This window comes from Duganella sp. CF458, assembly GCF_900113115.1.
In the GTDB taxonomy this organism is placed as follows: Bacteria; Pseudomonadota; Gammaproteobacteria; order Burkholderiales; family Burkholderiaceae_D; genus Rugamonas.
In genome coordinates this window covers 115,101-172,771 of sequence record NZ_FOOF01000003.1, presented here as the reverse complement: position 1 = coordinate 172,771, position 57,671 = coordinate 115,101, and the positions used below count along the sequence as shown (strand labels likewise).

The 57,671-nt window shown below is 61.1% G+C and carries 40 protein-coding genes, 4 tRNA genes and 1 pseudogene (2 of these 45 cut by a window edge); 34 read left to right on the top strand and 11 right to left on the bottom strand.

Annotated elements, in window-relative coordinates:
* The 7 genes from hppD to BM269_RS05895 form a co-directional block, all read left to right on the top strand.
* Nucleotides 1-117, top strand: the 3' portion of a protein-coding gene (hppD, locus tag BM269_RS05925; RefSeq protein WP_090436094.1) for a 4-hydroxyphenylpyruvate dioxygenase. 1,011 nt of this gene lie to the left of the window's left edge; 117 of the gene's 1,128 nt are visible here — the last part of the coding sequence; its start codon lies off the left edge, out of view; the stop codon is at nucleotides 115-117.
* 92 nt (nucleotides 118-209) lie between these two features.
* Nucleotides 210-3,758: an indolepyruvate ferredoxin oxidoreductase family protein gene (locus BM269_RS05920; RefSeq protein WP_090436093.1), complete on the top strand. Its 3,549-nt coding sequence runs from the start codon at nucleotides 210-212 to the stop codon at nucleotides 3,756-3,758.
* Between the two features lie 126 nt (nucleotides 3,759-3,884).
* Entirely contained in the window at nucleotides 3,885-6,572 is a 2,688-nt protein-coding gene (locus tag BM269_RS05915; protein ID WP_090436092.1) for a TonB-dependent receptor plug domain-containing protein, read from the top strand.
* A 72-nt stretch (nucleotides 6,573-6,644) separates the two neighbouring features.
* Complete coding sequence (locus BM269_RS05910) at nucleotides 6,645-10,412, top strand: M48 family metallopeptidase (protein WP_090436091.1); 3,768 nt, start codon at nucleotides 6,645-6,647, stop codon at nucleotides 10,410-10,412.
* Between the two features lie 49 nt (nucleotides 10,413-10,461).
* Nucleotides 10,462-12,216, top strand: a complete 1,755-nt coding sequence (locus BM269_RS05905; protein WP_090436289.1) for a M14 family metallopeptidase — start codon at nucleotides 10,462-10,464, stop codon at nucleotides 12,214-12,216.
* 89 nt (nucleotides 12,217-12,305) lie between these two features.
* A complete protein-coding gene (locus tag BM269_RS05900; RefSeq protein ID WP_090436090.1) occupies nucleotides 12,306-14,633 on the top strand; it encodes a GH92 family glycosyl hydrolase in 2,328 nt (775 codons plus the stop codon).
* The gene (locus tag BM269_RS05895) at nucleotides 14,630-16,927 is read left to right on the top strand and encodes a GH92 family glycosyl hydrolase (protein WP_090436089.1); all 2,298 of its coding nucleotides are present in this window, start codon (nucleotides 14,630-14,632) and stop codon (nucleotides 16,925-16,927) included. Before BM269_RS05900 ends, BM269_RS05895 begins: the two co-directional genes overlap by 4 nt.
* A gap of 19 nt (nucleotides 16,928-16,946) precedes the next feature.
* Here BM269_RS05895 and ttcA read toward each other — a convergent pair whose 3' ends face one another.
* From ttcA to BM269_RS05880, 3 genes are read right to left on the bottom strand one after another with little or no spacing between them, the layout of a single operon-like run.
* Nucleotides 16,947-17,852: a tRNA 2-thiocytidine(32) synthetase TtcA gene (gene ttcA, locus BM269_RS05890; protein WP_090436088.1), complete on the bottom strand. Its 906-nt coding sequence runs from the start codon at nucleotides 17,850-17,852 to the stop codon at nucleotides 16,947-16,949.
* Nucleotides 17,849-18,247 carry a dihydroneopterin aldolase gene (locus BM269_RS05885; protein WP_090436087.1) on the bottom strand — a complete coding sequence of 133 codons (399 nt, stop codon included), beginning with the start codon at nucleotides 18,245-18,247 and terminating at the stop codon, nucleotides 17,849-17,851. Before BM269_RS05885 ends, ttcA begins: the two co-directional genes overlap by 4 nt.
* A gap of 22 nt (nucleotides 18,248-18,269) precedes the next feature.
* Nucleotides 18,270-19,046, bottom strand: coding sequence for an SDR family oxidoreductase (locus BM269_RS05880; RefSeq protein WP_090436086.1), 777 nt, complete (start codon nucleotides 19,044-19,046; stop codon nucleotides 18,270-18,272).
* A gap of 53 nt (nucleotides 19,047-19,099) precedes the next feature.
* On the opposite strand from BM269_RS05880, the gene BM269_RS05875 reads away from it, so the two are divergent.
* Nucleotides 19,100-20,248, top strand: a complete 1,149-nt coding sequence (locus BM269_RS05875; protein ID WP_090436085.1) for a class I SAM-dependent methyltransferase — start codon at nucleotides 19,100-19,102, stop codon at nucleotides 20,246-20,248.
* A 12-nt stretch (nucleotides 20,249-20,260) separates the two neighbouring features.
* On the top strand, nucleotides 20,261-21,211 hold the full coding sequence (locus tag BM269_RS05870; protein WP_090436084.1) for a J domain-containing protein: 951 nt from the start codon (nucleotides 20,261-20,263) through the stop codon (nucleotides 21,209-21,211).
* Here the strand turns inward: BM269_RS05870 and BM269_RS05865 are convergent.
* A complete protein-coding gene (locus BM269_RS05865; protein ID WP_090436083.1) occupies nucleotides 21,208-21,699 on the bottom strand; it encodes a chemotaxis protein CheW in 492 nt (163 codons plus the stop codon). The two genes, BM269_RS05870 and BM269_RS05865, sit on opposite strands and share 4 nt — an antisense overlap.
* A 144-nt stretch (nucleotides 21,700-21,843) precedes the next feature.
* On the opposite strand from BM269_RS05865, the gene BM269_RS05860 reads away from it, so the two are divergent.
* The 3 genes from BM269_RS05860 to BM269_RS05850 all read left to right on the top strand — a co-directional run bounded on the left by BM269_RS05860 (nucleotide 21,844) and on the right by BM269_RS05850 (nucleotide 26,790).
* Nucleotides 21,844-23,421, top strand: a complete 1,578-nt coding sequence (locus BM269_RS05860) for a DUF3369 domain-containing protein (protein WP_090436082.1) — start codon at nucleotides 21,844-21,846, stop codon at nucleotides 23,419-23,421.
* A gap of 135 nt (nucleotides 23,422-23,556) precedes the next feature.
* Nucleotides 23,557-25,209: a tetratricopeptide repeat protein gene (locus BM269_RS05855; RefSeq protein WP_090436081.1), complete on the top strand. Its 1,653-nt coding sequence runs from the start codon at nucleotides 23,557-23,559 to the stop codon at nucleotides 25,207-25,209.
* A 24-nt stretch (nucleotides 25,210-25,233) separates the two neighbouring features.
* The gene (locus BM269_RS05850; protein ID WP_090436080.1) at nucleotides 25,234-26,790 is read left to right on the top strand and encodes an HDOD domain-containing protein; all 1,557 of its coding nucleotides are present in this window, start codon (nucleotides 25,234-25,236) and stop codon (nucleotides 26,788-26,790) included.
* 27 nt (nucleotides 26,791-26,817) lie between these two features.
* On the opposite strand, the gene BM269_RS05845 is transcribed toward BM269_RS05850, so the two are convergent.
* Nucleotides 26,818-30,075 (bottom strand): EAL domain-containing protein, encoded by a 3,258-nt coding sequence (locus tag BM269_RS05845; protein WP_229204514.1) that lies wholly within the window; start codon nucleotides 30,073-30,075, stop codon nucleotides 26,818-26,820.
* A gap of 198 nt (nucleotides 30,076-30,273) precedes the next feature.
* Between BM269_RS05845 and BM269_RS05840 the strand changes: the two genes are divergently transcribed.
* The 15 genes from BM269_RS05840 (at nucleotide 30,274) to BM269_RS05770 (ending at nucleotide 46,652) form a co-directional block, all read left to right on the top strand.
* Nucleotides 30,274-30,359, top strand: a tRNA-Tyr gene (locus tag BM269_RS05840).
* Between the two features lie 50 nt (nucleotides 30,360-30,409).
* Nucleotides 30,410-30,483: transfer RNA gene (locus BM269_RS05835), tRNA-Gly, on the top strand.
* Nucleotides 30,484-30,505: 22 nt separating this feature from the next.
* Nucleotides 30,506-30,580: transfer RNA gene (locus tag BM269_RS05830), tRNA-Thr, on the top strand.
* A gap of 68 nt (nucleotides 30,581-30,648) precedes the next feature.
* Nucleotides 30,649-31,839, top strand: a complete 1,191-nt coding sequence (gene tuf / locus BM269_RS05825; protein WP_090436019.1) for an elongation factor Tu — start codon at nucleotides 30,649-30,651, stop codon at nucleotides 31,837-31,839.
* A 79-nt stretch (nucleotides 31,840-31,918) separates the two neighbouring features.
* Nucleotides 31,919-31,994, top strand: a tRNA-Trp gene (locus BM269_RS05820).
* 36 nt (nucleotides 31,995-32,030) lie between these two features.
* Nucleotides 32,031-32,414, top strand: coding sequence for a preprotein translocase subunit SecE (gene secE / locus BM269_RS05815; protein WP_090436079.1), 384 nt, complete (start codon nucleotides 32,031-32,033; stop codon nucleotides 32,412-32,414).
* Nucleotides 32,414-33,013 (top strand): transcription termination/antitermination protein NusG, encoded by a 600-nt coding sequence (nusG, locus tag BM269_RS05810; protein WP_055928282.1) that lies wholly within the window; start codon nucleotides 32,414-32,416, stop codon nucleotides 33,011-33,013. Before secE ends, nusG begins: the two co-directional genes overlap by 1 nt.
* Before the next feature lie 89 nt (nucleotides 33,014-33,102).
* Complete coding sequence (gene rplK, locus BM269_RS05805) at nucleotides 33,103-33,534, top strand: 50S ribosomal protein L11 (RefSeq protein WP_090436078.1); 432 nt, start codon at nucleotides 33,103-33,105, stop codon at nucleotides 33,532-33,534.
* A gap of 2 nt (nucleotides 33,535-33,536) precedes the next feature.
* Nucleotides 33,537-34,232 (top strand): 50S ribosomal protein L1, encoded by a 696-nt coding sequence (gene rplA, locus BM269_RS05800; RefSeq protein WP_090436077.1) that lies wholly within the window; start codon nucleotides 33,537-33,539, stop codon nucleotides 34,230-34,232.
* A gap of 305 nt (nucleotides 34,233-34,537) precedes the next feature.
* On the top strand, nucleotides 34,538-35,035 hold the full coding sequence (gene rplJ, locus BM269_RS05795) for a 50S ribosomal protein L10 (RefSeq protein ID WP_028103002.1): 498 nt from the start codon (nucleotides 34,538-34,540) through the stop codon (nucleotides 35,033-35,035).
* 64 nt (nucleotides 35,036-35,099) lie between these two features.
* Entirely contained in the window at nucleotides 35,100-35,471 is a 372-nt protein-coding gene (gene rplL, locus BM269_RS05790) for a 50S ribosomal protein L7/L12 (protein ID WP_090436076.1), read from the top strand.
* Nucleotides 35,472-35,661: 190 nt separating this feature from the next.
* Nucleotides 35,662-39,771, top strand: coding sequence for a DNA-directed RNA polymerase subunit beta (gene rpoB, locus BM269_RS05785; protein WP_090436075.1), 4,110 nt, complete (start codon nucleotides 35,662-35,664; stop codon nucleotides 39,769-39,771).
* 140 nt (nucleotides 39,772-39,911) lie between these two features.
* Complete coding sequence (gene rpoC, locus BM269_RS05780) at nucleotides 39,912-44,135, top strand: DNA-directed RNA polymerase subunit beta' (RefSeq protein ID WP_090436074.1); 4,224 nt, start codon at nucleotides 39,912-39,914, stop codon at nucleotides 44,133-44,135.
* A 135-nt stretch (nucleotides 44,136-44,270) separates the two neighbouring features.
* Nucleotides 44,271-45,548 carry a hypothetical protein gene (locus BM269_RS05775; RefSeq protein ID WP_090436073.1) on the top strand — a complete coding sequence of 426 codons (1,278 nt, stop codon included), beginning with the start codon at nucleotides 44,271-44,273 and terminating at the stop codon, nucleotides 45,546-45,548.
* A gap of 6 nt (nucleotides 45,549-45,554) precedes the next feature.
* Entirely contained in the window at nucleotides 45,555-46,652 is a 1,098-nt protein-coding gene (locus BM269_RS05770; protein ID WP_139232676.1) for a hypothetical protein, read from the top strand.
* A gap of 154 nt (nucleotides 46,653-46,806) precedes the next feature.
* Here the strand turns inward: BM269_RS05770 and BM269_RS28995 are convergent, their stop codons facing one another.
* Both BM269_RS28995 and BM269_RS05765 read right to left on the bottom strand, forming a co-directional pair.
* Nucleotides 46,807-47,334 (bottom strand): hypothetical protein, encoded by a 528-nt coding sequence (locus tag BM269_RS28995; RefSeq protein ID WP_139232675.1) that lies wholly within the window; start codon nucleotides 47,332-47,334, stop codon nucleotides 46,807-46,809.
* Complete coding sequence (locus tag BM269_RS05765; RefSeq protein WP_090436071.1) at nucleotides 47,324-48,745, bottom strand: DUF3696 domain-containing protein; 1,422 nt, start codon at nucleotides 48,743-48,745, stop codon at nucleotides 47,324-47,326. Before BM269_RS05765 ends, BM269_RS28995 begins: the two co-directional genes overlap by 11 nt.
* A 175-nt stretch (nucleotides 48,746-48,920) precedes the next feature.
* On the opposite strand from BM269_RS05765, the pseudogene BM269_RS05760 reads away from it, so the two are divergent.
* A pseudogene (locus BM269_RS05760) lies at nucleotides 48,921-49,211 on the top strand (hypothetical protein); the annotation flags it as partial.
* A 201-nt stretch (nucleotides 49,212-49,412) separates the two neighbouring features.
* Nucleotides 49,413-50,009 carry a hypothetical protein gene (locus BM269_RS05755; RefSeq protein WP_090436070.1) on the top strand — a complete coding sequence of 199 codons (597 nt, stop codon included), beginning with the start codon at nucleotides 49,413-49,415 and terminating at the stop codon, nucleotides 50,007-50,009.
* Nucleotides 50,010-50,037: 28 nt separating this feature from the next.
* On the opposite strand, the gene BM269_RS05750 is transcribed toward BM269_RS05755, so the two are convergent.
* Nucleotides 50,038-50,496: a cupin domain-containing protein gene (locus BM269_RS05750; protein ID WP_090436069.1), complete on the bottom strand. Its 459-nt coding sequence runs from the start codon at nucleotides 50,494-50,496 to the stop codon at nucleotides 50,038-50,040.
* Nucleotides 50,497-50,702: 206 nt separating this feature from the next.
* On the opposite strand from BM269_RS05750, the gene BM269_RS05745 reads away from it, so the two are divergent.
* Nucleotides 50,703-51,596, top strand: a complete 894-nt coding sequence (locus tag BM269_RS05745) for an AraC family transcriptional regulator (protein ID WP_090436068.1) — start codon at nucleotides 50,703-50,705, stop codon at nucleotides 51,594-51,596.
* A gap of 97 nt (nucleotides 51,597-51,693) precedes the next feature.
* Nucleotides 51,694-53,304 carry a M64 family metallopeptidase gene (locus BM269_RS05740; protein WP_090436287.1) on the top strand — a complete coding sequence of 537 codons (1,611 nt, stop codon included), beginning with the start codon at nucleotides 51,694-51,696 and terminating at the stop codon, nucleotides 53,302-53,304.
* Here BM269_RS05740 and BM269_RS05735 read toward each other — a convergent pair.
* Complete coding sequence (locus BM269_RS05735; RefSeq protein ID WP_229204513.1) at nucleotides 53,294-53,665, bottom strand: MmcQ/YjbR family DNA-binding protein; 372 nt, start codon at nucleotides 53,663-53,665, stop codon at nucleotides 53,294-53,296. The two genes, BM269_RS05740 and BM269_RS05735, sit on opposite strands and share 11 nt — an antisense overlap.
* Before the next feature lie 25 nt (nucleotides 53,666-53,690).
* Between BM269_RS05735 and BM269_RS05730 the strand changes: the two genes are divergently transcribed.
* Complete coding sequence (locus BM269_RS05730) at nucleotides 53,691-54,326, top strand: helix-turn-helix domain-containing protein (RefSeq protein ID WP_090436067.1); 636 nt, start codon at nucleotides 53,691-53,693, stop codon at nucleotides 54,324-54,326.
* A complete protein-coding gene (locus BM269_RS05725; protein ID WP_090436066.1) occupies nucleotides 54,301-54,606 on the top strand; it encodes an Mpo1-like protein in 306 nt (101 codons plus the stop codon). The genes BM269_RS05730 and BM269_RS05725 overlap by 26 nt, the downstream gene beginning before the upstream one ends.
* Here BM269_RS05725 and BM269_RS05720 read toward each other — a convergent pair.
* Nucleotides 54,550-55,971 (bottom strand): sensor histidine kinase, encoded by a 1,422-nt coding sequence (locus BM269_RS05720; RefSeq protein ID WP_090436065.1) that lies wholly within the window; start codon nucleotides 55,969-55,971, stop codon nucleotides 54,550-54,552. The genes BM269_RS05725 and BM269_RS05720 overlap by 57 nt on opposite strands.
* Nucleotides 55,972-56,118: 147 nt before the next feature.
* Here BM269_RS05720 and BM269_RS05715 point away from each other — a divergent pair, with 147 nt between their 5' ends.
* Nucleotides 56,119-56,562, top strand: coding sequence for an acyl-CoA thioesterase (locus BM269_RS05715; protein WP_090436064.1), 444 nt, complete (start codon nucleotides 56,119-56,121; stop codon nucleotides 56,560-56,562).
* A 63-nt stretch (nucleotides 56,563-56,625) separates the two neighbouring features.
* On the opposite strand, the gene BM269_RS05710 is transcribed toward BM269_RS05715, so the two are convergent.
* On the bottom strand, nucleotides 56,626-57,671 hold the 3' portion of the coding sequence (locus tag BM269_RS05710) for a DUF885 domain-containing protein (RefSeq protein ID WP_090436063.1). 772 nt of this gene lie beyond the right edge of the window; only the last 1,046 of its 1,818 coding nucleotides appear in the window; its start codon lies off the right edge, out of view; its stop codon occupies nucleotides 56,626-56,628.

Below are 57,671 nucleotides of genomic sequence, written 5' to 3'. Positions count from 1 at the left end.
CAGCGCAAGGGCGACCAGGGCTTCGGCGAAGGCAACTTCCGCGCGCTGTTTGAATCGATCGAGCTGGACCAGATCCGCCGCGGCGTGCTGGACGACCCTTCGAAGTCGGCCGCCTGACACCGGCTTACCGGTTGAAAGAATCCCGGCAGCCCCGCACATAAGAACGGGGCGCCGCTCACAACTTGAAGAAGTTTTTGGAGACACACCTGATGAACGCACCCGTCAAGAGCGGCGAGCTATCGCCTGCGCACGACATTACCCTCGACGACAAGTGGACCCTGGAGCGCGGCCGCGCCTTCATGACCGGCACGCAAGCCCTGATCCGCCTGCCGATGCTGCAGCGTGAACGCGACCTGAAAGCCGGCCTAAATACCGCCGGCTATATCACCGGTTATCGCGGTTCGCCGGTCACCTCGGTCGACCAGACCGCGATGAAGGCCAAGAAGCACCTCGACGCGCACCACGTCAAATTCCACCCCGGCATGAACGAAGACCTGGCGGCGACCGCCGTCTGGGGCACCCAGCAGACCAACCTGTTCGAAGACGCCAAGTACGATGGCGTGTTCTCGATGTGGTACGGCAAGGGCCCGGGCGTCGACCGTTGCGGCGACGTGTTCAAGCACGCGAATAATGCGGGGAGCTCCAGGCACGGCGGCGTGCTGGTGCTGGCCGGCGACGACCACGCCGCGAAGTCGTCCTCCACCGCCCACCAGTCGGACCACATCCTGAATGCCTGCGGCATTCCGGTGCTGTATCCATCGTCGGTGCAGGAATACATCGACTACGGCCTGCATGCCTGGGCGATGAGCCGCTACACCGGCCTGTGGGTGTCGATGAAATGCGTGACCGACATCATCGAATCGGGCGCCGTGGTCGATTTCGACCCGGACCGCGTGCAGATCCAGATGCCGGACGACTTCGAGCTGCCGGCGGGCGGCCTGAATATCCGCTGGCCGGACACCGTGCTGGACATGGAAGTGCGCATGAACAGCTACAAGTGGTACGCCGCGCTGGCCTACTGCCGCGCCAACAAGCTGAACAAGATCATCTGGGATGCGCCGAAGCCGAAGATCGGCATCATCACCGCCGGCAAATCCTACCTGGATACCCGCCAGGCGCTGGCCGACCTGGGCATCGACGAGCAGGCAGCCGCCGATATCGGCATCCGCCTGTACAAGATCGGCATGACCTGGCCGCTGGAAGCGGACGGCGTGCACGAATTCGCCAAGGGCCTGGACGAAATCCTGGTGGTGGAAGAAAAGCGCCAGATCCTGGAATACGCGCTGAAGGAAGAGCTGTACAACCTGCCGGACGGCGAGCGTCCACGCGTGGTCGGCAAGTTCGACGACACCGGCGAGTGGAGCAACAAGGGCAAGACCGGCCACGGCGACTGGCTGCTGCCTGCGACCTATGAGCTGAACCCGGCCCAGATCGCACGCGCCATCGCATCGCGCATCGAGCACTATTGCAAGGACCATCCGGTTGCGGCACGCGTGAAAGAGCGTATCGCCTTCCTGGAAGCCAAGGAAGCGGCGCTGAAAAGCCTGCCGGCCAAGGCCAATCCGGAGACCGACCGCATTCCTTACTTCTGCTCCGGCTGCCCGCACAACTCCTCGACCAAGGTGCCGGAAGGTTCGCGCGCCATGGCAGGTATCGGCTGCCATTACATGGTGCTGTGGATGGACCGCGAAACGTCGACCTTCACCCATATGGGCGCGGAAGGCGTGACCTGGGTCGGCCAGGCGCCGTTCACCAATGAGAAGCACGTCTTCACCAACCTGGGCGACGGCACCTACTTCCACTCGGGCATCCTGGCAATCCGCGCTGCCGTGGCGGCGAAGGTGAACATCACCTACAAGATCCTGTACAACGACGCCGTGGCAATGACCGGCGGCCAGAACGTGGACGGTCCGCTGGACCCAGGCATGATTTCGCGCCAGATCGCGGCGGAAGGCGTGACCCCGATTATCGTGGTCACCGACGAGCCTGAAAAATATCCGGACGATTACAACTGGGCGCCGGGCGTCACGGTGCGCCACCGTTCCGAGCTGATGGACGTGCAGAAAGAGCTGCGCGACAAGCCGGGCGTGTCGGCCATGATCTACGACCAGACCTGCGCCTCCGAGAAGCGCCGCCGCCGCAAGAAAGGGGAATTCCCCGACCCGGCCAAGCGCGCCGTGATCAATGAAGCCGTCTGCGAAGGCTGCGGCGACTGCTCCGTGCAGTCCAACTGCCTGTCCGTCGAGCCGCTGGAAACTGAGCTGGGCCGCAAGCGCCAGATCAACCAGTCCAGCTGCAACAAGGACTTCTCCTGCGTGAACGGCTTCTGCCCGTCCTTCGTGACGGTGGAAGGCGGCGGCCTGAAAAAGCCGAAGAAAGCCGCGGCAGCGGGCGGCGGCGAAGTGCCGGCCCTGCCATCGCCGGCCCTGCCCTCGACCGCCAATCCATACGGCATCCTGATCACCGGCATCGGCGGCACCGGCGTGGTGACCGTGGGCCAGATCCTGGCCGTGGCAGCGCACGTCGAAGGCAAGGGCGCCATCGTGCTGGACATGTCCGGCCTGGCCCAGAAGGGCGGCCCGGTGATGTCGCACGTGCGCCTGGCCGACAAGCAGTCCGACCTGCACTCGACCCGCGTGGGCACCGGCAGCGCCAACCTGGTGATCGGTTGCGACCAGATCGTGACCGCATCGAAAGACGCGCTGTCACGCATGGGCGAAGGCCGCACTTACGCCGCCATCAACTCGACCGGCGCCACCACCGCGGCGTTCGTGAAGAACCCTGACTGGCAGTTCCCGGGCACTTCTTCGCAGGCCGAGATCAAGCGTGCCTGCGGTGAAGCCAACGTGGACTTCGTCGACGCCGGCAAGATCGCCACCGCGCTGATGGGCGACTCGATTGCCACCAATATGTTCATGCTGGGCTACTCCTTCCAGAAAGGCCACGTGCCGCTGTCGGAGGCAGCGCTGATGAAGGCGATCGAGCTGAATGGCGTGCAGGTTGGCTTCAACAAGTCGGCCTTCAACTGGGGCCGCTACTGCGCGCACGACACCGCCGCTGTGGCCAAGCTGGCCACCCCGGCAACCGTGATCGAATTCAAGCGCACCCAGACGCTGGAAGAAGTCATCGCCAAGCGCGTGGAACTGCTGACCGCCTACCAGGACGCCGCATACGCCAAGCAGTACAGCGACTTCGTGGCGCAGGTGCAGGCGGCAGAAGGCGCCCTGGGTTCGAAGAAGCTGACCGAAGCCGTGGCCCGCTACTTCTACAAGCTGATGGCCTACAAGGACGAGTACGAAGTGGCACGCCTGCACAGCGACCCGGCCTTCCGCGCCAAGATCGAAGGCATGTTCGAGGGCGACTACAAGGTGAAGTTCCACCTGGCGCCGCCGCTGCTGGCGAAGAAGGACAAGGAAGGCCACCTGGTCAAGCAGGAATTCGGTCCATGGATGCTGAAAGCCTTCGGCGTTCTGGCCAAGTTCAAAGGCCTGCGCGGGTCCGCCCTCGACGTGTTCGGCTACACCGCAGAGCGCAAGATGGAGCGCGCCCTGATCGGCGAATACCGCAACACCGTGTCCGCTCTCCTGGCCAAGCTGACTGCCGATAACCTGGCAACCGCCGTGGCGATCGCGCGCATTCCTGAAGACATCCGCGGCTACGGCCACGTCAAGGAGCGCCACCTGAAGGCGGCCAAGCAGAAGGAAGCGTCGCTGCTGGCGGAGTTCAGCAAGCCGGCAGTCGCAACGCACGCGGCCTGATATTTGGCGAACGCATAAAAGCCGGGGCTGGTCCCCGGCTTTTTTCATAAGCATCTGCAAAATCATTCGTTCAGTAATAAAGACGGACTTGTTAAGGTGGCGCCTCTTCACAAGAGGACCACTTCAATGCAGACAAAATTCAAATTGAAACCACTGGCGGCAGGCGCTTTCGTTTTGCTGGCCGGCGTCGCGCAGGCCCAGGCGCAGCCGCAGGATGCCGCAGCGCCGGCGGCCGTCGTGATCACCGGCTCGCGCATTCCGCGCGCCGGCCTGGAAGGACCGTCGGCAGTGACGGTCCTCACCGGCGAAGACATCACCAAGCAAGGCTACAAGAACGTTTTCGACGCGCTGACCAACCAGTCGCAGAACAGCGGTTTCGTGCAAGGCGCCGACTTCGGCAACACCTTCACCCCGTCGGCCAACGCCATCAGCCTGCGCGGCCTGGGCCCGAACCACACGCTGGTGTTGCTCAACGGCCGGCGCCTGGCCGATTTCCCGATTGCCTATGAAGGCACCGTCAACTTCACCAACCTGGCCAATATCCCGTCGAGCGTGGTGGAGCGCATCGAGATCCTGAGCGGCGGCGCGTCGGCCGTCTACGGCTCGGACGCGATTGCGGGCGTGGTCAACATCATCCTGAAGAAGCAGGCGAACGGCTACGACATCAACCTCAAGGCAGGCACCACCACGCGCGGCGGCGGCGGCGACAAGCGGCTGCAGTTCACCGGCGGCCAAAGCTTCGACAAGTTGAACACCCTGTTCAGCGTCGAATTGCTGGAACGCGACCCGCTGTGGAGTGCCGACCGCGATTTCATGGCCAGCAAGACCGGTGTGGCGCCGACTTCGGTCCTGGCGCGCAAGAACGTCAGCAGCGGCAAATACATAGACCTGGGCGATACCTGCACCGGCATCGGCGACCTGTTCGGAGGCAGCACCGTCAAGTACACGGCCAAGGCAGGCAGCTATTGCGCCAGCCCGAAAGTCGGCCCGACCTATTGGACCATCCAGACCAAGAACAGCAGCCAGAACCTGTTCGGCAGCGCGAACTACGAGCTGTCCGACACCGCAACGCTGTTTGCGGAGGCGCTGTACGGCAACAACCGCAGCAGCAACAACACGCGCGGCCCATCGTGGACTTCGCGTTCGGCCACCGACAGCTACTTCTGGAACCAGAACACCAGCCGTTACGAGGCGTGGAGCCGCTACATCTCGCCGGAGGAAATGGGCGGCGTGGGGCGCTATAACCGGCGCTGGGACGACCAGGCCGCATCGCTGTCGCTCGGCCTGCGCGGCCAGATTCCAAATACCACGTGGAGCTACGAAGCCGGCTACACCGCTTCGCAGTACAAGAGCCAGAACCACACCCAGCGCGCGCTGGCCAATATCGACGGCTTCTTCCTGGGCCCGCAACTGGGCGTGAATGCCAGCGGCGTTGCCATCTTCGCCCCCGACCCGGCGCGCCTGACCACGCGCCTGACACCGGGCGAATTCAATGCGATCACCGGTGAATCGGTCAGCGACGACAAATCATGGACCAATACCCTGAGCCTGACCGCCAATGGAGAGGCCTTCAGCCTGCCGGCCGGCCCGGTCAAGGTGGCCACGGTGGCGGAACTGGGCAAGCAGGGCTTCTCCAACGTACCCGACCCGCGCATCAACCAGGGCTACTTCAATACGCTGGCGCCGTCCGACGTCACCGCCGGCACCCGCAAGCGCTACGCCATCGGCGCCGAGGCCAGCATCCCGCTGGTCAAGGCACTGGCCGGTACGCTGGCCGGCCGCTACGACCGTTACTCCTTCGCCGGCCGCGACGACGGCAAGTTCACTTACAACGGTGGCCTGGAATGGCGTCCGGCCACGCAGTTCCTGCTGCGCGGGAATGTCGCCACCAGCTTCCGTGCGCCGGACATGAACTACATCTACAAGGCACGCGGCACCGGCTACTATTCGTCCACCACCGATTACTACCGTTGCGCCAAAGCGGGCCAGCCGGTGGCCGATTGCGACTTCGCGAATTACTCTCCGGGCGCCGACTACGTGCAGACCGGCAGCAAGGACTTGCGCTCCGAGAAGGGCCGCTCGGCCGGGCTGGGCGCGGTATGGTCGCCAAGCGCCGATTTCGACGTGACGCTGGACTACTGGAAGATCCGCATCGACGACCTGGTGACCAACCTGAGCGCGGACAAGCTGTTGCGCGACGAGGCCGAATGCCGCGTCAAGGGCGACCTCACCTCGCCGACCTGCGCCGACGCGATCCGCCGCATCGTCCGTTATGCGGACAATGCGCTGAACAAGCCGGGCGAGATCAAGCAGATCCTGGTCAATCCGATCAACGCGGCGTCGACCAAGGTGAGCGGCATCGACGTATCGGCCAAGTACGTCCTGCGCACCACGGCGTACGGCAACTTCATCACCAAGGTGAATTACTCGAAGACCTTGAAACAGGAATCGCGCCAGTTCGCCGGGGACCCGCTGAACAACGACAAGGACGACCTGGGCAACAACGACTGGCGCGACAAGCTGAACGCCAGCCTGACCTGGAATGCCGGCGACTGGTCGAACACCCTGTTCCTGCAGCGTTACGGCAAGGTGCCCAACGCGGCCGGCGCAGCCTGGCTGACGCCGACCACCCTGGTCAACGCCAGCGCGCTGTACCAGGTGAACAAGCGCGTCACCGTGTCGCTGGCCGTGAACAACCTGTTCAACCGGGTCAAGCAGGACGAAAGCGGCGGCTGGCCTTATTACCCGGTCGGCAATTACAGCCCGGCCGGCCGCCAGGTCTGGCTGGAGCTGAATTACCACTTCGGTTCTTGACCTGTTGTAAATTTGATTGAATTATTTACAATTAACTAGTTACTCCATAGAATCATTGGATGCAATAATTCTATGGAGTGCATCATCGAAACCGCTATCCCCTCCCAGTCGGCCGTGCTGGCCGAACTGACTCGTCCCACCGCCGCATACCAGCGCAGCGCGCGCCTGGCCGTGGCAGGTTTGCTGGCCTTTGTGCTGCTGTATTTCGGCCTGGCAGGCTGGTTCCTCTTCAGTGCCTGGCGCCTGGTGCATGCCAGCCAGCACGGCGGCAACGGTTTCGCCAACTGGTGCGCCGCCATCGTGGCGGTGCTGCTCGCGATTGTCATGTTGAAGGCGATCTTCGCCGTGCGCCACGCAATGTCGCCCGGCGTGGTGGAAGTGAAGCGCGAAGAGCAACCGCGCCTGTTCAATTACCTGATGGAGCTGGCGGATGCGGCCGGAGCACCCCGTCCGCACCGTGTCTTCCTCTCCAATCGCGTGAACGCCGCGGTGTTCTATGACCTGTCGCTGCTTAACCTGATCTTCCCTTCGAAGAAAAACCTGGAAATCGGCCTGCCGCTGGTGAACGCCATGCCGCTGGGCGAACTGCGCGCCGTGCTGGCGCACGAATTCGGCCACTTCGCGCAACGCTCGATGGCTGTGGGGCGCTGGGCTTACGTGGCCCAGCAAGTGGTGCAGGAGATGGTGGCGCGCCGCGATAAGCTGGACGACCTGATCGAAGGCATTGGCCGTCTCGATATCCGCCTGCGCCTGGTGGCCTGGGTCTTGCAGATCATCGTCTGGTCCCTTCGCTCGCTGGTGGAACAAGCCTTCCGTCTGGTGGTGTTGATGCAAAGGGCACTGTCGCGCGAGATGGAAATGCAGGCAGACCTGGTGGCGGTGTCGCTGACCGGCAGCGATGCCTTGATCCACGCCTTGCATCGGCTGGGTGCTGCCGACGACGCCTGGGAGCGCACTGTCGGCTTCGTGTTCGGTGAATTCGGCGCCGGCCGCGCCACCGTCGATGCCTATGCCATACAAAACCATGTCACGGCGCGCATGGCCGGAATCCTGGATGATCCCTATTACGGCAAGGTGCCGCCGCTGCCGGCGCTTGAGCCCGAACAGCACCGCGTTTTCAAGGCGGAACTGGGCCAGCCGCCGCGCATGTGGCAGACCCACCCGCAAAACCACGAGCGCGAAGAGAATGCCAAGCGGCGCTACCTGCCCGCTGCGATCGACCAGTCCAGCGCATGGTCGCTGTTCGACGATCCCGCCGGCCTGCGCCAGCGCATGACCACCCACTTGCTGGAAGGGCAGGAGGGCAAGGCCGAACCGGTCGAGCTGGAAGAAAGCCTGAAACGCCTGGCGAAGGAGTATCGGCGCGAGCATTTCCAGAGCCGCTACTGCGGCGTTTATTTCGGCCGCTCGCTGACGCGCCATGCGGCGCAAGCCGCGGAGCTGCGCGCCGCCCGCCATGCGCAACCCGCTGCCGAGGCCAGCGCGCTGTATCCGGTTTCGCTCAAGGACGACGTGCGCCAGTTGCGCCAGCTGCAGGAAGAGCGCGCGCAATTGTCGGCTGTGATCAACGGCCACGCCAAGGTACAGGGAAATCGCGTGCAGTTGGGCGGCGAAGAATACCGCGTGAACCAATTGCCGGCGGCACTGCAGCGCACCGATGAACGCATCGCCGAACTGGAAGTAAAGCTGCGCCGCCACGATGCGACGGTGCGCGCCTGGCACCATGCGGCTGCGGTCAAACTGGGCGAAGGCTGGCCTGCCTACCTGGATAGCCTGCTGGACGCGCTGCATTACGCCGAACACGGCGCCGCCAACCTGCGCGATGCCTGGGGCCTGGTGTTGAATACCCGCGCGGTGGTGACTGCCGTGGCGCGCCAGAGCGAGAACAATATCCGTCGCCTGATCGCAGATTGCAGCAGCTTGTACGTGGTGCTGGACGAAATCTATCGCGGCAACGGGGCGGTGCAGTTCGACCCGCGGCTCATGGAACGCCTGGAAATGAAGGAGAGCTGGCAAGCCACGCTGCAGAAATTCACGTTGCCGCCGGTTTCCCGCGACAACATCAACGACTGGCTGCAAGCAGCCGCCAACTGGACCTCCCACACCAGCAACTGGATGGGCGCCCTGCGCTCGGCGGTGCTGGAACAAATGCTGGTCAGTGAAACGCTGCTCGCCAGCCACGCACGCGGCGGTACGCCGATTGCCGCGGCGCCGCAACCGTGCCAGGTTCCCACAACGTACAGCGTCCTGCTGGCCGGTAGCGAGCGCAAACTGCAAATGTCGCTGGACTGGTGGTCGCGCTTCCAGCGTGCGGACGGCTGGTTTGCCGGCGGTGCGCGCCTGGCCGTTGCGGGCGGCGTGGTGGTCAGCGTGCTGGGCATGGGGCTGGCGCTGGGCACTTCGACGGTGATGGTCTACAACGGCCTGGGCACGCCGGTACGGGTGACGATCGACGGCAATGCGAGGCTGGTCGATCCGGGGCAGCACGTCACGCTCGATGCCAGCCCGGACCAGCAGCACACGGTTGAAGCCCGGCTGCTGGACGGCCGGCTGCTTGAGAGCTTCCGCCCCAGCGATGGTTCGAACCAGTCGGTGTACAACATCGCCGGCGGCACCGTGATGGCGACTGGCGTGGTGCACTACGGCGGTCCTGGCGATGAGCAGAACACCGTACTCGGTGCACCGCGCTGGTTCGACACCGACGCCGACGTGCTGTTCGAAGAACCGCCAAAATCGGTCAGCAGCAAGAGCAAGAAGTGGCGCAAGGTTCTTGTCGCCGCATCCGGCATGGAGCCGGAGCCGCTGTCCAGGCTTGTCAAGGACGATGCGCAGCGCAAGGCCATGGTGCTGGCCCATGCGCGCTGGGACAATATCAAGATTCCATCGACCTACACATGGCTGACGATGGCGCACGAAGAGGGCGCAGGCGACGTGCTGGTAGAGCGCCTGAAGGAAAGTCCGGAAAACGTCCAGCTGCGCCGCGCCGAACAGGACGTGGCCAAGGAATCGCCGGAGATTTGTGTTGCCGCGCGTGAGCGGGCCAAGGCGCGCCCGGACGACGGCGACCGGCTCTATCTGGCATTGCGTTGTGGCCAGGCCGCCAGCAGCGAGGAGGTCGCAGCCGCGCGGGTGCGCTTCCCCGACAATGCCTGGCTGACCTACCTGTATGCGCGCAACTTGCTGGACCATGGCGCATGGAACGAAGCCCTGGAACCGCTGCGCAAGGTGCAGGGCAAGCTGCCGTATGAGAACGCCGATTTGGAAATGCAGTTGGAGCGTTTGCGGCGCCTGCTGGACGGCCAGGTCAAGAACCGCCTGTTGACCGAGGGCTCGCGCGTCGCCGCCATGGCGCAGGCGGAACGTGATGCGAGCGATCCCTATAGTGTCCTGTCGCGTGGCGAGATTGGCAAGGCCCTGGAAGCGAGCAAGGACGACCCGCGCCAGGCGGCACGCATGCGCCGGCTGGCTGGCGCGTCGGATGGCGCCAGTGCCGCCCAGGTGCAGGCTGCGCTGGAGGAACCGATGACGAATGGTATCGACCAGGTGACGTTGGTGGTCGGCGCCGCACTGGCGTTGCGCCATGGCCGCGACGCCGAGCCCTACTGGGCCCAGGCGAGTTCGATGCGCGAATATGCGCCGCGCCTGCGGCGTTTCATCGAGGCAGCCAGGGCCGGCAGATACCAGGAGGCGGAAATGGAGCTGGGCCCAATGCCGATGGAAGCGCGCGCGCTGGCCTATGCCGCGGGCGCGGTGGCGGCAGGTGATGCTGCGCCGGCCCGTTGGCGCAAGACCGCGCGCCTGGTGCTGTTCGCGCCTGAGCGGCCATATCTGCGAAGCTGAAGCGCACTATAATGCTCCGGCGTTTTCCAACAACCGCCGGAGCATTGAGATGATTCGTTCTGCCGTACTGCTTTCCCTGTTTGCCGCTTTTCCATCAGCGCATGCCGCGCCCGACCTCAGCACCGTCGCGGAACGCTCCGGCTACCACGCCACGGGCCGCTATGATGAAGTGCAACGCCTGTGTGCCGCCTACCAGGCGTCTTACCCGAAAGCGGTGCGCTGCTTCTCGTTCGGCGAAACGCCGGAAGGGCGGCCGATGCTGGCACTGGCGATCTCCCGCACCGGCGCGCTGACTGCCGCCGCGGCCAGGCAGCGCAAGTTGCCGGTGCTGCTGGTGCAGGGCGGCATCCATGCCGGTGAGATCGACGGCAAGGATGCCGGCTTATGGGCCTTGCGCGAGGCGCTGGACGGCAAGGCTGCCGCCGGTGCGCTGGACAAGCAAGTGGTCTTGTTTGTCCCTGTCTTCAACGTCGACGGCCATGAGCGTTTCGGCAAGAACAACCGCCCGAACCAGCGCGGCCCTGCGGAAATGGGCTGGCGCGTCACGGCCCAGAACTACAACCTCAATCGCGACTACGTGAAGGCCGACGCGCCTGAAATGCAGGCCATGCTCAAGCTGGTCAACGAATGGGACCCGCTGGCCTACGTCGACCTGCACGTGACCGACGGCGCCAAGTTCCAGCCTGACGTATCGATCCAGGTCGAACCGGTGCATGGCGGCGATGCCGCATTGCTCCCGCTTGGCAAGGAGATGCGCGAGAACGTCATGGCCGACCTGCGCAAGCAGGGTTCCGACCCGCGCCACTTCTACATCTCTTTCGACAAGACCGACCAGCCGGATTCGGGCTTCGTCGACAGCATGTCCACGCCGCGTTTCTCGACCGGCTATTTCCCGCTGCGCAACCGCTTCGCCATGCTGGTGGAAACCCACGCGTGGCGCGACTACCCGCACCGCGTGAAGGTCACCCGCAATACCATCGTGTCGATGATGGAGCAGTTCGCGCAGCACGGCGCGGCATGGGCCAAGGCCGCGGCGGAAGCCGATGTGCGCGCCGCCAAGCTGGCCGACATGCCCCTTAGCTACAAGACCACCGAACGTACCGAGATGATCGACTTCCCGGGCTACGAATACACGCGCACCCCGTCCGACGTCTCGGGTGGCGTATGGACCCGGTATGACGAGTCCAAGCCGCAGAAATGGACCGTACCGCTGCGCGACGAAGTGGTGCCGGACGTGGTGGCGAAAGCACCCGCCGGCGGCTACCTGGTGCCGGCAGCGCAGGCTGCGCTGGTCGAGCCGAAGCTGAAGGCGCACGGCATCGCGTACAAGCGCCTGGAGCGGGCGCCGGGCAAGGTGGCGCTGGAGGCCTTCCGTGCCGACGAAGCCAAGCTGACCGCAACGTCATTCGAAGGGCACCAGCTGGCGAGCTGGAAGGGCGCCTGGAAGGCCGACCAGCGTGAAGTTGGCAAAGGTGCCCTGTTCGTGCCGATCGCCCAGCCGAAATCGCGCCTGGTGATGACCATGCTGGAACCGGCCGGCGCCGATTCCCTGGCGGCCTGGGGTTTCTTCAACAATCACCTGGAACGCAAGGAGTACATGGAAGAATACGTGGCCGAGGAGGCTGCGCGCGACATGCTGGCGGCCGACCCGGCGCTGGCAGCCGCCTTCAAGGCCAGGCTGGAAAGCGACCCGGCCTTTGCCAGCAATTCGCGCGCCCGCCTGGACTTCTTCGCCCGCCGCCACGCCACCTGGGACGAACGCCACAACCTGTATCCGGTGTACCGCACCGCCCTTGTTTACTAAACTTTCTGAAACATCGCCGTTTCCGTCACTTTCGATTGCGAGGAAATATCGGGTAAAGGTATAAAAGCAGCATCATAAAAGGAGACACCATGGGTATCCGACCTTTCGTGGCGCTGTTTACTGCGACGCTGCTGGCCGCCGCTGCGCAAGCGGCGCCGGCGGGCAGTCCGGCAGCCGCCGTCAATGTGTTTATCGGCACTGGCGGCGACGGCCACACCTTCCCCGGCGCCAGCCGCCCCTTCGGCATGGTGCAATTGAGCCCGGATACCCAGGTGCGGCACTTCCGCCAAAGCTACCCATGGGCGGCCGGCTACCGCTACGAGGACAACTCCATCCTCGGCTTCTCCCATACCCATTTTTCCGGCAGCGGTCACTCCGACCTGGGCGACATCCTGCTGATGCCTTTCAGCGGCGAGACCAAGCTGGAGCCGGGTTATCCGGAACGTCCGTTCAGCGGCTACCGCTCCCGCTTCCGCCACGAGGATGAACGCGCGGAGCCCGGCTACTACGCGGTGCGCCTGCAGGACCATGAGGTCGAGGTCGAACTGACGGCCAGCGAGCGCGTCGGCCTGCACCGCTACCGCTACGCCAAGGGCGCTGCAGCCAAAGTCATGCTCGACCTGCGCCAGAGCATCTACGATTACGCCGGCAAGAACCTGTGGTCTTCGCTGCGTGTACGGGACGACTCCACCATCACTGGCATGCGCATTACGCGCGGCTGGGCGCCGGGTCGCCAGGTCTACTTTGCGATGAAATTCTCGCGCCCCATGGCCAGCCGCGCCTTGCTTAACCGCGAAGAGGGCGTTGAATACAAAGGCTTCGCCGGCCCGGGCAAGACGCCGGCCGGCAAAGTCCAGGCGGAAGGCAAGGCGCTGGTGGCCGCCCTCGATTTCGGCACGCCGGAAGACAGCACCCTGCTGGTGAAGGTCGCGCTGTCCGGCGTCAGCGAGGACGGTGCGCTGGACAACCTGGAAGAAATGCCGGGCTGGAACTTCGACGCGGAACGCCAGCGCGCAAGCGGCGCCTGGAACGACGCGCTGTCCGCTGTCTCCATCGAGGCGCCGGCCGATATGCGCAGCATGGTCTATACGAGCCTGTACCACGCCATGCTGGCGCCAAGCCTGTTCATGGATCGTGACGGCAAGTATCGCGGCCCAGACAGCCAGGTGCACCAGGCCAAAGGCTTCCGCTACCATTCGACGTTCTCGCTGTGGGACACCTACCGCGCGCTGCATCCCTTGCTCACGCTGGTGCAGCCGGAGCAGCGCAATGCCGACTTCGTGAACTCGCTGGTCGCTTCGCGCCAGCACAGTCCGCACGGCATCCTGCCGGTGTGGGCCTTCCATGGCCTGGAAACCTGGTGCATGATCGGCTACCACGCGGTGCCGGTGATCGCGGACGCCTACATGAAAGGCATCAAGGGCATCAATGCCGATGCAGCGCTGGCCGCCATGGTCGCCAGCGCCGACTACGGGCCGTACGGCGGCCTTGAACACTACAAGAAGCTGGGCTACGTGCCGATCGACCTGGAGCCGGAAGCTGCCTCCAAGACCGTGGAATATGCCTTCGACGACTGGACCATCGCGCGCATGGCCGAGAAGATGGGCAAGCGGGACGTGGCCGCGCGCTTCTACCAGCGCGCGCAGAATTACCGCAACGTGTTCGATACCAGGACGGGCTTCGTCCGTGCCCGCAAGTCGACCGGCGAGTTCCGCGAACCATTCAATCCGGTGCAGTCCAACTTCGGCAGCGATTACACCGAGGGCAGTGCCTGGCAGTATTCCTGGTATATGCCGCACGATAATGCAGGCCTGGTCGGCATGCTGGGCGGCGATGCCGGGCTGCAGTCGAAGATCGACCAGGTGTTCGACGCCAAGGTCGATGAAAACGTCTACGCCCACATGGAAGACATCTCCGGCCTGATCGGGCACTACGCGCACGGCAACGAGCCTTCGCACCACGTGGCCTACCTGTACAACTACGCAGGCGCGCCGTGGAAGACCCAGGCGCGGCTGACGCAGATCGTCGCCAGCCAGTACCACAACAAGCCGGACGGCCTGGCGGGCAATGACGACCTGGGGCAGATGTCCGCCTGGCTGACCTTCACTGCGCTGGGCTTCTACCCGGCGGCGCCGGGCAGCAATGAATACGTGATCGGCCGTCCCTTCGTGGACAAGGCAGTCCTGAACCTGCCGCACGGGAAGCGCTTTACCATCCGTGCCGAGGACCTGAGCGCCGCCAACGCCTACGTCGGCAGCGTGAGCTTGAACGGAAAGCCGCTGTCCCGCACCTTCCTGCGCCATGAAGACATCACTGCTGGCGGCGAGCTGGTATTCCGTATGCAGGCCACGCCGAACAAAGACTGGGGCCGCGAGCGCAGCGCCCGTCCATATAGCCAGACAGGTTACCAGCAATGAAGACATTCGCATTTGCATTGGCCCTCGCATGTGCGGCGGCACCCGCTGCAGCACAATTCGTCGGCAAGATCAGCGACCCGGTCGAATGGGTGAATCCCCTGATGGGCACTTCCAGCAAACCGGAAATGTCGAATGGGAATACCTATCCCGCTATTGCGGTCCCCTGGGGCATGAACCTGTGGACGCCGCAGACCGGCAAGATGGGCAATGGCTGGACCTACCAGTACGAAGCCGACAAGCTGCGCGGCTTGAAGCAGACGCACCAGCCATCGCCCTGGATGAACGATTACGGGCAGTTCGCGGTCATGCCGGTGACAGGCGCCAAGCGCTTCACGGAAGACGAGCGCGCCAGCGTGTTCTCGCACAAGGCGGAAATTTCCAAGCCATACTACTACAGCGTCTACCTGGCAGACGCCAACGTCACTGCGGAACTAACGCCGACCGAACGTGCCGCCCAGTTTCGCTTCACATTCCCTGAGTCGGACAAGAGCTATGTGGTGGTGGATGCGTTCGACAAAGGTTCCTACGTCAAGATACTTCCAGAGCAGCGCAAGGTGATTGGCTACAGCACGCGCTATGCGCGCGGCCCGCTCCCATCCAATTTCCGCCTCTATTTCGTAATGGTGTTCGACAAGCCTTTCGCCTCCACCGACGTATGGCGCGGCAAGGAACTGTTGGAAGGCGCGCTTGAAATGGAAAGCCAGCATAGTGGCGCCATCGTCGGCTTCAAGACCAGGCGCGGCGAGCAGGTACACATGAAGGTCGCGTCTTCCTTCATCAGCCCGGAGCAGGCCGAACTGAATTTACAGCGCGAACTCGCGAACGACGACTTCGACACCACGCGCGCCCGCGCCAAGGCAAGCTGGAACCAGGTGCTGTCGAAAGTGGAAGTGGAGGGCGGCAGCATCGACCAGATGCGCACTTTCTACTCAAGCCTGTACCGCATGGTGCAGTTCCCGAACAAGATGTATGAAATCGATGCGGCCGGCCAGCCGGTGCACTGGAGCCCTTACAACGGCAAGGTATTGCCAGGTTACCTGTTCGCGGGCACCGGCTTTTGGGACACTTTCCGCGCCCTGTATCCCTTCCTGAACCTGGTCTATCCATCGATCAACCGCGAAATGCAGGCCGGCCTGGCCAATGCTTATCGCGAAGGCGGCTGGCTGCCCGAATGGTCGAGCCCCGGCTACGCCGACATCATGGTCGGCAACAACTCCGCCTCGGTGGTGGCCGACGCCTGGATCAAGGGCAGCCGCAGCCCGGACATCGAAACCCTGTGGCAGGCACTCAAGCACGGCGCCGACAACGAAGGCCCGGTAAGCGCCGTGGGCCGCGCGGGCGTCAAGTACTACAACGAGCTTGGCTACGTGCCGTACGACGTGAAGATCAACGAGAACGCCGCCCGCACGCTGGAATATGCCTACGACGACTTTGCAATCTATCAGTTGGGTAAGGCGCTCGGCAAGCCCGAATCGGAGATCGGGGTCTACGCCCGGCGCGCCATGAACTACAAGAAGCTGTTCGACCCCGAGACGGGCCTGATGCGCGGCCGGAACAAGGACGGCAGCTTCCAGTCGCCGTTCAATCCCGTCAAATGGGGCGATGCCTTCACCGAAGGAAACAGCTGGCATTACACCTGGTCGGTGTTCCACGACATCGACGGCCTGGTCAACCTGATGGGCGGCCGCGCAGCCTTTGTCGACAAGCTGGACACCGTGATGAGCATGCCGCCCGTGTTCGACGAAAGCTATTACGGTTCCGTGATCCACGAGATCCGCGAGATGCAGGTGGCGAACATGGGCCAGTACGCCCACGGCAACCAGCCGATCCAGCATATGCTCTACCTGTACAACTACGCGGGCGCGCCGTGGAAATCGCAGTATTGGATCCGCGAAACGCTGAACCGCATGTACAAGCCGACGCCGGACGGCTACTGCGGCGACGAAGATAATGGTCAGACCTCGGCCTGGTATGTGTTCTCCGCGCTGGGCTTTTATCCGGTGACGCCGGCAATTGGCCAGTACGTGGTGGGCGCACCGCTGTTCCAGCACGCTACGGTGCACCTGGAGAACGGCAGGCAGATACGCGTCAATGCACCGGCCAACGGCGCCAGCATGCGCTACATCCGCGCCGCAAAACTGAATGGCCGCGCGCTGCAGCGCAACTGGCTGGGGCACGACGAGCTGTTGCGCGGCGCTACCTTCGATGTCGAGATGTCGGCGCAACCGAACCGGCAGCGCGGCATCGCGCCGGCCGACGCGCCTTACTCCTTCTCGCGCGAAGGCCAGCGCTAACCGGCGGCCCGGGGCGGACTTATTCCGCTTGCAGCGGGATCACGCCCGGCATGGTTGCCGGCGTGGAGCAAGGCTCTTCGTCGAAGGCGATATCGCCCAGCGGGTTGGCGATGCCGTCGGTCTTCAGGTCCTTGAAGCCGAACAGCTCGCGGTCCATCAGGTGCGACGGCACCACGGTGGACAAGGCGGAGAAGGTGTTCTCCACGCGGCCCGGGTGCTTCTTCTCCCAGTCGCGCAGCATGGCCTTGATCTGCTTGCGCTGCAGGTTCTCCTGCGAGCCGCACAGGTCGCACGGGATGATCGGGAAGTTCTTCACCGCGGCATAGCGCTCGGTGTCCTCTTCCTTCACATAGGCCAGCGGGCGGATCACCATATGCTTGCCGTCGTCGGACACCAGCTTGGCCGGCATGCCCTTGATCTTCCCGCCGAAGAACATGTTCAGGAAGAAGGTCTCGAGGATGTCGTCGCGGTGGTGGCCCAGGGCGATCTTGTTGCAGCCCAGTTCATCGGCCACGCGGTACAGGATGCCGCGCCGCAGCCTGGAGCACAGCGAACAGGTGGTCTTGCCTTCCGGGATCAGGCGCTTGACGATCGAGTAGGTGTCCTGGTTCTCGATGTGGAACGGCACGCCCAGTTTTTCCAGGTAGGCCGGCAGGATGTGGGCCGGGAAGTTCGGCTGCTTCTGGTCCAGGTTGACGGCCACGATCTCGAAGTTGATCGGCGCGCGCTCGCGCAGCGTCATCAGGATATCGAGCAGGGCGTAAGAATCCTTGCCGCCGGACAGGCAGACCATCACCTTGTCGCCGTCTTCAATCATGTTGAAGTCGCCGATGGCCTGGCCGACCAGGCGGCACAGGCGCTTGTGCAGCTTGTTGTTCTCGTAGGCGGTCTTGTCTTCGGCCTTGGTGTCCACTACCGCGTTCATGCTGCGTCCTTGATCTGGAATACTTCCACGCCCACGCCTTCGCAATCCGGGTACACATCCGGCTTCATGGTCGATACGCGGGCGGCGCGCACGCTTGGATGCGCCAGCATCGCCCGCACCACGTCGTCCACCAGGGTTTCCTGCAGGTGCACGTGGCCTTCGGCCATGCGGCGCGCGATGGTCTCGCGCATGAAGTCGTAGTCGACCACTTCGTGCAGTTCGTCGGCCTTCGGGGTCGACACGGACAGCGGGATGTACAGGTCAACGTTGATCAGGACGCGCTGCTCGCCTTTCTTCTCGAAATCGTGCACGCCGATATTGATCAGCACTTCATAGTTGCGCAGGAACAGCCGGCGGCAGTCTTGCAGTTGCGGGTGAATCAGGGCGGACAGCATGGTGCGTAAACCTTCAATGAAGTTATTTGGTAAGGAACATCACATCGCGCGGCGACGGCAGCAAATGCTGGCCGCCATCGACCAGCAGGGTGGTGCCGGTCACCGCACGCGCGCCTGCCGCATAGACCACGGCGGCGGCAATGTCCTCGGGAGTACTGGAACGGCCCAGCGGCGTCTGGATGTGCGCCTTGGCAAAGCCTTCCTCGCTCTGGTCTCCCGACACCATGGTGATGCCGGGCGCCACGCCCACTACCCGGACCTTTGGCGCCAGCGACTGGGCCAGCATGGTGTTGGCCGCCTGCAGCGCCGCCTTGGACAGGGTGTAGGACAGGAAATCAGGGTTGAGATTATAAAGCTTCTGGTCCAGCAGGTTCACAACCACGGCCTGGCCGCCTTCCGGCGTGGCGTCGTACAGGGCGCGCGCCAGCTGGATCGGCGCCGCGACATTGGCGTGCATGTGCGCGTCGAGCCGGGCCTGGCTGAAATTCAGGTCGCTGTCGTAATCGAACAGGGAGGCGTTGTTGACCACGCAGTCGACCCGCTCCAGCGCCTTCAGCGCCGCCGGCAGCAGGCCGCGCACGGCTTCTTCATCGGACAGGTCGCATTGCAGCGTGACGGCACGGCGGCCCAGGGCGGCCACGGCTTGCGCCACTTCGCGCGCCTCGTCGTGCGAGTGGCGATAGTGGACGGCGATATCCCAGCCGGCGCGTGCCAGGCCGAGCGCGATCTCGCGTCCCAGGCGGCGGCCGGCGCCGGTCACCAGGGCCACGCGCGGATTTTCCAGAGAAGTTGTAGTCATAGTCAACACGAGCAAAATGGCGCCGGGCAGCGCTGAACCGCTACAATGCCGGCATGTCTTTACCAGCACCTTCCCCCGACGCGCTGGCCGCGTCCCAAGCCTTGCAGCGCCTGATTGCCGACGACATCGCGCGGCAAGGTGGCGCCGTCCCGTTCTCGCGCTTCATGGAACTGGCGCTGTATGCGCCCGGCCTGGGCTATTACAGCGGCGGGGCCGCCAAGCTGGGCAAAGATGGCGATTTTACAACTGCCCCTGAGCTGAGCGCCCTGTTCGGGCAATCGCTGGCGCATGTTGCAGCCGCTATTATGGCCCAAAGCGCGCCGCATATCCTCGAATTCGGCGCCGGGACCGGCAAGCTGGCCAAGGACATCCTGAGCGAGGCGGCCGGTGCAGGCATCGTGGTCGAGCGCTATTTCATCGTCGAACTGTCCGGCGAGTTGCGCGCGCGCCAGCAGGAGCTGCTGCGCGATTTCCCGCAAGTGCGCTGGCTCGATGCGCTGCCCGAATCGTTCCAGGGCGCGGTCTTCGGCAATGAAGTGCTGGATGCGATGCCGGTCGACGTGGTCACCCTCACCGAACAGGGCTGGCAATCGCTGCACGTCGCCGCCACGGAAGCCGGCTTCGCCTGGCGTCCCGTGGCCGCCGACGCCGCGCTGCTGGCGCAAATCGAACGCCAGGTGCCGGATGCCGGACGCCTGCCGGTCGGCTACGTGACCGAAGTGCATGCCGCCGGCTGCGCCTTCATGGCCACGCTGGCCGCCATGCTGGCGCAGGGCAAAGGCGCCGCCTTCCTGTTCGACTACGGCTTCCCGGCGCGCGAGTACTACCTGGGTGACCGTGCCACCGGCACCCTGATGTGCCACTACCGGCACCATGCCCACGCGGAACCGTTCTACCTGCCCGGCCTGCAGGACATCACCGCCCACGTCGACTTCACCGCGATGGCGCTGGCGGCGCAGGATGCAGGGGCCGAGGTCATGGCCTATAACAGCCAGGCCGGCTTCCTGCTCGGCGCCGGCATCGGCGAGCTGATCCAGCGCTACGACCCGGCCGACGCGCTGCATTACCTGCCGCACGCCAACGCACTGCAGAAATTGCTTTCTCCGGCCGAAATGGGAGAATTGTTCAAGGTGCTGGTGATTGGCCACGGCAGCGAGCTGCCCGCGCAATTGCTGCGTAGCGACCGCAGCCACCGTTTGTAATATGATTGAGAGATGGGAAAGATACATACTCACTATGACAACCTGAAGGTAGCGCGCGGCGCGCCACAGGAAGTCATACGTGCCGCGTACAAAGCGCTGAGCCAGAAATATCATCCTGATAAGAATCCGGGGGATGAGAAGGCGGCCCGCATCATGGCGATCGTCAACACGGCCTATGGCACCTTGTCCGATCCGCAACGGCGCAAGGAGCACGATGAGTGGATCACCCAGGAAGAATGGGAAATCGAATGGCTGGAAAGCACCAGGCACGAGCCGGCGCATGAACCGGGCTGGTCGGACCAGCTCGACCTGCCGCGCCGGCGCCGGGTGCTGAAGTCCTGGCGCTTCTGGGGCACGGTGAGCGGTGCCGCCGCCGCCGGCTGGCTGGGCGGCGTGTTGACGGTGACGGAGCCGCGCGCCATGTCCAGCGTGCTGGCCGGCGCCTGGGGCGGCAAGCCCCCTGCGGAGCTGACGGCCACCGCCGCCGCCACCCCGAAAATCCATCCGCCGCGGGTGGAAAAGGTCACGCCGGACGATGGCTGGGCCGTAGCCAAGCCGTATTCGCCGGAACCGTCGATCGCCGCAGCCGCGGCCCCGCCGATCAAGGTGCTGGCCCTGTCGCAAGTGGTGCTGCCTGGCGCCGCCGTCGATTGCGAAGCCGAGGTCTCCCCGGCCGTCGCGCCGAACGGCGAACCGTGGCCGGTACAGTCGGGCTATGTGGAAGGTTTCCCGGTCGGGAACAAGGGCGAAGACATGCAGCTGACGCTGGACAACAGCGCCAACGCCGCGCCGGTGTTCATCAAGGTGTACGACCTGGAGCGCCGCTCGAACGTGCGCTACGCCTATGTGCAGCCGCACGACAAGCTGGTGGTCGACCAGCTATCGAACGGCAAATACGAAATCCGCTACCAGAACCTGAACCTGGGCGCCGGCCAGAGCGGCTGCACGCACAAGAACGGTTAAGCGGTGCCGGCGGCCAGGGTCTCGCTCAGGCCCATTTCCGGGCTGGCCATCAGGCGGTAGATATCCACCAGGATCAGCATGCGCTCGTCGATGGTGCCGAGGCCGATCATGTATTCCGAGCTGAAGGCGGTGCCCAGGTCCGGCGCCGGCTTGATCTGCTCGGGCGTCAGCGTGGTCACGTCGGATACCGAGTCCACCACCATGCCCACCACGCGGCCATTGATGTTCAGGATGATCACCACCGTGAACTGGTCGTACACCGGTTCGCCCAGCTTGAACTTGATGCGCATGTCCACCACCGGAATGATGATGCCGCGCAGGTTGATCACGCCCTTGATGAACTCGGGCGCATTGGCAATGCGGGTCACCGCTTCGTAACCGCGGATTTCCTGCACCTTCAGGATATCGATGCCATACTCTTCGGCACCCAGCTTGAATGCCAGGAATTCCTTGCCTTGGCTAGCGTCTTCTTGCGCGGTAACTTGCATGGTTTTTTCCTTCAGCAAAATCGGTGTTGTCAAAGCGTATCAGAGTGCAAAGCGATTTACGAGCGGGCAATTTTTAATTGCTAGCCAAGTCAAATCTGATTATGCTGGATGTAAAGATTAGCGCATTTTGATCAAGGAGACTTCATGGCGGACCCTCAAGCCGTCGAAGACAACTGGCTGCTCGAAGAAGACGAAGAAGAGAAGCAGCCAACTTCGACCGGATCGCCTGAACAGCGGCTGTGGCGCGTGCTGATTGTGGACGACGACCAGGACGTGCATGCGGTGACCCGCCTGGCGCTGCGCAATGTCAGTTTCAAGGGACGCGAGCTGGAGTTGTTCTCGGCCTACAGCGGCCGCGAGGCGTTCGACATCCTGCGCGATACGCCGGACATCGCCCTGGTCCTGCTGGACGTGGTGATGGAAACCGACGATGCCGGCCTGCTGCTGGCGCGCCGCATCCGTGAAGAGTTGCACAACTCCATCGTGCGCGTGGTGCTGCGTACCGGCCAGCCGGGCCAGGCGCCGGAACAGCGCGTGATCATCGAATACGACATCAACGACTACAAGGCGAAGACCGAGCTCACCACGCAGAAGCTGTTCACCACGGTGATCTCGGCCCTGCGCGCGTATGAGAGCCTGAACATGCTGGAGCGTTCGCGCATCGGCCTGGGCAAGATCCTGGCCGGCGCGACCAACCTGTACCAGATCCATTCGCTGCGCGAATTCGCGTCCGGCGTGCTGAACCAGGTGTCCGCGATCCTCGACGTGGGGGCGGACGGCGTGTTGTGCCTGATGCAGGTCGATACCGGCGACACCACCGTGGTGGCGGCCACCGGCGGCTATGCGCCGTTGGCGGAAAACGAGCAGATGCCGGAAAACCACCCGTTGTGGCCGACCATCCGGAAAGCCTTCCAGGAAAAGAAGAGCCAGTTCGAACACCCCGCCAACGTGCTGTTCATCCACACCCAGGAAAGCCGCGACGTGCTGATTTCGGTCACGCCGCCCTGGCCATTGGCCCAGATCCAGCGCGACCTGCTGGAAGTGTTCTGCGAGCGTATCGCGGCCGCCTTCGACAACCTGTACATGTTCGGCCAATTGCGCAAGGCGCAGGAAGCCACCGTGGTGGCGCTGGCGGACCTGGCGGAGTTCCGCGATGGCTGCACCGGCGGCCATGTGCGGCGCGTGCAGCAACTGTCCTCGGCCATCGCTGCGCGCATGCGCGAGCGCGGCGTGTATGACGACGAGCTGACGCCGCAACTGGTCGACATGATCGGCCTCGCCTCCATCCTGCATGACGTGGGCAAGGTGGCAACGCCCGACCATATCCTCCTGAAGCCGGGCGCCCATACCGACGACGAACGCGCCTTGATGCAAACCCACGCGGCGGTGGGGCGCAGCGTGCTGGAACGTGCGGCCAATATGGTGGACGGCGTCAGCTACCTGACTTACGGCGCGGAAATTGCCGGTGGCCATCATGAGCATTGGGACGGCGGCGGTTATCCGAGCCAGCTCAAGGGCAAGCAGATTCCCTTGTCAGCGCGCATCGTGGCGGTGGTCGATGTCTTCGATTCCCTGCTGCACGAGCGTCCGTACAAGGAACCATGGCCGTATCCGGAGGTGATGACCTATATCCGCGACCGCAACGGCACCCAGTTCGATCCGGAAGTGGTGGCGGCCCTGAACGACGTGGTCGAACGCAACCCCGGCCTGGGCCAGCCCTGAAGAAAAGCCGCTGAGCGAGCCCGACTGTGGCAGCCGCGCCGCGCTGCCAGCCTGATTCTCTCCAAATTTCACGGCGTGCAGCGCGCAAGCGCTAAAATAAGGACAGCCCTAGCCCTGTGTCCTCCGCCGAAAGCCATGAATGAACTGAAGGGCCTGACAGCGCTGGTCATCGAGCCCAATCCCAGCATGCGCGCCAGCCTGCACAATATGCTGAGCTTGTGCGGCCTGGTGCGGATTGACGATGCAGCCAGTTCCAACCAGGCTATCCGCGCGCTGGAAACCCGGATCTACGACCTGGTCCTGTGCGAGTACGCCCTGGAGGGCGGCCAGGATGGCCAGCAAATGCTGGAAGACCTGCGCCACCATCGCCTGATCAATGCCTCCACCATGTTCTTCATGGTCACCGGCGAAGGCCAATTCAGCAAGGTGGTCAGCGCCGCCGAGCTGATGCCCAACGATTACATCCTCAAGCCGTTCGCTGCCGATGCCATGCTGGAGCGCATCTGGCGCGCCCTGGACCGCCGCAACGCCCTGCTGCCGGTCTACCAGCTGGTCGACATGGGTGACTTGCGCGCGGCGATCGAAGCGTGCGAAGAAGGCGAGGCGGCGCAGCCGCGCTTTGCCATGGAATTCCGCCGCCTGCGCGCGGAAATGCACATCCAGGCCGGCGAGCCGGAGCTGGCGGGGCCGCTGTATGCCGAGTTGTGGGACAGCCGCCAGGTGCCGTGGGCGCGCCTGGGCCAGGCCAAGACCCTGTACCTGCGCGGCCGCTACGATGAGGCGCGCGACCTGCTGGCAGACCTGCTGGGCAAGAACAGCCGCTTCCTCGATGCCTACGACTGGCTGGCGCGCACGCATGAAGCGAATGGCGACCCGGCGGCAGCGCAAGCGGTACTGGCCGAGGCGGTCGAATTGTCGCCGCATGCGGTGCGGCGCCTGCGCCGCCTGGGTGAAGTGGCGCTGGAGGCGGGCGACGTCGATGGCGCCGAGCGCGCCTTCAAGCAGGTGGTCAGCAAGACCCGCTATTCCGAATTCCGCACGCCGGAAGACCACGCCAAGCTGGCGCAAACCCTGGTCAAGAAAGGCGACCCGGTGCAGGCCGCCGCGGTGATCCGCGACCTGGACAAATCGCTGTCCGGCACCCCCAACACCGACGTTTGCAGCGCCATCGCTTCTGCCGCGCTGCACGAATTCACCGGCAACGTGGCGCGCATGAATGCCTCGCTGGACTACGCGGTGAGCGGCGTGCGCACGGCAAGCGGCCTGTCGAATGAAATGAAGATGGAACTGGCGCGCACCTGCCTGGAAGTGGGCAAGGAGGAACAGGCGACCGAAGTGATGCGCGACGTGATGCGCAATGCCGCCACACCGGGCGCCATGGAGCGCGCCATGCGCATGATGGAAAAGAGCGGCCATGCGGAGCTGGGCCAACGCCTGGCCGACGAAAGCCGCAACGAGGTAGGCGAAATGGTGGCAGCCGGCGCGGCGCTGGCCAAGAAAGGCGACTTCCGTGGCGCCGTCGACCTGATGCTGGAAGCCGTGGCCAAGCTGCCGGACAACGCCCAGGTGGCCTTCAACGCGGCGGTCGCGATCTTGAAGTGCCTGGAAAACCAGGGCTGGGACGACGCGCTTGGCCGCCACGTGCTGGCACTGGTGGCCACCGTGCGCCGCCTCGACCCGGCCAACGACAAACTGAACGCGCTGGCGGGCTTGCACCAGGACATATTGAAGAAATACAACATCCGGCCGGCAGCGCGGCGTGAAGCAGGAGTGCGCGTCGCGATCTGATAGCCGCTGGCGCTACAATGGGCCATGAGCTCGAATCCACCAGAAGACCGCCCGGTCCGCGCCTACCTGCTGAAGAAGCTATGCAGCGATGATGAGGGCTTGTTCGCGCTCGGCGTGTCGATTGCGCGCGTGGTGCAGATGGCCGACTCGGACGACCAGGGCACGCAAAGCCTGGCTTACCACGTGCTGTCCGATGTCGCGCTGACGCAGAAGATCCTGCGCCTGGCCAATACGCCGCAATACCGCCAGGCGTCGGGCGCGCCGGTAACCACAATTTCCCATGCGATTTCGCTGCTTGGTTTCGATAATGTGAAGACCACGGCGCTGGCCATGCTGCTGGTCGACACCATGGCCAACAGCAAGCACGCGCAAAGCGTGCGCGTGGAACTGGAGGCGGCGTTGTGCGCCAGCCTGGTAGGACGGGAGCTGGCGCGCTACAGCCCTTACCAGAAGGCGGAAGAAGCGGCCATCGGGGCGCTGTTCAAGAACCTGGGGCCGTTGCTGATTGCATCGCGCGAGCACGATCGCTTCCGCGAAATCAATGCCTTGGTGGTGGCCGGCGAGCATTCGCAAGGCCAGGCTTCGCAAATGATCCTGGGCAGCACGTATGACACGCTGACGGCCACCGTACTGCGTGAATGGAAGATCCCCGACGTGATCATCCGCTCGCTGGCACCCTTGTACGGCAGCACCTTGCGGCCGCCGGCGGACCGCACGGAATGGATACGGCAGGTGGTGCACTTCAGCATGGACGCGGCGCGTGCGCTGACGCGCCTCGGCGGCGTCGCTCCCGACGATGTGCGCCTGCTGCAGCAGCGCTTCGGCAGCTCGCTGGGGCTGGAGCGCGAGCAGGTGACCACGGTGCTGACGCGTGCGCGCAGCAGCATGGATGCGTTGTTGAACAGCATGCAACTGGATGGCGCTGCGGGCGCGCCCGCCGGCGAACCGGGTGACCCGTATGCGGAATCGGGCGAGGCGCCCGCCGCCGCCGGGACCTTGCCGAGCGTGCTGGCGCTGGCCAGCCTGGATTCCGGCGCCAAAGAGGGCGCTTACCCGAGCGGCAAGCCGTATGACGCGCGCGAGCAGTTGCTGGCGGGCGTGCAGGAGCTGACCGAGATGCGGGTGGAGGGCAAGGCGCGCGTCAATGAACTGGTGCAGGCGGTACTGGAGACCTTGTACCGCAGCATGGGATTCCGCTTTGCGACGGTGTGCCTGAAGGATGCGAAGACGTCGCAGTTCCGGGCGCGGATTGCGCTGGGCGACAAGCGGGCCTTGCGGCAGGAGGGTTTCGTGTTTCCGTTGCAGGGGAAGGACTTGTTCCACCTGGCGCTGGAGAATGACGCCGACCTGATGATCGCGGATGCCAGCGTGGCCAAGATCCGCGACCTGTTGCCGAAGTGGCACCTCGATCTGCTGCCGGACGCGCGCAGCTTTATCGTGCTGCCGCTGGTGTTGCAGGGCGTGCAGCTTGGCTTGTTCTATGCGGATCGCGCACAGCCGGCGCCCGAAGGCGTGCCGCCGGACGAGACATCGCTGATCCGGGCGTTGAAGGCGCAGGTGCTGGCAGCCTTGTCGCCCTAACCCGGCCAGACACCGGTTTGCCGGCTTTCAGGCAGGCGGCGGCAACCGCCCGGCAAGCGCCTCGAACTCCGCAACCGGCATCGGCCGCGCAAACAAATACCCCTGCGCCTCATTGCAGTGCTTACCGCGCAAGAACTCCAGCTGCGCCTCCGTCTCCACGCCTTCCGCCACCACGCCCAACCCCAGCGCATGCGCCAGCCCGATGGTGGCAGCCACGATCACCGCATCGTTCGGATCGCTCTCGATATCCTTGACGAAGCCGCGGTCGATCTTGATCCGGTCGATCTCAAACAGCTTCAGGTAGCTGAGCGACGAATACCCAGTGCCGAAATCATCGATCGCCACCTTGATCCCGCGTGCCCGCAGCTCGCGCAGCAGATCGCGGCTGCGTTCCGGGTCCTGCATCGCCGCCGATTCGGTAATTTCCAGTTCCAGCAGTGCGGGATCAATCCCGCTCTCGCGCAGCAACTGGTCCAGCAGCGGCAGCAGGGCGCCGCCGTGGCACTGGCGCGCCGACAGGTTGACCGCCAGCCGCAGCGCCCCTTGCCAGCGGCGCAGCAGGCCAACCGTCTGCTGCAGCACCCAATCCCCCAGCGGCAGGATCAGCCCCGATTCTTCCGCAATCGGGATGAAGCGATCCGGCCCCACCATGCCCAGTTCCGGATGGTGCCAGCGCAGCAGCACTTCGGCGCCAATCACGCGGCGCGTGGCCAGTTCCACCTGCGGCTGCAGGTACAGCTCGAATTCCTTGCGCTCCAGCGCCTGCCACAGGCGGCTTTCCATCATCAAGCGCTCGTGCGTGGCGGCATTCATGGCCGCTTCGAAAAACTGGAAATTGCCGCGGCCCTGGCTCTTGGCGGCGTACATCGCGGTATCCGCATGGCGCAGCAACGTGGCGCTGTCATGGCCGTCGGGCGGGAACATGGCCACGCCGACGCTGGTGCCGCTATGGATGGTCTTGCCCGCCAGCTGGAACGGCTCGGCCAGCGCAGCCACGATGCGTAGCGCGATCTGGCTGGCCTCGGCCGGCGTGACGTTGCCGCCGGTGACCACGATGAATTCATCGCCGCCAAGCCGGGCGATGGTGTCGACCTCGCGCAGCAGCTCGCGCAGGCGGTCCGCCACCGCCACCAGCAGCTGGTCGCCGGTGGCGTGGCCGTGGGTGTCGTTGATCTTCTTGAAGTGGTCCAGGTCGAGGAACATCACCGCCGCCGTGCCGCTGGCGCGGCGGGCCTGCGCCAGCAACTGGTCGAGGCGCAGATTGAGCGACAGGCGGTTGTCCAGGCCGGTCAGCGGATCGTGGTGGGCCAGCTTGTAGATGCGTTCCTGCGCGCGCTGCTGCTCGGTCAGGTCGTGCAGGATGGCGACGAACACATTACCGTCCGGAAGTTCCACCTCGCTCACTGAAATCGCGATCGGGAAGATGCTGCCATCGTGACGGCGGCCGCTCGATTCATGCTCATGGGTGGCACCGCTGGCAATATTGCGCAGCAGGCGCGCCGCGCTATCGCTTTCCGCTTCCGGCAGCAGGACCGCCATCGGCATGCCGGCCAGTGCTTCGGCCGGATAGCCGAACAGGCGGCAGGCCGCTGCGTTCGCGGACATCAGCAAGCCGTCGGCGCCGATGGTCAGGATGGCGTCGGCCGCCTTGTCGAGGATGGCTTGCAGGCGGGCTTCCCGCTCGCGCAGGCGGAGGGTGCCTTCCTTGACCTGTTGCTGGATCTGGGCGCGCTCGCCGCTGGTCAGCAACATCAGTGCGCCCAGCAGGCCGGTCAGCATCAGGCCCGCACTCAGCACCAGCCAGCTCTGCCAGCCATGCTGGTGCACCATGTAGGCGGCCGAGGGTGCCAGTACCAGCTCATACTCGCGGCCGCCGAGGCTGAGCTGGCGCCAGTAGTCATCGTCGTTCGGCGCGCGCGACAGCAGGTCGACCAGGGTGGTCGGTCCCGGCTTGCTGCGGTCCACCAGGCGGGCCTGGATGTGCGGGAAGTCGGCGCTGGCCAGCGCGCCGTTGACGTAGGAATCGATTTGCATGGCCAGCAGCAGCATGCCGGCCGCCGGCTGGCCGTCGCCCGGATCGACCGCCTGCAGCAGCACCACGCCGCTGCCTTCGCCGGGCATGGACAGCATGACCGGCGCGCTGGCCACCGGCTTGCCGGTGCGCAGGGCTAGCCGCACGGCCTGGGCGCGTACCGGTTCGGCCAGCCAGTCCAGGCCCTGGTAATGACGGCGTGCGGCAGGCTCGATGAACAAGGTCACCATATGGTCGCCGGGCGGCGGCGCGGCCTGGCCGTGCGCGGCATGGCTGTGGGTATGGCCCGGCCCGGTGGCGGGAGCGATCATGCGGAAATCGGGCCCGATGGCATCGCGTGCCCAGGTTTCGAACGCCGGGCGCTCCGCCTCGGAGACCGGGCGCAGCCAGGCCATCGACAGCAGTTCGGGCCGCTGGTCGAGGTAACCGTGTGCGATCTTGTCGAAGCCCTGCGCCGACATCACGCGGCCATAGCGGTTGATGGCGCGCGCCATGGCAAACACATAGCGCTCATGCTCGCTGAAGCGGGACTGCAGCGCATCGCCCACCTGCTGCGCCTTGAGGCGGAAACCCTCCAGGTGTTGCCGGGTCTCCCAGCGCGCCACCAGCACGTACAGCATCACGCACAGGGCGACCAGCAAGAGTTGCGGAACGCCCACCAGCAAACGGCGGCGCTGCCACAAGCCGCGCGGCTGGCCGAACAGCACCCAGCACAGCGGCGCGGCCAGCAGCACGCCGATGGCGTCGCCAATCCACCAGGTCAGCCAGCTCGTCAGCAGGTACCCGGGAGCAATGGCGCCGGCGGCGAGCGCGACACCATTGGACAGCGTACTGCTCACCAGGGTGACGCACACGGCCAGCAGCAGGAAGCGCAGCACATCGCGGCCGGCACCGATTTCCGGGCGAATCGCACGGCGGAAGTACAGCATGCCCAGCCAGGCTTGCAGGGCGGCGCCACAGGCCGCGGCGAGCGCGGCCAGGCCTTGCGGCAAGGGTGGCAGGGTGAGCGGATTGGGCGCGCCCGGCAAGGGCAGGAAATTGATCAGCAGGGCGCCGATGGCAATCCCGGGCAGCAGGCGCGGCCCGAAGGTGACAATACCGGCCAGGGCGATCCCGGCCGGCAGGAACAGCGGGCTTGCATAGCCGGGCGCCAGCGACAGGTAAAGGCAACAGCGGCCAATGAGCGCGTAGGCCGCCAGCATCAGCAGGTTGGCGGCCAGCGTTGGCTGCCAGCCGGGGGAGGGATGCTTCACAGAATGAGCGCTCCGGTGCACGGGATGAGTTGACCGATTTTAAAGCAAAAGGTGCAACGCAAAAACAACACTTGCAAATTTGCAGGACTAGCCATTACAATCTCGCCCCGAAGCGCACGTCATGCAGCGTTTGCGAAATAAGCAAATAACGGTATTGACAGTGTTGGAAAGTTGCTTCATACTCTGCGGTTCCTTCGCGGAGGGGTGGCCGAGTGGTTAAAGGCAGCAGACTGTAAATCTGCCCTCTTATGAGTACACTGGTTCGAATCCAGTCCCCTCCACCAAAGCTTGCAGGTAGCTGAGTGAAGTTGTAGTCGAAAGTAGTCGGAACCTCGCGGGTGTAGCTCAATGGTAGAGCTGAAGCCTTCCAAGCTTATGACGAGGGTTCGATTCCCTTCACCCGCTCCAAGCAGCACAGTAGTAAAAATAAGCCCTTGTAGCTCAGTGGTAGAGCACTCCCTTGGTAAGGGAGAGGCCACGTGTTCAATCCACGTCAAGGGCACCAGAATTCTGCAGTATCCATCTGATAGTCGGGCGCGTGCCCAGCAACTCAACATTTGTTAGGAGTCTAAAATGGCAAAAGAAAAGTTCGAGCGGACTAAGCCGCACGTGAACGTTGGCACCATCGGTCACGTTGACCATGGCAAGACCACCCTGACCGCTGCTATCGCAACCGTCCTGTCGAAGAAATTCGGCGGCGAAGCTAAAGCTTACGACCAGATCGACGCTGCTCCAGAAGAAAAAGCACGCGGCATTACCATCAACACCGCCCACGTCGAGTACGAGACTGCCAACCGTCACTACGCTCACGTTGACTGCCCAGGCCACGCCGACTACATCAAGAACATGATTACCGGTGCTGCGCAGATGGACGGCGCGATCCTGGTTTGCTCCGCAGCTGACGGCCCAATGCCACAGACCCGCGAGCACATCCTGCTGGCACGCCAGGTTGGCGTTCCATACATCATCGTGTTCCTGAACAAGTGCGACCTGGTCGACGACGCAGAACTGCTGGAACTGGTCGAAATGGAAGTGCGCGAGCTGCTGTCCAAGTACGAATTCCCAGGCGACGACCTGCCAATCATCAAAGGTTCGGCACGTATGGCACTGGAAGGCCAAGCCGGCGAAATGGGCGAAGCTTGCATCGAGCGCCTGGCTGAAGCCCTGGACACCTACATCCCAACCCCAGAGCGCGCAGTTGACGGCGCCTTCCTGATGCCTGTGGAAGACGTGTTCTCGATCTCCGGCCGCGGTACCGTGGTGACCGGTCGTGTTGAGCGCGGCATCATCAAGGTCGGCGAAGAGATCGAAATCGTCGGTATCATCGACACCGTGAAAACCACCTGCACCGGCGTGGAAATGTTCCGCAAGCTGCTGGACCAGGGTCAAGCCGGCGACAACGTTGGCCTGCTGCTGCGCGGCACCAAGCGTGAAGACGTCCAGCGTGGCCAGGTTCTGGCCAAGCCAGGTTCGATCAAGCCGCACGACCACTTCACCGGCGAGATCTACGTTCTGTCGAAAGATGAAGGCGGCCGTCACACCCCGTTCTTCAACAACTACCGTCCACAGTTCTACTTCCGTACCACCGACGTGACCGGTTCGATCGAACTGCCAGCGGACAAAGAAATGGTTATGCCAGGCGACAACGTCTCCATCACCGTCAAGCTGATCTCCCCGATCGCGATGGAAGAAGGTCTGCGTTTCGCAATCCGTGAAGGCGGCCGTACCGTCGGCGCGGGCGTCGTAGCCAAGATCCTGGGCTAAGGCGAAAAGAATCCAGCCAAGACTAGCGCCCGTCGCTGATGGGTGCTAGAATTACGGATTCCACTGTAAAGTTTTACGTAGGGGCGTAGCTCAATTGGCAGAGCGTCGGTCTCCAAAACCGAAGGTTGGGGGTTCGATGCCCTCCGCCCCTGCCACCGAATCTGGTGCAGGGCACCGAAAGTAAAAAGTAAATGTCTAATCAATCCGTGCAAACCGTTAGCACGACGAACGATAAGTTCAAAGTCGTGTTGGCAGTTGTGGCGTTGATTGCAGGCGTGGTCGGGTTTTTCGTCCTGACCGGTAAACCAACCCTGGTGCGGGCAGCCGCGCTTGTGGTTGGTTTGCTCATTTCCGCCGGCATCGCGTACACCTCTGCCGCAGGCCGTGATTTCCTGAATTTTGCGAAAGAATCCGTTCGCGAGACCAAGAAGGTTGTATGGCCTACCCACAAAGAAGCCCGTCAGATTACCCTGATCGTGTTTGCCTTTGTGCTGGTGATGGCGATTTTCCTCTGGGGCACGGATAAGATCCTCGAATTTGTGTTGTACGACCTCATCCTGGGTTGGAAGAAATAATGAGCGAAATTGTACAAGACGAGCCAGGCAAGGAAGAGCCTGCGCAGGCAGTGTCGACCCCAGTCAGCAACAAGCGCTGGTACGTTGTGCACGCCTACTCCGGTATGGAGAAAAGCGTTCAGCGCGCCTTGATGGAGCGCGTTGAGCGCGCCGGTATGCAAGACCAGTTCGGCCAGATCCTGGTGCCGACCGAAGAAGTCGTTGAAGTTCGTAATGGCCAGAAGTCCGTTACCGAGCGCCGCTTCTTCCCGGGCTACGTTCTGGTGGAAATGGAAATGACCGACGAAACCTGGCACCTGGTGAAAAATACCAGCAAGGTGACGGGCTTTATCGGCGGTAAATCGAATAAGCCAACCCCGATTCCTGCGCGCGAGATCGACAAGATCATGCAGCAAATGCAGGAAGGCGTGGAAAAGCCGCGGCCAAAAGTGCTGTACGAAGTGGGCGAACAAGTCCGCATCAAGGATGGCCCGTTCACCGACTTCAACGGCAACGTCGAAGAAGTCAACTACGAAAAATCCAAGGTGCGTGTTTCGGTCACCATCTTCGGCCGTGCGACCCCAGTCGAACTCGAGTTCGGTCAAGTCGAAAAAGTTTAACGCCTGGCTGAGCGTCTAATCAGCCAAACAAGAGGAGCCCCGCCGCGTGCGGGGCGCTACTACTCAATCCAACGATAGGAAGTGCCCAAATGGCAAAGAAAATCATTGGCTTTATCAAGCTGCAAGTTCCAGCTGGTAAGGCAAACCCATCCCCTCCAATCGGCCCAGCACTGGGTCAGCGCGGTCTGAACATCATGGAATTCTGCAAAGCGTTCAACGCGCAGACCCAAGGTATGGAACCAGGCATGCCAATCCCAGTCGTGATCACTGCGTTCGCGGACAAGTCCTTCACCTTCGTGATGAAGACTCCTCCAGCAACCTTCCTGATCAAGAAGCACTCCGGCGTGCAAAAAGGTTCGGCCAAGCCACATACCGACAAGGTAGGCAAGCTGACCCGCGCTCAAGCTGAAGAAATCGCTAAACTGAAGACCCCGGACCTGACCGCTGCCGATCTGGAAGCCGCTGTGCGCACCATCGCTGGTTCCGCACGTTCGATGGGCATCACCGTAGAGGGCATCTAATCATGGCAAAACTGTCCAAGCGCGCTCAAGCCATCAAGGCTAAAGTAGACCGTACCAAAGTGTACGCCTTCGACAACGCTGTTGCTCTGATTAAAGAACTGGCGACCGCCAAGTTCAACGAATCGATCGACGTGTCCGTTCAGCTGGGCGTGGACCCTAAGAAGTCCGACCAGGTGGTACGTGGTTCCGTGGTTCTGCCAGCAGGCACCGGTAAGACCGTTCGCGTTGCTGTGTTCGCAACCGGCGACAAGGCTGAGCAAGCGAAAGCTGCCGGCGCTGACGTGGTTGGTATGGAAGACCTGGCTGAGCGCGTCAAAGCCGGCGACATGCCTTTCGACATCGTGATCGCTTCCCCAGACACCATGCGTATCGTTGGTACCCTGGGCCAGATCCTGGGCCCACGTGGCCTGATGCCTAACCCGAAAGTTGGCACCGTTACCCCTGACGTCGCTACCGCTGTGAAAAACGCGAAAGCCGGCCAGGTTCAGTACCGTACCGACAAGGCAGGTATCATCCACGCCACCATCGGCCGCAAGTCGTTCACCGACGCTGATCTGAAGACCAACCTGGTTGCTCTGATCGACGCCCTGAACAAGGCTAAGCCAGCGTCGTCCAAAGGCGTGTACCTGCGCAAAGTATCCCTGTCGTCCACCATGGGCGCTGGCGTACGCGTAGACCACGCTGGCCTGAACGGCTAAGTAGCAAATTACCGGTATCAGTGGCTGACACGCGCAGCGTGTTGGCCCCTGGTACCGGCTGAATAGTATTAAGTCCTATCCGGAAGGATAGGCGGATCTTTGGGCTGGCCGGGGTAACCCGGCCGCGCCTTCAAAGACCGTTGGGCTGGATGCATCAGGTAGGCATCTGGTTAATAGCCGAAGGGCTCCCAACGCAGATGGTGATCCCGAACAAGTTTATGCAGTCCCTTTAGACTCCTAAACCTCGGACGCCGTTGTTCGAACCGATGCGAGGCGCAAGCCGAGCATTATTTAAGGAGAAGACCGTGGGTCTCAATCTGAATGACAAAAAGGCCGTCGTTGCCGAAGTTTCCGCAAAAGTAGCAACTGCGCAAACTATCGCTGTGGCCGAGTACCGTGGCATCCAGGTTGGTCACTTGACTAAACTCCGTGCTAATGCGCGTGCGCAAGGCGTGTACATCCGTGTTCTGAAGAACACCCTGGCACGTCGTGCAGTAGAAGGCACGCAATTCGCCGCCCTGGCCGATTCCATGACCGGTCCGCTGATCTACTCGATCTCGGATGATGCCGTTGCCGCAGCTAAAGTCCTCGCCGACTTCGCTAAAACCAACGACAAACTGGTCCTGAAGGCTGGTAACTATGCAGGTAAACAGCTCGACGTAGCTGGCGTTACCGCACTGGCGAGCATTCCTTCCCGTGAAGTCCTCATTTCGCAGCTGTTGGGCGTTATGCTGGCTCCGGTGTCGGGCTTTGCACGTGGCCTGGCTGCTCTGGCAGCCAAGAAAGAAACCGAAGCCGCTTAATTGCTGGCCAGGTTTCTTAGTCAATACCAATTCTGTAGTACTACAAACAAATTAGGAGTTTCAAATGGCAATTTCCAAAGACGACATCCTGAACGCAGTATCCGAAATGTCCGTAATGGACCTGAACGAACTGGTTAAGGCATTCGAAGAAAAATTCGGCGTGTCCGCTGCTGCAATGGCTGCTCCAGCAGCTGGCGGCGCTGTGGCTGCTGCTGTTGAAGAACAGACCGAATTCAACCTGGTTCTGTCCGAAGTCGGCGCTAACAAAGTTGGCGTGATTAAGGCAGTTCGCGAAATCACCGGTCTGGGCCTGAAAGAAGCCAAAGACCTGGTCGACGGCGCACCGAAGACTGTGAAAGAAGCTCTGTCGAAAGCTGACGCTGAAGCCGGTAAGAAGAAACTGGAAGAAGCTGGCGCCAAGGCCGATCTGAAGTAATTGAACCAAGGCGGGTAACTGCCTTAGTTTAGGAAGCCAATGCGGCGGATCTCATCCGGAAGGGTGGGTCCGCCCTTGGCTCCTTTGTCGTCTCTGAAGTAGAAGTTGTTGTTTTATAGTGAATTGAGTCTTGCGAAGCGCGCCCGCAACGCTGAATTCTCTACCTTTTCCTGTCTCACACGGAGTGTCCATGCACTACTCATTTACTGAGAAGAAACGCATTCGCAAGTCCTTTGCGAAACGCGCCAACGTCCACAACGTTCCGTTCCTGCTGGCTACCCAGCTCGAGTCTTACGAGAACTTCTTGCAAGAGCACACTCCTGTTGCAACACGCAAGAACGAAGGCCTGCAATCGGCTTTTACGTCGATCTTCCCAATCGTTTCCCACAACGGCTTCGCCCGTCTGGAATTCCTGTCCTACGTCCTGGGTGACCCGGCGTTCGACGTCAAGGAATGCCAACTGCGCGGCCTGACTTTCGCTTCCCCGCTGCGCGCCAAGGTGCGCCTGGTGATCCTGGACAAGGAATCGCCAACCAAGCCGGTCGTGAAGGAAATGAAGGAACAGGAAGTCTACATGGGCGAACTGCCCCTGATGACGACCACCGGTTCGTTCGTGATCAACGGCACCGAGCGTGTCATCGTGTCCCAGTTGCACCGTTCGCCAGGCGTGTTCTTCGAGCACGACCGCGGCAAGACCCACTCGTCCGGCAAGCTGCTGTTCTCGGCACGTATCATCCCTTACCGCGGTTCCTGGCTGGACTTCGAGTTCGACCCGAAAGACATCCTGTACTTCCGCGTCGACCGCCGCCGCAAGATGCCGGTATCGATCCTGCTGAAGGCGATCGGCATGACCCCGGAACAGATCCTGGCGAACTTCTTCGTCTTCGACAACTTCAACCTGCGCTCCGAAGGCGCGGAGATGGAGTTCGTGTCCGAACGCCTGCGCGGTGAAGTCGCGCGCTTCGACATCGTCGATCCGAAGTCGGGCAAGACCATTGTCACCAAAGACAAGCGTATCAACGCCAAGCACGTGCGCGAAATCGAAGCAGCCGGCATCCAGCACATCTCCGTGCCGGAAGACTACCTGCTGGGCCGCGTACTGGCGAAGAACATCGTTGACCAGGAAACCGGCGAAGTGGTGGCCCTGGCCAACGACGAGCTGACCGAGGAAACCCTGGGCAAGCTGCGCGACGCCAACATCAACACCATCCAGACCCTGTACACCAACGACCTGGACCAGGGTGGCTACATTTCCCAGACCCTGCGGATCGACGACACCGCCGACCAGACCGCTGCCCGCGTGGCGATCTACCGCATGATGCGTCCTGGCGAACCGCCAACCGAAGAGTCGGTGGAAGCGCTGTTCAACGGCCTGTTCTACAGCCCGGACCGCTACGACCTGTCGGCCGTGGGCCGCATGAAGTTCAACCGCCGCATCAGCCGCGATGAACTGACCGGCGCCATGACCCTGTCGAACGAAGACGTGCTGGCCGTGATCAAGATCCTGGTTGAGCTGCGCAATGGCCGCGGCGAAGTCGACGATATCGACCACTTGGGTAACCGCCGCGTACGTTGCGTGGGCGAACTGGCCGAGAACCAGTTCCGCGCCGGCCTGGTGCGCGTTGAGCGCGCCGTCAAGGAACGCCTGGGCCAAGCCGAAGCCGACAACCTGATGCCGCACGACCTGATCAACTCCAAGCCGATCTCGGCTGCTATCCGCGAGTTCTTCGGTTCGTCCCAGCTGTCGCAGTTCATGGACCAGACCAACCCGCTGTCGGAAATCACCCACAAGCGCCGCGTCTCGGCCCTGGGCCCTGGCGGTCTGACCCGCGAACGCGCCGGCTTCGAGGTGCGCGACGTGCACCCGACCCACTACGGCCGCGTATGCCCGATCGAAACGCCTGAAGGCCCGAACATCGGCCTGATCAACTCGCTGGCACTGTACGCCCGCCTGAACGAATACGGCTTCCTGGAAACCCCATACCGCAAGGTTGAAGGCTCCAAGGTCACCGACAAGATCGATTACCTGTCCGCCATCGAAGAAGGCCGCTACATCATTGCCCAGGCAAATGCCATGATCAATGACGAAGGCAAGCTGGTCGACGAACTGGTGTCGTCCCGTGAAGCCGGCGAAACCATCCTGGTGTCGCCGGAGCGCGTGCAGTACATGGACGTTGCCCCAGGCCAGATCGTGTCCGTGGCAGCATCGCTGATTCCGTTCCTGGAACACGATGACGCGAACCGTGCACTGATGGGCGCCAACATGCAGCGTCAGGCCGTGCCTTGCCTGCGTCCTGAAAAGGCGCTGGTCGGTACCGGTATCGAACGTACCGTGGCAGTCGACTCCGGCACCACCGTGCAGGCCCTGCGCGGCGGCGTGGTGGACTACATCGACGCGGGCCGCGTCGTGATCCGCGTCAACGATGAAGAAGCACAGGCTGGCGAAGTCGGTGTGGACATCTACAACCTGATCAAGTACACCCGTTCCAACCAGAACACCAACATCAACCAGCGTCCGATCGTCAAAGTGGGCGACCGCGTGGCCAAGGGCGACGTGATCGCCGACGGCGCATCGACCGACCTGGGCGAGCTGGCACTGGGCCAGAACATGACCGTGGCCTTCATGCCATGGAACGGCCTGAACTTCGAAGACTCGATCCTGATCTCGGAAAACGTCGTCAAAGACGACCGTTACACCTCGATCCACATCGAAGAACTGTCCGTGGTGGCGCGTGACACCAAGCTGGGCGCGGAAGAAATCACCCGCGATATTTCGAACCTGGCCGAGAACCAACTGGCACGCCTGGACGAATCCGGCATCGTGTACATCGGCGCTGAAGTGCAAGCCGGCGACGTGCTGGTCGGTAAGGTGACCCCGAAAGGCGAAACCCAGCTGACCCCGGAAGAGAAGCTGCTGCGCGCGATCTTCGGCGAAAAAGCCTCCGACGTGAAAGACACCTCGCTGCGCGTTCCATCCGGCATGGTGGGTACCGTCATCGACGTGCAAGTGTTCACCCGCGAAGGCATCCCACGCGACAAGCGCGCCCAGCAGATCATCGACGATGAACTGAAGCGCTACCGCCTGGACCTGAACGACCAGATGCGTATCGTGGAAGGCGACGCCTTCCAGCGTCTGGAAAAGATGATGATCGGCCAAGTTGTGAATGGCGGCCCTAAGAAGCTGGCCAAAGGCGCCAAGATCACCAAGGATTACCTGGACGACCTGGACAAGTTCCACTGGTTCGACATCCGTCCTGCCGACGAAGACATGGCCAAGGCCCTGGAAGCCATCAAGGAATCCATCGCCGAGAAACGCCACCAGTTCGACCTGGCCTTCGAAGAGAAACGCAAGAAGCTGACCCAGGGCGACGAACTGCAGCCTGGCGTGCAGAAGATGGTCAAGGTGTACCTGGCCGTCAAGCGCCGTCTGCAGTCCGGCGACAAGATGGCGGGCCGCCACGGTAACAAGGGTGTGGTCTCGCGTATCGTTCCGGTGGAAGACATGCCATACATGGCTGACGGTACCCCGGCAGACGTGGTGCTGAACCCACTGGGCGTTCCGTCCCGTATGAACGTGGGCCAGATCCTGGAAACCCACTTGGGTTGGGCAGCGAAGGGCCTGGGCATCCGTATCGGCGAAATGCTGCAAGCGCAGATCAAAGTCGAAGAGATGCGCAAGTACCTGACCACCGTGTACAACGAGTCCGGCGCCAAGGAAGACATCGCTTCCCTGTCCGACGACGAGATCATGAAGCTGGCATACAACCTGAAGAAGGGTGTGCCGTTCGCGACTCCGGTGTTCGACGGCGCGCACGAATCGGAAATCCGCCGCATGCTGGACCTGGCGTATCCGGACGATATCGCCAAGCACCTGGGCATGACCCCGTCCAAGAACCAGGTCACCATGTACGACGGCCGCACCGGCGAAGCGTTCGAGCGCAAAGTCACCGTGGGCGTGATGCACATGCTGAAGCTGCACCACTTGGTCGACGACAAGATGCACGCCCGTTCCACCGGTCCATACTCGCTGGTGACGCAGCAGCCTCTGGGCGGTAAAGCCCAGTTCGGCGGCCAGCGCTTCGGTGAGATGGAGGTGTGGGCACTGGAAGCGTACGGCGCGTCGTACGTGCTGCAAGAAATGCTGACCGTGAAGTCCGACGACGTGAACGGCCGTACCAAAGTGTACGAAAACCTCGTCAAGGGCGACCACGTGATCGACGCCGGCATGCCGGAATCGTTCAACGTGCTGGTGAAAGAGATCCGTTCCCTGGGTATCGACATCGACCTGGAACGCAACTAAAAACCGGTAAAGCAGTGTCTGACCCGCAGGGTCAGACACTGGGCCCTCGGAAGCCGCGTGATGGGTGTCAGACCCTGTGGGTCTGACACCGGTTTACCGGTTTAAGTAAGTAAAGAATTCGTCACCATCTGGAGTGATACATGAAAGCCCTGCTCGATTTATTCAAGCAAGTACAGCAAAACGAGTCGTTCGACGCGATCAAGATCGGTCTGGCCTCTCCTGAGAAAATCCGTTCGTGGTCCTACGGCGAAGTTAAAAAGCCAGAGACCATCAACTACCGTACCTTCAAGCCAGAGCGCGATGGCCTGTTCTGCGCCAAGATCTTTGGCCCGATCAAGGACTACGAATGCCTGTGCGGCAAGTACAAGCGCCTGAAGCACCGCGGTGTCATCTGCGAAAAGTGCGGCGTTGAAGTGACCCTGGCCAAAGTGCGCCGTGAGCGCATGGGCCACATCGAACTGGCATCCCCGGTTGCCCACATCTGGTTCCTGAAATCCCTGCCATCCCGCCTGGGCATGGTGCTGGACATGACCCTGCGCGATATCGAACGCGTGCTGTACTTCGAAGCATACGTCGTGACCGATCCAGGCATGACCCCGCTGAAGAAGTGCCAGATCATGTCGGAAGACGACTACGCCGCCAAGTACGAAGAGTACGGCGACGACTTCACCGCCTTCATGGGCGCGGAAGGTATCCGTGAACTGCTGCGCTCGATCGACATCCACCGCGATGCCGAAGCCCTGCGCGTGGAACTGAAGGAATCGAAGTCCGAAGCGAAGATCAAGAAGTACGCCAAGCGCCTGAAAGTGCTGGAAGCATTCCAGCGTTCCGGCATCAAGCCGGACTGGATGATCATGGAAGTGCTGCCGGTGTTGCCGCCGGAACTGCGCCCACTGGTCCCGCTGGATGGCGGCCGCTTCGCGACCTCCGACCTGAACGACCTGTATCGCCGCGTCATCAACCGTAACAACCGTCTGAAACGCCTGATGGAGCTGCGCGCTCCAGAGATCATCACGCGCAACGAAAAGCGCATGCTGCAAGAAGCAGTGGACTCGCTGCTGGACAACGGCCGTCGCGGCAAAGCGATGACCGGCGCCAACAAGCGTCCGCTGAAGTCGCTGGCAGAGATGATCAAGGGTAAGGGCGGCCGCTTCCGTCAGAACTTGCTGGGTAAGCGCGTCGACTACTCCGGCCGTTCCGTGATCGTGGTGGGTCCACAGCTGAAACTGCACCAGTGCGGTCTGCCAAAGCTGATGGCCCTGGAACTGTTCAAGCCATTCATCTTCAACAAGCTGGAACTGATGGGTCTCGCGACCACCATCAAGGCCGCCAAGAAGCTGGTCGAAGTGCAAGAGCCAGTGGTGTGGGACATCCTGGAAGAAGTGATCCGCGAACACCCGATCATGCTGAACCGTGCACCAACCCTGCACCGTCTCGGTATCCAGGCCTTCGAGCCTGTGCTGATCGAAGGTAAGGCGATCCAGCTGCACCCGCTCGTCTGCGCGGCATTCAATGCTGACTTCGACGGTGACCAGATGGCAGTCCACGTGCCGCTGTCGATCGAAGCGCAGATGGAAGCCCGCACCCTGATGCTGGCATCGAACAACATCCTGTTCCCATCGAACGGCGAACCATCGATCGTGCCTTCCCAGGATATCGTGCTGGGTCTGTACTACGCGACCCGCGAAGCGGTCAACGCCAAGGGCGAAGGCATGATGTTCCCGGACGTGTCCGAAGTCATCCGCGCGTACGACAACAAGGAAGTCGAACTGGCGACCCGCATCACCGTGCGTATCGTTGAGAATCCAAAGGATCCGGCGACCGGCGAGTTCGTGCGTACCCTGACCCGTTACGAAACCACCGTTGGCCGTGCCATCCTGTCCGAGATCCTGCCGAAAGGCCTGCCATTCAGCGTACTGAACCGTTCGCTGAAGAAGAAAGAGATCTCCAAGCTGATCAACACGTCCTTCCGCAAGTGCGGCTTGCGCGCCACCGTGGTGTTCGCCGACCAGCTGATGCAGTCGGGCTTCCGCCTGGCAACCCGCGCCGGTATCTCCATCTGCGTGGACGATATGCTGGTGCCGGACGTCAAGAAGACCATGATCGCTACCGCCGAAGCGGAAGTGAAGCAGATCGAGCAGCAGTACGCTTCCGGTCTGGTCACCGCCGGCGAACGTTACAACAAGGTCGTCGACATCTGGGGCAAGACCTCCGATGAAGTCGGCAAGGCGATGATGGACCAGCTGAAAGTCGAAGACGTGATCCGTCGCGACGGCTCCAAGTCGACCCAGGAATCGTTCAACGCGATTTACATGATGGCCGACTCCGGTGCGCGTGGTTCCGCAGCACAGATTCGCCAGCTGGCCGGTATGCGTGGCCTGATGGCTAAACCTGACGGCTCGATTATCGAAACGCCGATTACCGCGAACTTCCGCGAAGGCCTGAACGTTCTGCAGTACTTCATCTCGACCCACGGCGCGCGTAAAGGTCTGGCCGACACCGCGCTGAAGACCGCGAACTCCGGTTACCTGACCCGTCGTCTGGTCGACGTGACCCAGGATCTGGTGGTGATCGAAGACGATTGCGGCACTTCCAACGGCACCCTGATGAAGGCGATGGTCGAAGGTGGTGAAGTGATCGAAGCCCTGCGCGACCGTATCCTCGGTCGCGTGGCAGGCACCGACATCGTCAACCCTGAGACCCAGGCCACCGTGTACGAAGCCGGCACCCTGCTGGACGAAGACATGGTGGAAGACATCGAACGCATGGGCGTGGACGAAGTCAAAGTCCGCACCCCGCTGACTTGCGACACCCGCTACGGCCTGTGCGCCAAGTGCTACGGTCGCGACCTGGGCCGCGGCATGCTGGTCAATTCCGGCGAAGCAGTCGGTGTGGTGGCAGCGCAGTCGATCGGTGAGCCTGGTACCCAGCTGACCATGCGTACCTTCCACATTGGTGGTGCGGCATCGCGTGCAGCAGTGGCATCGTCGGTGGAAGCCAAGTCCAACGGCACCGTGCGCTTCACCGCCACGATGCGTTACGTCACCAACGGCAAGGGCGCCCAGATCGTCATTTCCCGTTCCGGTGAAGTGCTGATTACCGACGACCACGGCCGTGAGCGCGAGCGTCACAAGGTGCCGTACGGCGCGACCCTGATCGTCAAGGACGGCATGGTCATCAAGGCCGGCGCTCCCCTGGCAACCTGGGACCCGCTGACCCGTCCGATCATTACCGAATACGCCGGTGTGGTGCGCTTCGAGAACGTCGAAGAAGGCGTGACCGTGGCGCGCCAGGTCGACGAAGTGACCGGCCTGGCAACCCTGGTGGTGATCGACGCCAAGCGTCGTGGCTCGCCGGGCAAGGCCCTGCGTCCACAGGTGAAACTGCTGAACGAAGACGGCGCTGAAGTGAAGATCGCCGGCACCGAGCACGCAGTGGCGATCGGCTTCCAGGTCGGCGCGCTGATCATGGTGAAAGATGGCCAGCAAGTGTCCGTGGGTGAGGTTCTGGCGCGTATCCCGACCGAATCGCAGAAGACCCGTGACATTACCGGCGGTCTGCCACGCGTGGCGGAACTGTTCGAAGCACGTTCGCCGAAAGACGCGGGCATGCTGGCGGAAGTCACCGGTACCGTGGCCTTCGGTAAGGAAACCAAGGGCAAGCAGCGTCTGGAAATCACTGACATGGACGGCAACAAGCACGAGTTCCTGATTACCAAGGACAAGCAAGTGCTGGTGCACGACGGCCAGGTGGTGAACAAGGGCGAGATGATCGTGGACGGCCCGGCCGATCCGCAAGACATCCTGCGCCTGCTGGGTATCGAAGCGCTGGCACGCTACATCGTTGACGAAGTGCAGGACGTGTACCGTCTGCAGGGCGTGAAGATCAACGACAAGCACATCGAGGTGATCGTTCGCCAGATGCTGCGCCGCGTGCAGATCACCAACGCCGGCGACACCGACTACATCGTCGGCGAGCAGGTGGAGCGTTCCGAGCTGCTGGAAGAAAACGACAAGGTCAATGCCGCGAACAAGATTCCGGCAACCTACGAAAACGTGCTGCTGGGTATTACCAAGGCATCGCTGTCGACCGACTCCTTCATCTCGGCCGCATCGTTCCAGGAAACCACCCGCGTGCTGACCGAAGCTGCGATCATGGGCAAGCGCGATGGTCTGCGCGGCCTGAAGGAAAACGTCATCGTTGGCCGCCTGATCCCTGGCGGTACCGGCCTGGCCTTCCACCGCGCCCGCAAAGAGAAGGAAGTGTGGGAAGCCGAAGAGCGCAAAGCGCTGCTGGAAGCAGAACGCGCCGCGATCGTGGCCGAACTGCCAGCGGACGAACCGCACCACAGCGACGAAGCGTAAGCTTCGGTCTGCGAGCGAAAACGCCACCTTCGGGTGGCGTTTTTTTTTAGATTATTTGTTTCTCTGAAATGTTGGCAACAGCATAAAAATAGGGTAGTGTTTTCCTAATTTTCGAAATCAATTCTGGGATTGCCGATGGATAAGAAGCTAATAGCTGAGCACGCTTATGATATTCAGATTGGGCTTGGTCGCAGTGATGCGCCTGAGTTTGACGGAATTCGTACTATCGGCATGGCTGCGTCTTTGGCTGTCCATTTGCGTGGTCTAGGCGAGATACCTTTTGAGGTTTTACGAAAGGTTTCAGACCATTTTTTCAATATTCCCTCATATGCATTGCGAAGCGTGCTCGACGTCTTAGCAGAGCTGGAGTTTGTTGACTTAATTACCATCGGGGCTCGTGTTGAAAAAATAATTCCGACAGTACCTCAGTTCAAAGATGTTTACTCAATTTTAGGAACCCATCCTCATTTAGATGCATTAAACGAGCATGAGCAGGCTGCCCTGCATATTTTGGGAGCACTGCAATTGCACCCAGAGAATCGAGATCGGCTATTGCAAAGTAGTCAGATGGAAAAGCAGGTTTTTGATCGTTGTATTGTTATTGGGAATGAGGGCGGCCTCGTTCGCGAGCACCGGGTACGTGGCCGAAACATTCTAGTGAGTCCTGTATATTTCGCTGACAATGCTGAAGGTCTTGCTGATCTTGCAGTTCAGGCTGGTTCAGCCGAGATAAAGAATACATTGGACATTATTCGAAAGAATCAAGGCTGGCCCCTTTCGCTAACATTGGCACAAAATGAAATCGGAGGATATTCACTGACCGCAACACAAATCTCGCTTGTAGAGTGTTTGTCAGCGGAAGGGATATTGCGACCGCCTACGATTCAATTTTCGGCAAGAGAAGAGTCTTTCCTATTCAGCCCTCGTCCAGGCAACATTCGATTGGATGCAGCCAATCGAGAGATTTACGAACGGGCCATGGCGCTAGTTGCTTCGGTGCGGAAGGGGCAATTGTTGCCAGATAGTTACAAAATTAAGTGGCCAGTTTCTATCTTGAGATCGTTGCGCGATAAAGGCTATTTGGGATCTAATTCTGATGCTGCCGCGCAATATGGAAACCTTTGCGTGATGAGGGTAGGTTACTTGAAGGAGACCCAACCTGGGCGGTGGCAATTTTACTTGCACAGAACCGAAGAAAATATTGCCGCGCTCACATTAGCCATTCAACTACTTGAAACGGGTGAACTGGCCAATATGGAACTTAATCAAGAAGCAAGGTTGGCACTATCGAAGGACGAGAGATACATTCAGTCTGTCATATCTTCGGCGGAAATGAGAAGACGTGAAAAGAAAAAAGTCGATGCTCAGGCCGCCCATGAATTTGAGCAAATGATTTTGCAATTTGATAGGTAATCGAAGATGGCGGCGACTGATAAAGATATTTACCAAAAAGAGCGTGCACTGACCTATTGTGTTGCGAACGACCTTATTCCATTTCTAGAAGTGAATGTGACAAACACGCGCGAATTAGCCGATAAGCCAACATTTTTGACGGATATTGATGTCCTCGGTATTGGCGTAGATCAATATGGTGTAAGGCGCGTAATTTTTGACTGCAAGACAAATAGCAAAACAAGCCCGATTAATCGTTCTTTTTGGGCTGCTGGATTAATGCAGTATGTCAATGGATCTGAGGCATTTGTTATTTTGCAGAAATCTGCGCTCCAAGCGCATAAGTTATCCGCAAAGGCGCTTAAGGTTCACTTGTTTGACGAGGCACTTTTTCAGGCCTATGCGATTGCGAGTAGCTCCGAATTTTTAGGAAATAGGTCTTATGCTGTCGATATCGCTCGCTGGAACAAGCTATGCGAATATTATCTCAGCAATGAATCGTTCTTGGCAGCGGATGGCCATCTCAGACATTTGATTCCGCTTGAGGAAGATTTCGCGAAGGCGTTCAGAGGGCTCTTGAATGCGTTGAAATGGATTAAGGGTGAATTGGATCCGGCAAAACCGATGCATCAATCCATTTATAATCATTTTGTTTCAATGGCTTCTTTTACGCTTTGTCCAGTCGTCAATGATATCTTCGATATATTTGACCCCAAGTGTACTAAAGAACAATTCGAGGAAATTCTTCGAGCATATATTTGGGGGGGTAAAGATTCGTATCGGTTACGGCGTAAAATGAAAGAGGTGATGGCATCTGTGAACGAGCACGTATCCCCGGAAGTTGAGCTAAGTCATTGGGATGACTTTGTTGAAATGATTCGCAGCTTTTTGGACTCACCCAAAGATCTAAGTATGTGCCCGATTCCGCTGATGGAACTAGCTTTGAAGTATGTTGATGCCCCAGTTGATGCTTCCGATGTCGCTCTGGGACGACGGTTGAACAGGAGTAGTCGAATTCGGCCATTTATATTCAGAATCTCGGGCTACTTGGTGAAGTCGGCAGCATTGCCAAAGGAATTTGACCTTCAACTTAGGCAGCAGATGAATTATTTATTAAGCGAGTGACCAGCAGTGGGCCCAAGCCAAAAGGTTTGAGACCGGGATTACCAGGTGCCGAACGGATGTTGCGTCGAAGCAGATTCACGACTTTAAATATTTCCTCAAATAAGGATCGCTGAGACGATTCAATTTGGCAAAGGCTCAGATCTAAATTACAGTTCTATGTCAGCAAACTAAAGAATTCTTTCAGTTGAGTACTGTGAATCGAATGTTCTCTCAATAAACTGGCAACTGGCGCTGCGTTGTTCCCACTCTTCGTGCCATCATTTGGATCCCAAAAATCACCATCATTTGTCGCGACCAGAAATGGCGGCGTATTGCCTCCAAGCGCTGCTAGCCCAATTCGGACAATCAGTTTATCTCCTGCGTCACGAAAGTTCGCTTCTCTCAGTTTTTTATTCAATGATAAAGGGATTTTTTGTCGCTTTGCATTGCATAAAATAATTCCGTCGGACTCTATCCATTTCGTAAGGATGGGCTGAATCATTTCTAAACTACATGTTTTGCTCCATTCGTCTGTCAATGCCATATCCTCATCGACGCATATTTTCAATTTCGCGCGCTGAAGTGCTACTGAAATTGCGTCCAGGCCAAGTATGTCGTCTGCTTTTTTTGAGCCCTTCTTTATAATTGCCGGCCGGCAGAGGTGCTGCATGGAAACTGAATCAATTGTACAGTTAATTGTCATGAACAGTGCTCGCGGTTTTTTTTGAACGAGTGGCCTTTGGTTTATCGAGGTCGATGATGGTTCGATTCTTTGTTTTCAATCTCAATAAGGTCATGGTGTCATGGTATCGTTCATCGAAGAAACCCTGCGGCCATGCCTTAGTGAATTCGCCTTCTGAATCTATGCCAATTTGAGTGATGGCGGATCCGCTTTTGGTTTTGTTGACATATATAATTGTTATATCCTCAGGTTTAATTTTCTTTTCAAGTATTAAGATTCGAGCCTTATTAATGATATGTTCGGAATGTGTTTCAACGAAAAGTTGTCGTGTAGCGGAGCTCTCACAAATTAGGTCGGCAAGTTGGCTCTGGGCCTTCGGGTGTAAATGAATTTCTGGCTGTTCAATGAAGAGAGGACCGTTGCTTCTGCTGACGCATCCTTTGATTACAGGAACAACTTGTGAGGCACCAAATCCGACATCTGCCAAGTTCGACCGAACTCCTGTAGTGCTATCCGTTACCTGGAGCGAAGTATGATATGCGGAAAGATCGACCCTCTCGATACTCGAAGCAATGTTTAGGGTGTTTAGATATTTTGATATCTGTTCGCGATTGGAAGGCCTCTTTACATTTGTTGGCGAGATATCAAAATCAAATGCATAAGGATCATTTAGCAATCCGGTTTCATTATTTTGGCTCCAACTTAAATCTTTCGCGACCCATCGCTTAGGGCCAGATCGTGCAGAAGTTACCCGCTCGAACGCGCTGAAAAAACGCGGTACATCGATTGACGTATAAGATTCAAGTAGTCTTTTATACCCTAACTGGCTGCCCACAAGCAGCGACTTTTCACGAGTGATGATGTTCTTTAACGCACTAGCAACTAACCAATTTTCTGAAAATTGAATATTTTGCTCGGTTCTCAGCTTAATTTCTTCATTTGCTAGCTTTAGATTGATCTGAGCGCCAGTATATGAAAATCCAATAGACACACCAGATGTCGAGTCTGAAATAGTTAGGTGAGAAGCCTTGGTCGCGGCCAAGGTTTTCGCTTCACTCTTGGGAGACTGCCGGACTTCCCATTTCCAGCGTGTCTCGTACTTTCCGATAGGGCTTGGCCTGCCGGATGTGATAGAGGGGGCCTTATAGTTAATTTTAAGCCCTACTTCTATAGAAATAACATTCTTGACCGCATGCCTATTGCTTGTGTCCAAAAACGACCCCAGATCAACGAGCCGCCCCATCCAATCGGGAGACAGTTTGGTCGCAACCCTCATGTTGAATGATTGCGCGATGAACATCAGAGCGTTAGCTAAAGTCGACTTTCCCGAACTATTTGGGCCCACTATAAAGGTAAGTGGTGCAAGTTGAACGCAGCCAGTTTCTTTAAAGCCTCGGAAATTTTGTAGGGAAATCGAGCTAATAATATTCATGTAAGACCTCTAATTTCAATGTTAGAAAATATAAGTGAAAACCACAATCAATGTCCAGTGAAAGCCGTAGGTGAGATTCTGGCGCGCATCCCGACCGAATCGTAGAAGACCCGTGACATTACCGGCGGACTGCCACGCGTGGCGGAGCTGTTCGAAGCACGTTCGCCGAAAGAAGCGGGCATCGCTGTCGACCGACTCCTTCATCTCGGCCGCATCGTTCCAGGAAACCACCCGCGTGCTGACCGAAGCAGCGATCATGGGCAAGCGCGATGGTCTGCGCGGCCTGAAGGAAAACGTCATCGTGGGCCGCCTGATCCCTGGCGGTACCGGCCTGGCCTTCCACCGCGCCCGCAAAGAGAAGGAAGTGTGGGAAGCCGAAGAGCGCAAGGCGCTGCTGGAAGCAGAACGCGCCGCCATTGTGGCCGAACTGCCAGCGGACGAACCGCACCATAGCGACGAAGCGTAAGCTTCAGTTCGCTAGCGAAACGCCACCTTCGGGTGGCGTTTTTTTTGCCGAAAATGTCCACTTGGTTCCTGACCCCAAGTGGACTTTTCGTGACAAAAACGCCACCTTTTTTGGGCGTTTTTTTATGCGTCGGGGCTTGAAAGATTGCCAGGCGCCAATTGCATACTACAATCAGTATTTCTGAAATTGTTTGAGAACGATATGGCCGAATCCCTGCAAATCTCCTGTGACGCGACGACGGTGGGCGACGATGGAAAAATGTACCTGCATGAGTCGATGTTCAGCGGCCTGTTCGACTTGCCAAACAATCATGCGGAAATCGTGGCACGCCTGCATCCTGCCAAGCGCAAGCTGTTCGATGCGCTGGTAGCGGGGGAGCGGATTGAGGTCGATGCGAAAGATGCGCAGGGCGCTCTGGTAAAGGTCCCGTTGGACAATGACGTCACGGTGCACGTGAACCAGCGTTATGGCGGCGTGCGCCGCTTCAGCTACGCGTCCATCATTGCGAAACATGCCCGTACTTATGGCGAAGTCCAGGCGCGGGGATTTGATTCCAACTACGAGCCGGTGATTCGCCAGATGCCTGACCGCAGCTTCCGCATTCTCTTCAACACCATGCCGCCGCGCGGGCATGCGCTGGGCGCGGCCTTCAATATGGACCATTTCGGCGCTTCCATGGTCAAGCTGACGGAATCGAAGATGACCTGGGATGACCGTGACGTGTTCCACCTCGCGTCCGCAACCGAGGCCGAAATCCGCACCATCCTGCAGTTCCTGATCAGCTACGGGAAGAGTTGAGGCCACCTCGGGTGACCTCATAACCGGCTCACTTTTCCTTCTTGTCGCCGGCTGCGGCCTTCGAGTCGTCGATCAAATCGAACTTTTTGTCGGAAGTCATGAAGAAGGTGCATTCGGCACCGGCGGCACAGCCGCTGACGTGCTTCTTGCCGGCAGCTTGCATCAAATAGGAGCCCGGCCCCATTTTGGTTTCCGGGCCGCCGTCGGTCTTGTGCGTGAAGGTGCCGGACAGGATCACGATTTTCAGCGCGTGGGTGTGGTGATGCAGGGCGTTGATCTGGCCAGCATCGAACTTCACCAGCACGCCGTAAGGGCCCTTCATCCAGTCGCCCCATAGTTTGGCGACTTTGGTGCCGGGGAGCGGACCGGGTTCCCATTTCACCGATTCGGCCGGCCAGACGATATCTTCCATGGGCTTGTCCTTGGCTGGCGCATTGGCGCTCAGCAGGGTGGCAAGCGCTAGTACCGCAAATGCCGTTGTTTTCATGGTGGCGCTCCTTGTTGTGGGTGGCGGAAAACTGGCGTCCACCTATCGTTATAGCCCATCCATCCGGGATTCCAATGGCGCCGGTGCGACAAAACTGTGCCAAAACAGCCGACCGGGGCACTGTTTGCGGCCGAGCCCGTGTCTCACTTCGGGTGTGACCCCATGGTGGGACACGGGCTGGGCTGTAGCTGGGGTATATTGCTTCGATGGAGAGCGTCGAAGAGCTTGAGCGGTGGTTCAGGATGGCGGGCGTCAATTCGCTGCATGCCTGTATCGGGCCGCTTCCCGGATCGCGGGCTGCGTTGGGGCGGTGGACCAGCGATGGGCCTGAACACGCCATCCGTTCCGTGAGCCCGCATCCGGGCACTTACCGCCTGGCGCTGATGATGGAGCCGCTCGATGCGCGCATCTGGCAGGGCGATACGCCGGTCTGGGGCGGCACCATAGCGGCGAACCGCTTCCGGCTTTGCCCGCCGGGGGAGCAGGGGCGCTGGAGCCAGCTTAGCGGCTGCGATATCGTCAATGTGTTCCTGCCGGTGCAACTGGTCGATCGCCTGGCCGCCCAGCGCGGGGAGGAGATCGATGCGACGCTGGCGGCCAGCCAGTTCACTTCGGACCGCATGGTGTTCGACCTGGTGCGCAAGATGCTCGATGCGCAGGCGCTGGCCGGTCCGCTGGCGGAGGAAATGTGCGATCACCTTGCCATGGCCCTGGTCTGCTACCTGATCGAGCATTATTCGCGGCCGGCGCTGGCCGGGGAGAGTTCGCTGGGCGGCGCGCGCCTGCGCCGTGTGCTGGGCCATATCACTGAACATCTCGATACGCCGCTGGCCAATGCCGAACTGGCTGCGTTATGCGGCATGAGCGCGGCCCATTTTTCGCGCGAATTCCATCGTGCGGTGGGCCTTCCGCCGCATCGCTATGTGCTGACCCGTCGTCTTGAGCAGGCTTGTGTGGCGCTGGCGGGCGGTGAGGCGCGGATCGTCGATATCGCGGAGGAATTCGGCTTCCATAGCGCCAGTCATTTCACGCGTACCTTTACGGCGCATTACGGCTTGTCTCCGGCTGCGTGGCGGGCCAGCCGCTGTAACAATTGTTAATAGCAGGATTGTGCAATTTGCGCGCGTTTTTGCACGCGCCGCCGGTCGGTCGGCCACAGAATCTCCAGTCCCAAACCACAACAAATGGAGAGACATGATGGCTTTACTACGACATTCCCTGGCGCTGCTTGCGCTGGCGGCGGCCGGCGCTGCGCAGGCCGACAACATTTCGCTGCGCATCGGCTTTGCCGAGGGGCGCAGCGGGGCGGAGTTCAAGCCCTTGCATGCGGAGGTCGGCAAGTTTGCCGTGACGCCGAATGTGCGCCAGGGCGCTGAAGGCGACCAGTGGGTGGTGGTCGCCAAGGATGCCCAGGGGCGGGTGCTGCATGAGGTGAGCGTCAATAACGGCTTGCGCCGGCATGTGGAGACGTTCAACCCGCGCTCGGGCGCCATCGACCTGTCGACTACGGTGCAGCAACGGGAAGGCAGCTTCGAGGTGTCGCTGCCGTTCGACAAGGCGACTGCCAGTGTGGAGGTGCTGCCGAAGCAAGGCGCTGCGGTCGCTGCCAAGTCGGCCGTCGCCGCGGCAGGGCCGCTGGCGCGCTTCGAGCGCAGCACGCTGGAGCAGGCCGCTGCCGGCGGCAAGAATGCCCGTTCCGCCATGCTGGCGGCGACCCCGTCTGCCACGGCGACCACGATCCTGAATAACGGCAGCGCGGCGACGCATATGGACTATGTCTTTATCGGCGATGGCTATACGGCCGCTGAAATGGACAAGTGGCGCGCCGATGCGCAGAAGGTGATCAACGGCTTCCTGGCCGACCCGCTGTTCAACGCCAACCGGGCTTCGATGAATATCCATCGCGTTGACGTGGCCAGTAACCAGTCCGGCGTGGATGAAATCGACAAGGGCATTTATCGCGACACGGCGATGGACGCCGAATTCGGCTGCTACAACATCGAGCGCCTGCTGTGCGTGAACAATACCAAGGCGACCAATATCGCCGGCTCCGTGCTGGCGCCCGATGCGCGCGATGTGGTCGTGGTGATCGCCAATTCGACGCGCTATGGCGGTTCCGGCGGCGCCGTGGCGACGCTGTCGATGCACGCGTCGTCGATCGAGGTGGCGCTGCATGAGATCGGCCACACCGCCTTCGCGCTGGCCGATGAATACGAGTACGGCACCTGCAGCACGAGCAGCGAGCCGAGCGAGGTCAATGTGTCGCTGAACGGCACGCGCGCGGTCAAGTGGGGCAACCTGATTGCGGGCAGCACGGCTGTTCCAACCGGGCTGGGCGTCTATCCGAACGGCACCGTCGGCACGTTCGTGGGCGCGCAGTACTGCGGCTCGGGCAAGTACCGTCCGACCGAGAACTCGCGCATGCGCACGCTGGGTTATCCGTGGCATGCGGTGAATGAAGGCGCGGTGAAGAAGGTGTTTGCCAAGTACACGGGTAGCGGTTCGGTGACGCAGACCGGCACGCTGGCCAATGGCGGCAGCGCGATTGCGCCAAGCGCGTCGCCGGGCTGGGTGCAGGCCGGTGCCGGTACCTTCTCCCTGCAACTGAGCGGCCCTGCCGGCGCGGACTTCGACCTGTTCCTGTACAAGTGGTCGGGCAGCGCATGGACCAAGGTTGCCGCGAGCGAGGGCAATACTTCCAGCGAGTCGATCGGCTATAACGGCACGGCGGGTTATTACTATGCCCAGGTGAAGTCGTATTCGGGCAGCGGCAATTATTCGCTGAGCTACGCCTTCCCTAAGCCTTGAGTTCGCGCTGGCGAGCTTTCGGCAGGGCCGAGAATGCCTTGTCGTAAGACCATTGCACCAGTTCGACCAGGTAGTCCGGCGGGAAGCTGCGCACATCGACGATGGTGACCCAGTGAAACCGGCCCATGTAACGGGCCGGTTTCACCCCCGGCATGCCGGTCAGTTCAAGAAAACGGTCGGGCGTGGCGCGGAAGCTGAAACGCCATTGTTCCGGTTCGCTGGTCTTGAAGTAGGCAAAGGTCTTGCCGCCGATCTTGTAGCTCAGTACATTGACGGGTGGCGCGTGCAGCAGGCTTTCTGCGCCAGGCAGGCTGGCGCAGTGGGCTTTCAGCTTGGGGACGGTCAGGTGGTGGATTGGCATGGTGCGCCATGCTAACATTTAGTCTATGATCGCCTCGGCCCTGTTTACCCCCGCCCAGCAAAAGCTGCTGGGTTTGCTGTTTGTGCGCGTGAATGAGGGTTTCCACCTCAATGAAATCATGCGCCTGACGGGGCTCGGCAGCGCTTCCGCGCAACGCGAGCTCAAGCGCCTGCATGAGTCCGGGCTGATCGTCTCCGAACGCATTGGCAATGTACGCCAATTCCGGCCCAATAAGGAAAACCTGGTCTATTCCGAGCTGGCCAGCCTGGTCAAGAAGACGTTTGGCCTGGTCAGCGTGCTGAATTCGGCCCTGGCGCCGATGCGCAAGCAGCTCAGCGTGGCTTTCGTTTACGGCACGACCGTGAAGGAGGCGGAAGACTCCACCGCGCCGGTCGAGCTGTTGCTGATCGGCGAGAACACCACCTATGGCGAGCTGCTGAACCGCTTGCCGCTGGCCGAGCGCTTGCTGCGCCGCAAGATCAATCCCAACCTGTATTCCGTCGACGACTTCCAGCGCCGCCTGCGCGAGCAGCAGCCTTTCATCCTCAAGATGCTGGGAGACCGCAAGGTGTTCGTACTGGGCGACGATACCGACCTCGATAACATCATCAAAGAAGTCCACCCGGAGGATGAGCATGGAGACGCGTTACCGGACGTTTAGGGAGTTCTACCCTTTCTACCTGCAGGAGCATGCCAACAGCACCTGCCGCCGCTTGCATTTCGCCGGCTCCACCATTGTGCTGTTGCTGTTGGCAATGGTTCTCGTCACGGGAGAACTGGTCCTGTTATGGCTGCTGCCGGTGGTCGGTTACGGCTTCGCCTGGGTCGGTCATTTCTTCTTCGAACACAACCGGCCGGCCACCTTCCAGTACCCGCTGTTCAGCCTAATGGGCGACTGGGTAATGTTCCGCGATATGCTTACGGGCCGGGTTGCGTGGTGAGGCTGCTGTCAGCGGCAGGCTGATGGCCACCCGGGTGTAGCGCCCCGCTTCCGACTCGCAGCCGATCTCGCCGCCGAAGGCCGCCACCACGCGCTTGCAGAACGCCAGGCCCATGCCGGTGCCGCCGCCATTGTGATGGGTGGTGTAGAACGGTTCGAACACATGCGGCAGCACATCGGGCGCGATGCCGTGGCCGTTGTCGGTCACCACCAGCCAGTTGTACGTGCCGCGCGAATAGCATTCGACTTCCACCGCGCCGCTGTGATTGACCTTTACCGCCTGCAGTGCATTCTTCAACAGGTTATACAGCACGAACATCAGCAGCACGTCCGAACCGTGGAAGCTGTATTCGTTGCTGATGGTGACGCGCACCTGCGACCTCTCGGCACCGGAGAAGGGATAGCAGGCCATCGCTTCATCCACGCAGACGCTGACCGAATGCACGGCGAAGCTCTCGCTGCGCATGATGCCGTCGCGCGCGGAGGCCAGCAGCATGTCCACAATGAAGTTGGAGCGCGACACTTCGGCGTCGATGCTGCGCGCGATTTCGCCCAGGTGTTCCAATTGGCGCGTGCCCAGCGCCCCCTGGTGCTGCGGCCGGTAGCCGGCAATCAGTTCCGGCAGGCTGCGCGCCAGGATGCGGGTCTGGCAGCGGATGCTGGCCAGCGGGGTGCGCATCTCATGGGCGATGGTGGCGGCGGCTGCCATCGGGTCGGCCAGCAGGTTGTGGCGCACCATGGCCTGGGCAATCAGGCCCAGCGAGGCCATGATGAACACCACGCCCGGCGGATAGATCTCGACCCCGTAGTTGCACAGGTAATCGCTGGCCGCGCCGAAGTAGATCAGGATGCTGACCAGCACATAGCGCAAGCGCGTGCGCTCGGTCGACACCGCGCGCTGCTGGCGGCGGTACAGCAGCCACAAGGCGCGTCCGATCACGATCACGGTCTGCGCCAGGTGCAGCGGATGCAGCCAGCCTGCCTTGGGATAGGAGCCGTAGAAGTAATGCTGCAGGCCGGACAGCATCCAGTCCGTAGTGGGCAGCAGCAGGCCCAGGCCGCAGGCGAACAGGTAGCTGGCGTAAAGGCCGGGGCGCTCGTCCTTGCTGCCGGTCAGTTCAATGATGAAGTGGTACAGCGTGGTGGGCAGGAACAGGATGGGCAGGTAGCCCACGCGCGCCAGCGCCATGGCCGTGGTGTGGTTATGCGTCAGGAATAGCAGCGCCCAGCTCGCCTGCCAGAAAAAGGTCGTGGCGCAGACGGCGAAAAAAGTCAGGCCGGCCCGGTTCGGGCCGCGCGAGCGCAAGACGTACAGCCCATAGCAAATAAATAGGGCTGAGACCAATGCCGGTATTAGCGCATACATTGAGTTTCCTCAGCTTAAAAACGGATTGTTAACAGCTTATTGTCAAGAAATTGGACAAGTATTGAGGAATGTCAATAGTTCGGCGCGCCAATCGGAAAAAGTAAGGGCTGGCACTAAGCCGTTTTACTTTTATGGAGAGATAGTCCTATGTACATGCACGTCCCAGCCCCCGACGCCCCTGCCGCAGCCGAAATGACCTTCCACCATAAGCTTTCGATTTTCCTCAAGGATTCCAACGCCTACGGCAATACCTATTTCGCGCGGTATTTCGAATGGCAAGGGGTCTGCCGGGAGAAATGGTTTTATGAATGTATTTCCCGCGACATGCTGCAGGCGGAGGGGGTGTTCATCACGAAGCATGCGCAGAACGATTACCTGCAAGAGACTTTCCCGTTCCAGGAAGTGTCTTGCGAGGTGAATACCTACGATGTGCGGAAATGCTCGTTCTGGCTCGAGTTCCGCTTTTATGCCGACGGGCATCCGGTATCGGTGGGCCGGCAGCAGATCGTGTTCGCCAACCATGCGAAACAGATCGCGCCGCTGCCGGAACTGGTACTCAAACGCATCAAGCGTTATGCCCTCAAGAAGTAGCTGCCCAGCTCGTGTCTCATTTGGGGTGTGACCCCATGGTGGGACACGAGCTCAAGCGTCGATTTACTTGCTGGCGGCGATCCAGGCGTCGACTTTCGATTCCAGCAGGGCGAGCGGCACGGTGCCGTCGCCCAGCACGATGGCATGGAACTTGGACAAGGTGAACTTGCTGCCCAGGGCCTTCTCGGCCTTGGCGCGCAGCTCCTGGATCTTCAGGGCGCCAGTCTTGTACGCCAGGGCCTGCGCCGGCCATACCATGTAGCGTTCGGTCTGGTTGCGCGCCACGCTTTCGTCGCCCAGGGTCTCGGTCATGTACTTGATCGACTGCTCGCGGGTCCAGCCTTTGGCGTGCATGCCGGTGTCGACCACCAGGCGCACCGCGCGCAGCATCTCGTCGTTCAGGTGGCCGAAGTACTGCGCCGGATCTTCGTACATGCCCATTTCCTTGCCCAGGGTTTCGGCATACAGCGCCCAGCCTTCGGTAAAGGCGGTGTTGCCGCCGAACTTGCGGAACTTCGGCATGTCCAGTTCCTGCATCAGGGCGATGTGGAAATGGTGGCCCGGTTTGCCTTCGTGCAGGAACAGGGTGTTCATGCCGGTGCTGCCGTACTTGGCCGGGTCGGTCACTACGGACCAGAACACGCCCGGGCGCGAACCGTCCAGGGCCGGAGCGGTGTAATGGTCGGAGGCGGTATCGCGGCTCAGTTCAGGCTCCAGGCGCAGGTCCAGCTTGGCCTTCGGGATCAGGGTGAACATGGACGGCAGCTTGGTGTCCAGCAGGTCGTTCAGCTTGTGGTACACGGCTTGCACTTCGCCTTCCGTTTTGAACGGGAAGAACTTCGGCTGCTGCGACACCCAGGTCGGCAGGCCGGCGGCCGCGCCGTCGTAGCCCAGTTTCGGACCCAGCTTGGCGTATTCGGCCTGGATGCGCGCCACTTCGCGTAGGCCGGTCTGGTGGATTTCTTCGGCAGTCTTGCTGGTGGTGGTGGAATCGGCGATGCGCACCTTGTACCAGGCGTCGCCGTTCGGCAGGGCGTTCCAGCCGGTGCTGGTGCGGCAGGCCGGGATGTATTCCTTCTCCACGAAGGCGGACAGCTTGCTCAGCGCGG

Coding starts and splice junctions, on each gene's coding strand:
- BM269_RS05865 (WP_090436083.1), bottom strand. CDS start 21,699: ATGCAAGTTACCGCGCAAGAAGACGCTAGCCAAGGCAAGGAATTCCTG.
- BM269_RS05895 (WP_090436089.1), top strand. CDS start 14,630: ATGAAGACATTCGCATTTGCATTGGCCCTCGCATGTGCGGCGGCACCC.
- BM269_RS05745 (WP_090436068.1), top strand. CDS start 50,703: ATGGAGAGCGTCGAAGAGCTTGAGCGGTGGTTCAGGATGGCGGGCGTC.
- BM269_RS05900 (WP_090436090.1), top strand. CDS start 12,306: ATGGGTATCCGACCTTTCGTGGCGCTGTTTACTGCGACGCTGCTGGCC.
- rplL (WP_090436076.1), top strand. CDS start 35,100: ATGGCAATTTCCAAAGACGACATCCTGAACGCAGTATCCGAAATGTCC.
- BM269_RS05870 (WP_090436084.1), top strand. CDS start 20,261: ATGGGAAAGATACATACTCACTATGACAACCTGAAGGTAGCGCGCGGC.
- BM269_RS28995 (WP_139232675.1), bottom strand. CDS start 47,334: ATGACAATTAACTGTACAATTGATTCAGTTTCCATGCAGCACCTCTGC.
- BM269_RS05880 (WP_090436086.1), bottom strand. CDS start 19,046: ATGACTACAACTTCTCTGGAAAATCCGCGCGTGGCCCTGGTGACCGGC.
- BM269_RS05730 (WP_090436067.1), top strand. CDS start 53,691: ATGATCGCCTCGGCCCTGTTTACCCCCGCCCAGCAAAAGCTGCTGGGT.
- BM269_RS05770 (WP_139232676.1), top strand. CDS start 45,555: ATGGCGGCGACTGATAAAGATATTTACCAAAAAGAGCGTGCACTGACC.
- tuf (WP_090436019.1), top strand. CDS start 30,649: ATGGCAAAAGAAAAGTTCGAGCGGACTAAGCCGCACGTGAACGTTGGC.
- BM269_RS05715 (WP_090436064.1), top strand. CDS start 56,119: ATGTACATGCACGTCCCAGCCCCCGACGCCCCTGCCGCAGCCGAAATG.
- BM269_RS05755 (WP_090436070.1), top strand. CDS start 49,413: ATGGCCGAATCCCTGCAAATCTCCTGTGACGCGACGACGGTGGGCGAC.
- rpoB (WP_090436075.1), top strand. CDS start 35,662: ATGCACTACTCATTTACTGAGAAGAAACGCATTCGCAAGTCCTTTGCG.
- BM269_RS05910 (WP_090436091.1), top strand. CDS start 6,645: ATGGAGTGCATCATCGAAACCGCTATCCCCTCCCAGTCGGCCGTGCTG.
- rplA (WP_090436077.1), top strand. CDS start 33,537: ATGGCAAAACTGTCCAAGCGCGCTCAAGCCATCAAGGCTAAAGTAGAC.
- BM269_RS05920 (WP_090436093.1), top strand. CDS start 210: ATGAACGCACCCGTCAAGAGCGGCGAGCTATCGCCTGCGCACGACATT.
- BM269_RS05720 (WP_090436065.1), bottom strand. CDS start 55,971: ATGTATGCGCTAATACCGGCATTGGTCTCAGCCCTATTTATTTGCTAT.
- BM269_RS05905 (WP_090436289.1), top strand. CDS start 10,462: ATGATTCGTTCTGCCGTACTGCTTTCCCTGTTTGCCGCTTTTCCATCA.
- ttcA (WP_090436088.1), bottom strand. CDS start 17,852: ATGAACGCGGTAGTGGACACCAAGGCCGAAGACAAGACCGCCTACGAG.
- BM269_RS05855 (WP_090436081.1), top strand. CDS start 23,557: ATGAATGAACTGAAGGGCCTGACAGCGCTGGTCATCGAGCCCAATCCC.
- BM269_RS05885 (WP_090436087.1), bottom strand. CDS start 18,247: ATGCTGTCCGCCCTGATTCACCCGCAACTGCAAGACTGCCGCCGGCTG.
- BM269_RS05915 (WP_090436092.1), top strand. CDS start 3,885: ATGCAGACAAAATTCAAATTGAAACCACTGGCGGCAGGCGCTTTCGTT.
- BM269_RS05750 (WP_090436069.1), bottom strand. CDS start 50,496: ATGAAAACAACGGCATTTGCGGTACTAGCGCTTGCCACCCTGCTGAGC.
- secE (WP_090436079.1), top strand. CDS start 32,031: ATGTCTAATCAATCCGTGCAAACCGTTAGCACGACGAACGATAAGTTC.
- nusG (WP_055928282.1), top strand. CDS start 32,414: ATGAGCGAAATTGTACAAGACGAGCCAGGCAAGGAAGAGCCTGCGCAG.
- BM269_RS05740 (WP_090436287.1), top strand. CDS start 51,694: ATGGCTTTACTACGACATTCCCTGGCGCTGCTTGCGCTGGCGGCGGCC.
- BM269_RS05860 (WP_090436082.1), top strand. CDS start 21,844: ATGGCGGACCCTCAAGCCGTCGAAGACAACTGGCTGCTCGAAGAAGAC.
- BM269_RS05765 (WP_090436071.1), bottom strand. CDS start 48,745: ATGAATATTATTAGCTCGATTTCCCTACAAAATTTCCGAGGCTTTAAA.
- BM269_RS05850 (WP_090436080.1), top strand. CDS start 25,234: ATGAGCTCGAATCCACCAGAAGACCGCCCGGTCCGCGCCTACCTGCTG.
- BM269_RS05775 (WP_090436073.1), top strand. CDS start 44,271: ATGGATAAGAAGCTAATAGCTGAGCACGCTTATGATATTCAGATTGGG.
- BM269_RS05875 (WP_090436085.1), top strand. CDS start 19,100: ATGTCTTTACCAGCACCTTCCCCCGACGCGCTGGCCGCGTCCCAAGCC.
- BM269_RS05735 (WP_229204513.1), bottom strand. CDS start 53,665: ATGCCAATCCACCACCTGACCGTCCCCAAGCTGAAAGCCCACTGCGCC.
- BM269_RS05725 (WP_090436066.1), top strand. CDS start 54,301: ATGGAGACGCGTTACCGGACGTTTAGGGAGTTCTACCCTTTCTACCTG.
- rpoC (WP_090436074.1), top strand. CDS start 39,912: ATGAAAGCCCTGCTCGATTTATTCAAGCAAGTACAGCAAAACGAGTCG.
- rplK (WP_090436078.1), top strand. CDS start 33,103: ATGGCAAAGAAAATCATTGGCTTTATCAAGCTGCAAGTTCCAGCTGGT.